The organism is Pseudomonas sp. F007 (assembly GCF_057814275.1).
On record NZ_JBVATA010000006.1, the window covers coordinates 451,563 to 507,857 of the forward strand.

The window sequence follows — 56,295 nt, forward strand, 5'->3', positions numbered from 1 at the left end:
CAACCGGCGTTGCTTCATGCCGGTGATGCAGGGGTTTTCGCCTTTCCAGAAATAACCGTGGTGGACCAGGATCAGGTCGGCATTGGCCTCCACCGCAGCATCGAGCAGGGCCTGGCTGGCGGTGACTCCGCTGACGATGCGCATGACCTGCGGCCGGCCCTCGACCTGCAGGCCATTGGGGCAATAATCGGCAATTCGCGAACTGCCCAGATAACGATCCGCTTCTTCTACCAGGGTGCTCAGGGCAACGGCCATCAAAGACTCCTAAATATCCCGTTCAGAGGCGCGCGCGGCCTCGTATAATGCGCGACATTATGGGCCGTCCCGGGCCCCTCGTAACCTCCCAGGATTTGTTCAATGCTCAAGGGTCTGCGTTTTTTTGGCTGGCCGCTGTTGGCCGGCGTGCTGATTGCGTTGCTGATTATCCAGCGTTATCCGCAGTGGGTCGGGCTGCCAAGCCTGGACGTCAACCTGCAGCAAGCCCCGCAGACCACGCTCACGCAACAGGGTCCGGTGTCCTACGCCGATGCGGTGGTGATCGCCGCACCGGCAGTGGTCAACCTCTACACCACCAAAGTGGTCAACAAAACCAGCCACCCACTGTTTGAAGACCCGCAGTTCCGGCGCTTCTTCGGCGACAACGCGCCCAAGCAGAAACGCATGGAATCGAGCCTCGGTTCGGGCGTGATCATGAGCCCGGAAGGTTACCTGCTGACCAACAACCACGTGACCGCTGGTGCTGATCAGATTGTGGTGGCGCTCAAGGACGGACGCGAAACCCTCGCACGGGTCATCGGCAGCGACCCGGAAACCGACCTTGCGGTGTTGAAAATCGACCTGAAGAACCTGCCAGCAATCACCGTTGGCCGCTCGGAAAGCATCCGCGTCGGCGACGTCGCACTGGCTATCGGTAACCCGTTTGGCGTCGGCCAGACCGTGACCATGGGCATCATCAGCGCCACCGGGCGCAATCAATTGGGCCTGAACAACTACGAAGACTTCATCCAGACCGACGCGGCGATCAACCCCGGCAACTCCGGTGGCGCGCTGGTGGACGCCAATGGCAACCTGACCGGGATCAACACGGCGATCTTCTCCAAATCCGGTGGCTCCCAGGGCATCGGTTTCGCGATCCCGATCAAGCTCGCCATGGAGGTGATGAAGTCGATCATCGAGCATGGCCAGGTGATTCGTGGCTGGCTGGGGATTGAGGTGCAGCCGCTGAGCCAGGAGCTGGCGGAGTCGTTCGGCCTGTCCGGTCGTCCGGGGATTGTGGTGGCGGGGATTTTCCGCGACGGTCCGGCACAGAAAGCCGGCCTGCAATTGGGTGATGTGATCCTGAGTATCGATGGCGAACCGGCGGGCGATGGGCGCCGCTCGATGAACCAGGTGGCGCGGATCAAGCCTACCGACAAGGTCAACATCGTGGTTATTCGCAATGGCAAGGAACTGAAGCTGACGGCGGAAATCGGCCTGCGTCCACCGCCGGCACCGATGGCCAAGGAAGAAGAAAACTAAGCCCGGCAAACATCTGTAGGAGCGAGCCTGCTCGCGATGAACGATAACGCGGTCTATTTGTTGAACCGCGCTGCCTTCATCGCGAGCAGGCTCGCTCCTACAGGGGTCAGAGCTGACCCAGACCGTCGATCAGCGCCTGGTTCTGCTCCGGCGTACCGATGGAGATACGCAGGAACTGGGCAATCCGCGCCTGCTTGAAGTGCCGCACGATCACCCCCTGCTCCCGCAACTTGGCCGCCAGGCCGGCAGCGTCATGCTGCGGGTGACGGGCGAAGATGAAGTTGGCCGCCGATGGCAGCACTTCGAAGCCTTTGTCCTGCAACTGGGCGATGACCTGTTCGCGACTGTCGATGACTCGCTGGCACGTGCTCTCGAAGTACTCACGATCTTCAAAGGCCGCCGCCGCGCCGACAATCGCCAGGCGATCCAGCGGGTAGGAGTTGAAGCTGTTCTTGATCCGCTCCAGCGCTTCGATCAGGTCCGGATGACCCACGGCCAGGCCCACCCGCAAGCCGGCCAACGAGCGCGACTTGGACAGGGTCTGGGTCACCAGCAGGTTCGGATAACGATCCACCAGGCTGATCGCGGTCTGACCACCGAAGTCGATATAGGCTTCATCCACCACTACCACCGAATCCGGGCTCGCCTTGAGGATCTGCTCCACCGCCTCGAGGGCCAGCAGGCAGCCGGTCGGCGCGTTCGGGTTGGGGAAGATGATGCCGCCGTTGGGCTTGGCGTAATCCGCCGGGTCGATCTGGAACTGCTCATTCAACGCCACGGCGTCGAAGCTGATGCCGTACAAGCCGCAGTACACCGGGTAGAAGCTGTAGCTGATATCCGGGAACAGCAGCGGCTTATCGTGCTGCAGCAAGCCGTGAAAGATGTGCGCCAGGACTTCGTCGGAACCGTTACCTAGGAACACCTGATTGCCCTGCACGCCGTAGTACTTGGCCACCGCCTGTTTGAGCAAGTCGCTGTTCGGGTCCGGGTATAGACGCAGGTTGTCATTCAGCTCGGCCTGCATCGCCGCCAGGGCTTTGGGCGACGGGCCGTAGGGATTTTCGTTGGTGTTGAGCTTGACCAGTTTGGTCAGCTTCGGCTGCTCGCCCGGTACGTACGGCACCAGGTCCTTGACGAACGAACTCCAGAATTTACTCATGCTCAATTCCCTTCCTTATCGGCCACGATGCGGTACTCGGCGCTGCGCGCGTGGGCGGTCAGCGACTCGCCACGGGCCAGTACCGAGGCGGTCTTGCCCAGCTCACTGGCACCGGCTTCGGAGCAGAAGATGATCGACGAACGCTTCTGGAAGTCGTAGACCCCCAGCGGCGAGGAGAAGCGCGCAGTGCCGGAAGTCGGCAGCACGTGGTTGGGGCCGGCGCAGTAGTCGCCCAGGGCCTCGGAGGTGTGACGCCCCATGAAGATCGCGCCAGCGTGACGGATCTGCGGCAACCAGGCTTGCGGGTCGGCCACCGACAACTCAAGGTGTTCCGGCGCAATGCGATTCGCCACCTCGATGGCTTGCTGCATGTCACGCACCTGGATCAGCGCGCCGCGGCCATTGATCGAGGTCTCGATAATGGTCGCGCGCTCCATGGTCGGCAGCAGCTTGGCGATGCTTGCCGCCACTTGGTCGAGGAACTCGGCATCCGGACTGACCAGGATGGCCTGGGCGTCTTCGTCGTGCTCGGCCTGGGAAAACAGGTCCATGGCGATCCAGTCCGGATCGGTCTGGCCATCGCAGACCACGAGGATTTCCGAGGGACCGGCAATCATGTCGATACCGACCTGGCCAAACACGTGACGCTTGGCAGTGGCCACATAGATGTTGCCGGGGCCGACGATCTTGTCGACCATAGGCACGCTTTCGGTGCCATACGCCAGCGCGGCAACTGCTTGCGCGCCGCCGATGGTGAACACCCGGTCGACGCCGGCGATGCACGCCGCAGCCAGCACCAGTTCATTGATTTCACCGCGTGGCGTGGGTACGACCATGACCACTTCGCTGACCCCGGCCACCTTGGCCGGAATCGCGTTCATCAGTACCGACGACGGGTACGAGGCCTTGCCACCGGGTACGTACAGACCGGCGCGATCCAGCGGCGTGACCTTCTGGCCCAGCACGGTGCCGTCCGCTTCGGTGTAGGTCCAGGAATCCTGTTTCTGTTTTTCGTGGTAGCTGCGCACACGGGCAGCGGCTTTTTCCAAGGCTTCGCGCTGGGCCACGGTGATACGGGTCAGGGCCAGTTCCAGACGCTCGCGCGGCAGGATCAAGTCGGCCATCGAGGCGACCTGCAAGCCGTCGAATTTCTCGGTGAATTCCACCAACGCCGCATCGCCACGCTCACGCACGGCCTTGATGATGTCCAGCACGCGCTGATTGACCGAGTCGTCAGACACACTTTCCCAGCTCAGCAGATGATCCAGATGATGCGCGAAATCCGGGTCAGCAGCGTTGAGTCGGCGAATTGCAGTCGGTGCGGTCATAGCGAGAGCCTCATAGGATTGGCGAAAACTCAGGCGCCCTAAACTAGCAGTCGTTCCGCTTGGGCACCTGAGAATTCTGGCTATGAGGCGGATAGACGGGCGCGACTTAACGTCGCGCAGGTGAATCAGCCGCGGTGTCGCGACTCCACTGCTTTGCGCAGGGTGTCGATCAGTGCCTGGATACGGGCGTGTTGCATTTTCATCGAAGCCTTGTTGACGATCAGTCGGGAACTGATGGCGGCGATGAATTCCTGTGGCTCCAGGCCGTTGGCCCGCAGCGTGTTACCGGTGTCGACCACGTCGATGATCTTGTCGGCCAGGCCAATCAACGGTGCCAACTCCATCGAGCCGTACAGCTTGATGATGTCGACCTGACGGCCCTGCTCAGCGTAGTAACGCTTGGCCACGTTGACGAACTTGGTGGCGATGCGCAGGCGGCCCTTGGGCTCGACCGCGCCGACCTTGCCGGCGGTCATCAACTTGCACTGGGCAATCTGCAGGTCCAGCGGTTCGTACAGGCCCTGGCCGCCGTATTCCATCAGCACATCTTTACCGGCGACGCCCAGGTCCGCGGCACCATGCTCGACATAGGTCGGCACATCGGTGGCGCGCACGATCAGCAAGCGCACGTCGGCCTGGGTCGTGGGGATGATCAGCTTGCGGCTCTTGTCCGGATTCTCGGTCGGCACGATGCCCGCTTCAGCCAGAAGCGGCAGGGTGTCGTCAAGGATGCGGCCCTTGGACAGTGCGATGGTCAACATGGGAAACGTCAGTCCTTAATTCAGGCTACTGATGCCCGGTCGCAATCGGCGCCGGACACGCATCGAGCCTGAAACAGGCTCGACTGGAACAAATCTGTGGGCGCGTCCCTGCGCCCTGGAGCAACGATTAGCCCGGTACGCGGCGGATCTTGGCGCCGAGCATCTGCAGCTTCTCTTCGATGCACTCGTAACCACGGTCTATGTGGTAGATGCGATCGATCAGGGTGTCGCCTTCGGCAACCAGTGCAGAGATCACCAGGCTGGCCGATGCACGCAGGTCGGTGGCCATGACAGGCGCGCCCTTGAGCTTGTCGATACCGGTGACAATCGCGGTGTTGCCTTCGACCTGGATGTGAGCGCCCATGCGGTGCAGCTCGTAGACGTGCATGAAACGGTTTTCGAAGATCGTCTCGATCACTGCGCCAGTGCCTTCGGCGATGGCATTGAGGGAGATGAACTGCGCCTGCATGTCAGTCGGGAATGCCGGATACGGCGCAGTGCGCACGTTGACGGCCTTGGCCCGTTTCCCGTGCATGTCCAGCTCGATCCAGTCTTCGCCCGTGGTGATTTCGGCACCGGCTTCACGGAGTTTTTCGAGCACCGCTTCGAGGATGGTCGGATCGGTGTCCTTGACCTTCACCCGGCCACCGGTCACGGCAGCAGCGACCAGGTAGGTACCGGTTTCGATACGGTCCGGCATCACTTTGTAGGTCGCCGAGTGCAGACGCTTCACACCGTCGATGGTGATGGTGTCGGTACCCGCGCCCTGGACATTGGCGCCCATGGCGTTGAGGAAGTTCGCCAGGTCGACCACTTCAGGCTCGCGAGCGGCGTTCTGCAGCACGCTGCGGCCGTTGGCCAGGGCCGCGGCCATCATGATGTTCTCGGTACCGGTCACGGAAACGGTATCGAAGAAGAAGTTGGCGCCACGCAGGCCGCCTTCCGGCGCCTTGGCCTTGATGTAGCCGCCTTCCACGTCGATGCTCGCGCCCATGGCTTCGAGGCCACGGATGTGCAGGTCGACCGGACGCGAGCCAATGGCGCAACCGCCAGGCAAGGCGACTTCGGCTTCACCGAAACGCGCGACCATCGGCCCCAGTACCAGGATCGAGGCACGCATGGTTTTCACCAGCTCGTACGGCGCGATCAGGGTCTTGATGGTGCGCGGGTCGATTTCGACGCTGAGTTTCTCGTCGATCACCGGCTCGATGCCCATGCGACCGAACAGCTCGATCATGGTGGTGATGTCGTGCAGGTGCGGCAGGTTGGCGACCGTCACGGGACCATCGCACAGCAACGTTGCCGCGAGGATCGGCAGGGCAGAGTTCTTTGCCCCGGAGATACGGATTTCGCCATCAAGACGAGCACCGCCGGTAATAATCAATTTATCCATAAGAATCTCGACGCCCTTGGGCTCAGGTGCGCTCGGCCCAGGCCGCGCGGCTGAAAAATTTCATAGTGACCGCGTGGATGCTGCCATCGGCGATCCATGGGTTCAAATGGGCATAGACGCTCTGCTGACGCTTGACCGGGCTCAACGCCGCCAGTTCATCGCTGATCACGTTCAGTTGGAAGTTGCAGCCTTCGCCTTCAACTTCAATCTGCACTTGTGAAAGCGTCTCGGACAGCTTTCCTTCAAGAAAGCTCTTCACTTCTACGGCCTGCATGCTCAACCTCAATCGGCGCCCTGTGCGCACGGGTCGGACATCATACAAAAAAGCCCCGCGCCTGCGAACCCCGCTAAGCAGGACTCTGACGGGGGGCTTGTCTATAGATGAGGGTTATGGGTGCGTCAAAAGCTCGGTCAAACCGCTGACCTCGGCAATTTCACGCATATCGTCGGGCAGCGCGCGAATGCTCACGGCCTTGCCGGCCGCTGTCGAGTCGCGGATGAACGACAGCAGCAAGGACAAGCCGACGCTGCTGGACTTCACCACGCCCGAGCAATCGAGCACGATCGCGGTCGCCGCACTCGACGCAATCAAGGCCTGGCCCTGCTTGCGCAGGCCTGGCCCGGAGCGGTAATCGAGGACGCCAGTGAGCAACAGCTCACCGGCCTGGCCCAAACGCACTGCCGACTCACTCATTGGCTTTGCTTCTCGGAGGTTTCCTTGGCCTTGGCGACTTCACCGGCCCAACCATTGATGGTCTTGTCCAGGTCGTTGCCATTGCGCTGCATCGCGTCGGCGAACTGGTCACGGAACAGTTTGCCGATGTTGATGCCGTTGATGATCACATTACGCAGCTTCCACTCGCCACCGATCTTCTCCAGGGTGTAGGACACCGGATAGATCGCGCCGTTGCTGCCCTTGACCGTCATGCCAACGCTGGTACGGTCGCCGGATTCATCCTTGGCAGGATCAACGGTGATGCCCTGGTTGTTGTATTCGAGCAAGGCATTGCCATAGAACTGGAACAGACCCTTCTTGAAGTTCTCTTCGAAGGTTTTCATCTGCGCCGGCGTGGCTTTGCGCGAGTACTTGACCGTCATGATGCTTTTGGAAATGCCTTCGGCATCCACCACCGGCCCGACAATGCTGTTCAAGGCAGCATAGAAGTCCGACGGGTCCTGCTTGTACTTCTCTTTGTTGGCGGCAAGGTCTGCCAGCAACCGGTTGGTCGTGTCCTGAACCAGATCGTGCGCAGAAGGCGCAGCCACGGCGTTGGCGACCAGCGGCAAGGCCGCCAGCAGGACCAGCAGGCCACGTCGCAAGGTAGAGATCATGGAGAAACTCCTCATTTGGCGTCTTTACTAACGGTATTGAGCAGGAATTTACCGATCAGGTCTTCGAGCACCAGCGACGACTGCGTGTCATGGATAGTCCCGCCATCCTTGAGCAACGACTCCTCGCCACCGACGCTGATACCGATGTATTTCTCGCCCAGCAACCCCGCAGTGAGGATAGATGCAGTGGAGTCCGACGGCAGGTTATCCACCCGTTTTTCCAGCTGCAGCGTCACTCGCCCGGTGAAACTGTCGCGATCCAGATCGATTGCCGTGACCTTGCCGATGGTCACACCGGCCATGGTCACTTTCGATCTGACCGTCAAACCGGCGATATTGTCGAAGTAGGCGTAAAGTTTATAACTGTCGGTGCTCGAAACCGGGGACAGTCCACTGACCCGCAGCGCAAGCAACAGCAAAGCCAGGATGCCGGCCAGCAGGAAAAGGCCGACACCGATCTCCAGGGTGCGGTTTTGCATCAGAAATCTCCAAACATCAAGGCGGTCAGAATAAAGTCCAGGCCGAGGACGGCCAATGAGGCATACACCACGGTCTTGGTGGTGGCGCGACTGATCCCTTCTGAGGTGGGCTCGCAGTCATAGCCTTGGAATACGGCGATCCAGGTCACGACAAAGGCAAATACCATGCTTTTAATGATGCCATTGAGCACGTCACCGTTGAACGTCACGCTGTTTTGCATGTTCGACCAGTAGGAACCTTCATACACTCCCAGCCAGTCGACAGCCACCCAGGAACCGCCCCAGATACCGACCACGCTGAAAATCATCGCTAGCAGTGGCAGGGAAATGAAGCCAGCCCACAACCGGGGGGCAATGATGTATTTCAGGGGGTCGACACCAATCATCTCGAGGCTGGACAACTGCTCGGTGGATTTCATGTTGCCGATTTCCGCGGTCAGCGCCGAACCGGCGCGCCCGGCGAACAGCAGCGCGGTGACGACCGGCCCCAGTTCACGCAACAGGGTCAGTGCCACCATCTGCCCGACCGCCTGCTCCGAGCCATAGCTGGAGAGAATGTTGAAGCCTTGCAGCGCGAGCACCATGCCGATGAATATCCCCGAGACCACAATGATCACCAGGGACATCACGCCTACCGAATGCAGCTGCTTGACCAGCAGGCCAAAGCCGCCGCCGATGCCGCCACGCCCGAGCAAGGCATGAAACAGGAACAGGGAGGAGCGACCGAGCACCGCGACGCTGTCGATGGCGGCCAAGCCGAATCGGCGAATTCTCTCCAGAATTGAAGTCTTGCGCATCAGCGCTTCCCCAGTAGATCTGCGCGGTAATCCGTCGCTGGAAAATGAAACGGTACCGGCCCATCCGGATCGCCAGTCATGAATTGGCGAATCCGCGGGTTGTCGGAATCCATCAGTTCGGCCGGCGTGCCCTGCCCCAGCACTTGCCCGTCACCGACCACATACAGGTAGTCGGCAATGCTCGCGGTTTCCGCGAGGTCATGGGACACCACGATGCTGGTGATCCCCAGGGCGTCGTTGAGCAGGCGGATCAGGCGCACCAACACGCCCATGGCGATCGGGTCCTGGCCCACGAAAGGCTCGTCGTACATGAGGATCCCGGGATCCAGGGCAATCGCCCGGGCCAGTGCCACCCGACGCTTCATGCCGCCGGACAGCTCATCGGGCATCAGTTCGGTGGCACCGCGCAACCCCACGGCCTGCAGTTTCATCAGGACGATGTCGCGGATCATCTCGTCCGGCAGCTCGGTGTGCACCCGCAACGGGAACGCGACGTTCTCGAACACATCGAGATCGGTAAACAACGCGCCGCTCTGGAACAGCACCCCCATGTGCTTGCGCGCATCGAACAGGTCGCTGCGAGACAAGGTAGGCAAATTCTGACCGTTGACCCACACCTCGCCACTGGACGGGCGCAGTTGCGCGCCCATCAGGCGCAGCAGCGTGGTCTTTCCGCACCCCGAAGGCCCCATGATGCCGGTAACCTTACCGCGCGGGATGCGAATATCGACATTATTGAAAATGCTACGCGCGCCGCGCTTGAAGGACACTCCCTTCAGCTCGACCGCGTAGGCGTTATCGGCACTCATCTAAACTCCTTGCGATGCAAGCCTCTCACTCGGACGTCGTGACCTCGGGCGAGAGCACAAACATCCTGGGCAGGCCGAACTGGCGACGAACTATATCACTGCCGGTACAAAGCGCCCAAGGCCGAAGACCGCAGCATTCAGCTTCAATTAAGCTTAAAAACGCTTAATTGGAGGCTTGCCGTGACACAACTCGCACAAATCCGTGTCGAACTAGCGTGAGGGAATTGATCATAACCGCTATAATCGTCACCTTTTCCCAGGCTATTCGACTTCAGACATGAGCCAGCCCAGCGATCCGATTAAGTCGGCACAACGCACGATCCGCCTTGAGCTGGACGCCGTAAAAGGCTTGCTGGCCCATATCGACGCAAATTTCGTCCGCGCCTGCGAACTGATCCTGGCCAGCAAGGGCCGCGTGGTCGTGGTCGGCATGGGCAAGTCCGGGCACATCGGCAACAAGATCGCCGCCACCCTGGCCAGCACTGGCACTACGGCGTTTTTTGTCCACCCAGCCGAAGCCAGCCATGGCGACATGGGCATGATCACCCGCGACGACACCCTGCTGGCACTGTCGAATTCCGGCTCCACCCACGAAATCATCACCCTGCTGCCGCTGATCAAACGCATGGGCATCACCCTGATCAGCATGACCGGCAATCCGGATTCGCCCCTGGCGCGGGCCTCTGACGTCAACCTCAACGTGCACGTCGAGCATGAAGCCTGCCCCCTGAACCTGGCACCGACCTCCTCGACCACCGCCGCGCTGGTGATGGGCGACGCCCTGGCGGTCGCCCTGCTGGAAGCGCGTGGCTTCACTGCCGAGGACTTTGCCTTTTCACACCCGGGCGGCGCCCTGGGTCGACGCCTGCTGTTGAAAGTCGAAGATGTCATGCACGTCGGCGACAGCCTGCCGCACGTGCAGCGTGGCACCCCACTCAAAGACGCCTTGCTGGAAATGACCCACAAGGGCCTGGGCATGACAGTGATCCTGGAAGCCGACGGCAAGCTGGCCGGCATCTTCACCGACGGCGACTTGCGCCGCGCCCTCGATCGCTCGGTGGACTTGCGCCAGGCGACCATCGAAAGCGTCATGACGCCTCACGGCAAGACGGTCCGCGCCGAAATGCTCGCCGCCCAGGCCCTGAAAATCATGGAAGACAGCAAGATCAACGCGCTGGTCGTGGTTGACGATGAGGATTACCCGGTAGGCGCCTTGAACATGCATGACCTGCTGCGTGCGGGAGTGATGTAATGAGCGACGACCTGCTCGAGCGTGGCAAGCCAATCAAGCTGGCCGTCTTCGACGTCGACGGCGTGTTGACCGACGGCCGCCTGTATTTCCTCGAAGATGGCAGCGAATTCAAGACCTTCAACACACTCGATGGCCAAGGCATCAAAATGTTGATGGCCAATGGTGTAACAACTGCCATTATCAGCGGTCGAACGACGCCTGTGGTCGAGCGACGCGCGAAAAACCTCGGCATACCGCATCTGTATCAAGGTCGCGAGGACAAACTTGTGGTGCTCGACGAGCTTATCGCGCAACTGGACCTAAGCTATGAACAGGTTGCCTATCTGGGTGACGACCTGCCGGACCTGCCGGTGATTCGCCGCGTCGGCCTGGGCATGGCCGTTGCCAATGCGGCAGATTTTGTACGTGAACATGCCCATGGCACGACCCTGGCCCGAGGCGGCGAAGGCGCTGCACGCGAATTTTGTGAATTGATCCTGCGCGCCCAAGGCACCCTGGAAGCCGCCAACGCCGCGTACCTGTGAGTTATTTATGTTGAGCAAGAAGTTTCGAAATTTTCTGTTTTTCGGCGCCATTGCCGCGCTGTTCGCTGCGGTGGGTTACTGGAACATCAGCCCCGAGCGTTTTCTCGACAAGCCGGTGGCGGCCGTCAATGAAAGCGAGATCGACTACTACGCGATCAACGCTCACAGCGTGCAATTCCTGCCCGACGGCAAGCTGCAGTACGACATGACGTCGGACAAGCTCGAGCACGTCAAGGCCAGTGAAGTGACGCAACTGACCAACCCCGACCTCAAAATGTATCGCGGCACCGAGTTTCCGTGGCACGTGCAGAGCGAACGCGGCGAGGTCAATTCGGACGGCACCGAGGTCGAACTGATCGACTCGGTGCGCATTTCGCGCACCGATGAAAAGAACCGCCCGATGCTCATCACCAGCACCCGCATGACCGTATTCCCGGAGCAGCAATATGCGCAGACCCAGCAACCCGTTAAAATCGACGGTGCTGGCGGCGTATCGACTGGTACCGGCATGAAAGCGTATTTGAAAGAAAGCAGGATACACCTGCTATCGAACGTAAGAGGACAGTATGAGGCTCGTTAAAACCCTCCCTATTTTGCTCGGTCTGGGCGCAGCACTGGGAAGCGTGAGCGCCTGGGCCCTGCCGTCCGATAGCCAGCAACCTATCCGCATCCAGGCGGACGACGCTCAGCTTGATGACCGTAACGGCATCGCCACCTACAAGGGCGACGTGATCATCACCCAAGGTTCGATGAAGGTGACCGGCAATACCGTGACCATGACTCGCGCGCCGAATGGCGACATCGACGTCGTCACTTCGGTGGGCAACCTGGCCTACTTCGAACAGGTGCAAACCGCGGGCGATACCAAGCCGGTCCAGGGCTATGGCGTGACCATCCAGTACCACGCCCAGCAGAACCGTGTCGTGCTGATCGACCGCGCCAAAGTCATCGACAAGGACGGCAACATCACCCAGGGCGAGAAAATCGTCTACGACACCGAGAAGAAGCTCGCCAGCGCCGGTCGCGCCACGGGTAGCAAGGTCACCGAAGCACGCCCGCGGATCGACATGGTCATCCAGCCGAAAAAGAAAACCGACGAGCAGAAGGCCCCGTAAATGGCAACTCTGAAAGCCCAGCACCTGGCCAAGAGCTACAAGAGCCGCCAGGTCGTGCGTGACGTCAGCCTGTCCATCGACAGCGGCCAGATCGTCGGCCTACTCGGCCCGAACGGCGCCGGCAAGACCACCTGCTTCTACATGATCGTCGGCCTGGTGCAAGCCGATCAGGGTCGCGTGCTGATCGATGACCTGGACGTCAGCCACCAGCCCATGCACGGCCGTGCCCGGGCCGGTATCGGCTATCTGCCGCAAGAAGCGTCGATCTTCCGCAAACTGTCGGTCGCCGACAACATCATGGCCATTCTCGAAACCCGCAAGGAACTCGACAAGGCCGGCCGTCGCAAGGAGCTGGAAAGCCTGCTGCAGGAGTTCCACATCAACCACATTCGCGACAACCTCGGCATGAGCCTTTCCGGTGGTGAGCGGCGCCGTGTGGAAATCGCCCGCGCACTGGCCACCGCGCCGAAATTCATCCTGCTCGACGAGCCGTTCGCCGGTGTCGACCCGATTTCGGTCGGCGACATCAAGCAGATCATCCATCACCTCAAGGCCAAGGGCATCGGCGTATTGATCACCGACCACAACGTGCGCGAGACCCTGGATATCTGCGAAACTGCCTACATCGTCAATGACGGCCAATTGATTGCCGAAGGGGACGCCGAGACCATCCTGGCCAACGATCTCGTCAAGGAAGTGTACCTGGGTCACGAGTTCCGCCTGTAAGCGTCGAGGCGTCTGGATGCCGCCGGGGCGTAATGTCAATGAAACTATCTATCTTTTTATTGTCATGACGCTCTAGGCAAACACTTCAGTTTCGGGCATATAATTTGCTTAAGTTTGGCGCTCCGGCGCCCTGTAGTGGATGGCGCACGTGCGCCGGCGAATAAGGTGTTAAGCCCCAGCCATGAAACCATCGCTAGTCTTGAGAATGGGCCAGCAGCTGACGATGACACCGCAGCTGCAACAGGCCATCCGCCTGCTCCAATTGTCGACCCTGGACCTGCAACAGGAAATCCAGGAGGCCTTGGAATCCAATCCAATGCTCGAACGCCAGGAAGAAGGCGACGATTTCGATAACGCCGACCCGATGGCCGACAATATCGAGCAGAAACCCAACACCGACGTCCAGGAACCCTCCTATCAGGAAACCGCCCCCACGGTGGACAACCTCGAGGAAGGCGACTGGAACGAGCGCATTCCCAACGAACTGCCGGTCGACACCGCCTGGGAAGACGTTTACCAGACCAGCGCCAGCAGCCTGCCGAGCAACGATGACGACGAGTGGGATTTCACCACCCGCACTTCGGCCGGTGAGAGCCTGCAAAGCCACCTGCTCTGGCAACTGAACCTCGCCCCGATGTCCGATACCGATCGCCTGATCGGCGTGACCCTGATCGACTGCATCAACAACCAGGGCTACCTGGACGAAACCCTCGAGGAAATTCTCGAAGCCTTCGATCCGGAACTGGACATCGAGCTGGACGAAATCGAAGCCGTCCTGCACCGCATCCAGCAATTCGAGCCCGCCGGCATCGGTGCCCGCAACCTGGGCGAATGCCTGCTCCTGCAATTGCGCCAGTTGCCCGCCAAGACGCCATGGATTGCCGAAGCCAAGCGCCTGGTCACCGACTACATCGACCTGCTGGGCAGCCGCGACTACAGCCAGTTGATGCGCCGAATGAAGCTCAAGGAAGACGAGCTGCGCCAGGTCATCGAGCTGGTGCAGAGCCTCAACCCACGCCCGGGCTCGCAGATCGAGTCCAGCGAAGCCGAATACGTGGTGCCGGACGTGATCGTGCGCAAGGACAACGAGCGCTGGCTGGTCGAGCTGAATCAGGAGTCGGTGCCACGCCTGCGGGTCAACCCGCAATACGCCGGCTTTGTCCGCCGCGCCGACACCAGCGCCGACAACACCTTCATGCGCAATCAGTTGCAGGAAGCACGCTGGTTCATCAAGAGCCTGCAAAGCCGCAACGAAACCCTGATGAAGGTGGCCACGCAGATCGTCGAGCACCAGCGCGGCTTCCTCGAATACGGCGACGAAGCGATGAAACCCCTGGTCCTGCACGACATCGCCGAGGCGGTGGGCATGCACGAGTCGACCATCTCGCGGGTTACCACGCAGAAATTCATGCACACCCCGCGCGGTATTTATGAGCTGAAATACTTTTTCTCAAGTCATGTCAGCACCTCCGAAGGCGGCGAATGCTCGTCCACGGCGATCCGCGCGATCATCAAAAAACTGGTTGCCGCGGAAAATCAGAAAAAGCCGTTGAGTGACAGCAAGATCGCTGGTTTACTGGAGGCACAAGGCATTCAGGTGGCCCGCCGTACCGTCGCCAAGTACCGCGAATCCTTGGGGATCGCGCCTTCGAGCGAACGCAAGCGTTTGATGTAACGGGCCACGCCACCGCGTTCCAGGGTGTGTTCGAAATTGTTTCGGATGCACCCAGTGGCAGGCATCACAGCCTGCCGCCTTATGCACTGGCAACGAAGGAGAAGCTGTATGCAAGTCAACATCAGTGGACACCAACTGGAAGTTACCGAACCTCTGCGCACTTACATCGGCGAAAAACTCGACCGACTGGAAAGGCACTTCGACAAGATCACCAACGTGCAGGTCACGATGAATGTCGAGAAGCTGAAGCAGAAAATCGAAGCCACGCTGCATATCCCCGGCGGAGAAGTAGTTGCCAATGCCGAGCATGACGACATGTATGCCGCCATTGACCTGCTGACCGACAAGCTGGACCGTCAACTCAAAAAGCATAAGGAAAAGACCCAGAGCCTCCTCCAGGGCGCAACCGGTCGTTAACACCCCCATCCCATGATCCGACTTGAAAGCATCCTGACCCCCGGCCGTTCCCTGGTGAACGTGCCGGGAGGCAGTAAAAAGAAAGCCCTCGAGCAAATTGCCAACCTGATCGCCCGGGAAGTCCCGGATCTGGAGATGCAAGATGTCTTCGAGGCATTGATTGCCCGTGAAAAACTCGGCTCGACCGGTTTTGGCAACGGCATCGCCATTCCACACTGCCGTCTCAAGGGTTGCACTTCGCCCATCAGCGCGCTGATGCACCTTGACGCGCCTATTGATTTCGACGCCATCGATGGCGCCCCGGTCGACCTGCTGTTTGTCCTGCTGGTGCCCCAGGCGGCTACCGATGCGCACCTGGAACTGCTGCGCCAGATCGCCAGCATGTTGGACCGCAAGGAAGTGCGCGATCGCCTGCGCAGCGCCGACAGCAATCAAGCCTTGTACCAGGTCGTCCTGGACGAGCAGAACGGCCACTGATGATGCGCCTGATCATTGTCAGCGGACGCTCCGGCTCCGGCAAAAGTACTGCCCTCAACGTTCTCGAAGACAACGGTTACTACTGCATCGACAACCTGCCGGCGGGCCTGCTGCCGGAGTTGGCCGAACGCGCGCTGATTCACAACGAATTGAGCCAGCCACTGGTGGCGGTCTCCATCGACGCGCGCAACCTGCCCAGTCATCTGACCCGTTTCCCCGAGCTGCTCGCCGAGGTGCGTAACCGGCATATCCAATGCGATGTGCTGTACCTCGACGCCGACGAAGAAACCCTGCTCAAGCGCTTCTCCGAGACACGCCGGCGCCATCCGCTGAGCAGCTCCAATCGCTCGCTAGCCGAAGCCATCGAGGATGAGACCGCCCTGCTGGGGCCGATCGCCGACCTCGCCGATCTCAAGCTCAACACCACCAACCTCAACCTGTACCAGCTGCGCGACACCATCAAGCTGCGCCTGCTCAATCAGCCGGAGCCCGGTACAGCGTTCCTGGTGGAGTCGTTCGGCTTCAAGCGCGGCATGCCGGTCGATGCCGACCTGGTGTTCGACGTGCGCTGCCTGCCGAATCCCTACTGGATTCCAGATCTGCGGGCCCAGTCGGGCCTGGATCAACCGGTTGCCGACTATCTGGCCGCTCAGCCAGATGTCGAAGAAATGTTTGAAGACATCTCCCGCTACCTGCTCAAATGGCTGCCGCGGTTCGCTGCCAGTAATCGGGCCTATGTGACCATCGCCATTGGCTGCACCGGCGGACATCACCGCTCCGTCTACTTGACCGAACGCCTGGGGCAGACCCTGCAAAAAACCCTGAAGAACGTCCAGGTTCGCCACCGCGACCTTAGCTAAAGGATTCACACCGCGATGCCTGCTCTGGAAATTGAAATCATCAACAAACTGGGCCTGCATGCCCGTGCTTCCGCGAAATTCGTCGGCGTCGCGGGTCAGTATCCTTGTCAGATCCGAGCTGGGCGCACACCTGAGTCGATGGTCGACGGTAAAAGCATCATGGCGATGATGATGCTGGCCGCCGGCAAGGGCACGACCATTCACCTGAAAACCGAAGGTGAACAAGAGCAGGAAGCGTTGGACGCGTTGGTCAAGCTGATCAACAACTACTTCGACGAAGGCGAGTAAGGCTCGCCCTCCTCCCCGCTAACCCAACGCAGTATCCATCACCATCATCAGGCAGAACCCGATCAGCAAGCCGAGGCTGGCCAGTTTCTCGTGACCATTGCGGCGCGATTCGGGAATCACCTCATGCGTCACCACCAACAACATCGCTCCGGCAGCCAGAGCCAGGCCCAACGGCAGGATCACTTCGGCCAGGCTCACCAACCAGGCACAAAGCAAGGCAAAGACCGGCTCGACCAGGCCGGATGCCGCGCCGATCAAAAACGCCTTGAACCGTGACATCCCTGCCCTGGCCAATACCAAAGCGATCACCAGCCCTTCCGGCACGTCCTGCAACGCAATGCCCATGGCCAGGCTGTCGGCGTCCGGCATGCCGCCGCCTGCCGAAACGCCCACTGCCATGCCTTCGGGAATGTTGTGGGCAATGATGGCGAACACAAACAGCCAGATGCGTGGCGGGATCACCGGACGCTCCGGCGTGCCCACCAACATCACGGGGGTCGCCCCTGATACCTGGCGATCCACCAGGAACAGCCCGATCGCGCCGAGCATGATGCCGAAGCAAATCAGCCCGCTGGCCGCCCACGGCGTCAGCCCCAGACTCTCGGCGGCGGCAATTCCGGGCACGATCAGCGAAAAGGCGGTGGCGGCCAGCATCACCCCAGCACCAAAACCCAGCAAGGTATCGCTGAGCGCTACCGGCATTCGGCGAATCACCAGCACCGGCAACGCGCCGAGGGCCGTGCCCAAGGCACAGATGGCGCCGCCCTGCAGTGCGCGCATCAACCTCGGCTCAAGGTTCAGCCACGCCAGGCCGTGCGCAACCAGCAAGGTGCCTCCCGCCAACAGCAGGAGCGAACCCAGTGCATAACGAAACGTTCGCCCGCTGTTGATCGCCAGTGTCTCAGTACCCATAGAAGGCCTTGATTGCTTTATGACAGTAACGACTCAAGCCAGTGCCGCCTGATAACGCTCGGCGACCTCGGACCAATGGATCACGTTGTAGAACGCGTTGATGTATTCAGGACGCCGGTTCTGGTAGCGCAAGTAATAGGCGTGCTCCCAGACATCCAGCCCGAGGATCGGCGTGTTGCCATGCATCAGCGGGCTGTCCTGGTTACCGCTGCTCTCCACCACCAGGGTCTTTTGCGGGGTCACGCTGAGCCACGCCCAACCGCTGCCGAAGCGCGTCAGTGCGGCCTTGGTAAAGGCGTCTTTGAAACTGTCGAAGCCGCCCAGTTGCTCATCGATGGCCCGACCCAGGTCGCCGCTTGGCGCACCGCCACCATTGGGTACCATGACGGCCCAGAACAACGAATGGTTGGTATGCCCACCGCCCTGATTAATTACCGCGGCGCGCAGTTTTTCCGGTAACTGCTGGACGCTGGCCACCAGGCGCTCCACTGGCCATTCGGCATACTCGGTGCCTTCGACCGCGGCATTGAGGTTGTTGATGTAGGTCTGGTGGTGCTTGGTGTAGTGGATTTCCATGGTTTGCGCATCGATGTGCGGTTCCAGGGCGTCGTAAGCGTAAGGCAATGCAGGCAGGGTAAAAGCCATTTCAATGAACTCCGTATTGAGCGCGCGCTTCTTGCGGCCGCGCTGCGGCACCGATGTGCAGCAAGCGATGGGTACGTGGGTATTCGCCGTGCTCGCTGATGAAATTCAGCAGTTCGACGTAGGTCTTGCTGCTCTGACGCAATGCCGCCTCGCGCAAGGCCGGAGCCAGGCGCGAGTCCTGCATGGTCTGCAGCAGCAGTTGGTGGATCGCACACAGGTACTCGGCGCTCTCCTCGGGTTGATTCAGGCGCAAATGCAGGTCGGCGAGGTTGTGATGGGAAATCACGCAGGCGGCAACCGCCTCGTCGGCGTCCGACCAGCGCTCGAGCAGTACCTGCGCCAGTGCCAGGGCCTGCAGATAGGCTTCGCGGGCATCGACCAACTCGCCCAGCATGAAGCAGCGGTTGGCCCTTTCGATCGTGCGTTTCCAATGCTCCATGATGAGCCTCCTATGCGCCGAGGGGCTACACGCCGCCGGCCGTGAGTTTTTCCGGATTGAGCAGCTCTTCCAGCTGGCTGCGGGACAGATCGGTGTGCTCAAGAGCCACATCGATCACCGCACGCCCCTGCTGGTAGGCGGTCTTGGCGATTTCGGCGGCCTTCTGGTAACCAATGATCGGGTTTAGCGCGGTGACCAGGATCGGATTGCGCGACAAGGCTTCCTTGAGCTTGGCTTCGTTGACCTTGAAGCTGGCAATGGCCTTGTCCGCCAGCAGGCGGCTGGAATTGGCCAGCAACTCGATACTGCTCAACAGGTTCTGGGCGATGATCGGCAGCATCACGTTGAGTTCGAAGTTGCCCGACTGGCCGGCCACGGTGATCACACTGTCATTGCCGATCACTTGCGCGGCGACCATCGCCGTCGCTTCCGGAATCACCGGGTTGACCTTGCCCGGCATGATCGAGGAGCCAGGCTGCAAGCCTTCCAGCTCGATTTCACCAAGGCCGGCCAGCGGCCCCGAGTTCATCCAGCGCAGGTCGTTGGCGATTTTCATCAACGACACCGCAGTGGCCTTGAGCTGGCCGGAGACTGCAACGGCGGTGTCCTGGGAGCCGATCAGGGCGAACAGGTCCTGGCCTGGGGTAAAGGGCATCTTGGTCAAGGCGCTCAACTGCTGGCTGAAGCGCGCGGCGAACTCGGGATGCGCGTTGATCCCGGTGCCGACCGCCGTGCCGCCTTGTGCCAGGGACTGAAGGGCCGGCAACAGATTCTGCAGGTGCCCGAGATTGGCCTTGAGCTGCTGGGCCCAGCCGTTCAACACCTGGCTCATGCGTACTGGCATGGCGTCCATCAAGTGCGTGCGCCCGGTCTTGACGAAGGGGTGAACCTGCTCGGCCTTGTGCTCGATGACCTGGATCAGGTGCTTGAGCGCCGGCAGCAGTTGCTCGTGCAACGCCAGCGCGGCACTGACGTGAATGGTAGTGGGAATGATGTCGTTGCTGCTTTGCCCGCAATTGACGTGATCATTCGGGTTGACCGCCTCGCCCAGCAAACGGCTGGCGAGAGTTGCCAGCACTTCGTTGGCGTTCATGTTGGAACTGGTGCCGGAACCGGTCTGGAAAATATCCACCGGGAAATGCGCCATGAACTCGCCTTCGAGCAGGCCCTGGGCCGCATCGACAATCGCCTTGCCCTGGGCTTCGCTCAGTTGCTTGAGCTCGACGTTGGCCCGGGCTGCCGCGGCCTTGGCCAGGATCAACGCACGAATGAACTGCGCCGGCATGCGCTGGCCGCTGATGGGAAAGTTATCCACCGCGCGCTGGGTCTGGGCGCCGTAGAGGGCGTCCACCGGGACTTGCAGCTCACCCATGCTGTCACGTTCGATTCGGGAATTACTCATCGGGAAATCCTTGCACCAGTTCAATAAGAGGAATCGAGGGCTGCAACTCGCAGGTCGCCAGTTGCCAGGTGTAGTTCTGCCAGCGCTTGAGCCGGCACTTGCACAACGCCAGGCGCTCGAGGTCGCGCAGTGGGCGCCAGGCCTGATCCAGGCAGAGGCTGCGCCAATGCCAGGGCAACGCGACATCGGCGGCGGTGTCGAGCAGCAAGCGAAATGAAGTTTCAGCGACCGTCCACGGCGAGGTGGCCGTACAACAGGAGAGATAGCGGCCTTCGGCCAGGTAGTGTTCGATCAAGCGCGGCTCGTCAGCATCCAGCGCGCAACGGATCTGGCGGCTCATCCAGCGCCAGCTTTCAAGGTAAGGCTGCTCGTGCAAGGCAGAACTCATGACCCAGGGCTCATTCGATAATGAGATTTATTATTAGATGATAATAAGAACCAAAACAAGAGAGTAAAACGAGGTGGATTGATGAAGGGCCAATTTCAAGGCGTAAAAAAAGCGCGTCACCTCTGGGCTGACGCGCTTTTTTCCAACCGTCGCAGGCCTAGCTGCCAGCGACTGTCATGCGCTCGATCAGCACCGACCCTGTGCGGATGTTGCTGCGCAACTCAAGGTCGTTACCCACGGCGACGATCTGCTTGAACATGTCGCGCATGTTGCCGGCGATGGTCACTTCCTGCACGGCGAACTGAATTTCGCCGTTTTCCACCCAGAAGCCCGCCGCGCCGCGCGAGTAATCGCCGGTGACCATGTTCAGGCCCTGGCCCATCAACTCGGTGACCAGCAAACCACGGCCCATGCGCTTGAGCAGTGCGGCCTGATCTTCATCGCCATGGGTGACGAACAGATTATGCACGCCGCCGGCGTTGGCGGTGCTCGGCATGCCGAGTTTGCGCCCGGAATAAGTGCCCAGCACGTAGGACACCAGCTCACCCTTTTCGACAAACGGCTTGGCGTAGGTCGCCAGGCCATCGCCGTCGAACGCCGAACTGCCCATGGCGCGCATCAGGTGCGGGCGCTCGTCGATGGTCAGCCACTCGGGAAACAGCTTCTGTCCCAGTGCGCCTTCGAGGAACGACGACTTGCGGTACAGGTTGCCGCCGGCAATCGCGCCCAGGAAGCTACCGAACAAACCGCCCGCCAGTTCCGCAGAAAACAGCACCGGCACTTCGCAGGTCGGCACCGGGCGCGCGCCCAGGCGGCTGGCGGCACGCTGCGCGGCGCGCTGGCCGATGATCAGCGGGTCCATCAGCAGGCTGCCCTGGCGATTGACGTCATACCAGTAGTCGCGCTGCATCTGGCCTTCGGCTTCGGCAATCATCACGCAGCTGAGGCTGTGCCGGGTGGAGGCGTAACCGCCGATAAAGCCGTGACTGTTGCCATACACGCGGCAGCCCTGATGGGTGCTGAGGGTGGTGCCGTCGGCGTTCTTGATCCGGCTGTCGGCAGCAAAGGCTGCGGCTTCGCAGGCCAGCGCCTTCTCAATGGCCTGTTCCGGGGTGATATCCCAGGCGTGGAACAGGTCGAAATCCGGCAGATCGCGAGCCATCAAGGCCGCGTCGGCCAGGCCCGAGTGTTCATCTTCGGAGGTGTGTTTGGCGATTGCCAGGGCGGCGGCGACGGTTTCCCGAATCGCCTCGGCGCCACTGGCCGAGGTGCTGGCCGAGCCCTTGCGCTGGCCGACGTAGAGAGTGATGCCGAAGCCCTGGTCGCGGTTGAACTCGACCGTTTCCACTTCGCGCTGACGCACCGAGGTCGACAGCCCCTGCTCCAGCGACACTGCTACTTCGCAGGCACTGGCGCCCTGGCGCCTGGCTTCGGCGATGATCTGCTCGACTTGCTCCTGCAGTGCCGGCAACGCTTGTGGGCCGACGCTTTCAACTGCACTCATGCTGTTCTCCACTCAAATTCTGCTTTCGGTCAAGGCCATTCGAGCGACCGGGCCGGACAAGCGGCCCCCGACTGGTTATCATGGCGGCGTTTCTTTGCGGACTGCCACCATGGTTGATTCTTACGACGACTCCCTCTACGGGGGAGAAAAAAGCAAATCCCAGGTCAAACGCGAGCTGCATGCTCTGGTTGACCTCGGCGAGCGCCTTACAACACTCAAGCCTGACTTGCTGGCAAAACTGCCATTGACCGACGCCATGCGCCGGGCCCTGGCCGATGCGCCCAAGCACACCGCGAATATCGCGCGTAAACGGCACCTGAGCTTTATCGGCAAACTGATGCGCGATCAGGACACTGACGCCATTCTGGTCCTGCTCGATCAACTCGATGCCTCCACCAAACAGTACAACGAACGCTTCCACGGTCTGGAACGCTGGCGCGATCGCCTGATCGCCGGCGACGACGCCGTCCTGGAAAAGTTCGTCGTCGACTACCCGGAAGCTGATCGCCAGCAACTGCGTTCGCTGATCCGTCAGGCCCAGCACGAAACGGCGCATAACAAACCGCCTGCTTCCAGCCGGAAAATCTTCAAGTACATCCGTGAGCTGGACGAGACTCAACGCGGCCTGCGTTGATCCTCGACCGGGTGGGACTGCGACGCAGCCCACCCGCAGCTCCATCCCTTACGCGCCCGTGCCACCCACGGTGATCGCGTCGATCTTCAAGGTTGGCTGGCCGACACCCACCGGCACCGACTGACCATCCTTGCCACAGGTCCCCACGCCGCTGTCCAGCGACAGGTCGTTGCCGACCATCGACACCCGGCTCATGGCTTCCGGCCCGTTACCAATCAACGTTGCCCCCTTGACCGGCGCAGTAATCTTGCCGTCCTCGATCAGGTACGCCTCGCTGGTGGAGAACACAAACTTGCCGCTGGTGATATCGACCTGGCCACCACCGAGGTTGGCGCAGTAGATGCCCTTCTTCACCGAGGCAATGATTTCTGCCGGATCGCTTTCGCCGCCGAGCATATAGGTGTTGGTCATGCGCGGCATCGGCAGGTGCGCGTAAGACTCGCGACGACCGTTGCCGGTGCGGGCCACGCCCATCAGCCGCGCGTTGAGCTTGTCCTGCATGTAGCCCTTGAGCACGCCGTTTTCGATCAGGGTGGTGCACTCGGTCGGGGTGCCCTCGTCGTCGACGCTCAGCGAGCCACGGCGCCCCGCCAGAGTGCCGTCATCGACAATGGTGCAGAGTTTCGAGGCAACCATCTCGCCCATGCGCCCGCTATAGGCGGAGCTGCCCTTGCGATTGAAGTCGCCTTCCAGGCCGTGGCCGACCGCTTCATGCAACAGCACGCCGGACCAGCCCGAACCCAATACCACCGGCAGGGTCCCGGCTGGTGCCGGAATCGCTTCCAGGTTCACCAGGGCCTGACGCAGGGCTTCACGGGCATAGCCCATGGCACGGTCTTCGGCAAGGAAATAACGGTAATCGGTACGACCGCCACCGCCATGGCCACCGCGCTCACGGCGGCCGTTCTGCTCAACGATCACGCTGACATTGAAGCGCACCAGCGGCCGCACATCCGCCGCCAGGCTGCCGTCGGTGGCGGCCACCAGGATGCGCTCCCAGACCCCGGCCATGCTCACGGTCACCTGCTGGATACGGGGATCGAGCGCACGGGTGGCGACATCAATCCGCTTGAGCAATTCGACCTTTTCGGCGCGGCTCAGCACTTCCAGCGGATTGTCCGGCGCATACAACTGCGCCACGTCCTGGCTGGTGAAAGCCTGCACGGTGCCGTGCTGCCCGGCACGGGAAATCGAGCGGGCTGCACGGGCTGCGGCGCCGAGGGCTTCGAGGGTAATGGCGTTGCTATAGGCAAAACCGGTTTTCTCACCGGATTGCGCGCGCACGCCGACCCCCTGGTCGAGGTTGAAGCTGCCTTCCTTGACGATGCCGTCTTCCAGCGCCCAGGACTCGGAAATCTGCCCCTGGAAATACAGGTCGGCGGCATCGATGCCCGGGCCAGCCAGGTCACCCAGAACGCTTTGCAGGTTTTCGAGGGTCACGCCGCCCGGCGCAAGTAAATGTTCACTGACTGAGGACAACAACTCGCTCATAGGTTTACGCCTTAATTCAACGTTCTGAAGCAGGTCGCTGGGCGCCCTGCGAGAAAAAGCGCCGGTGACTGGACACCGGCATACGCGCCCGGATGGACGCCTGTTCGCTGCTGTCGCGCTCGGCCAGCAGCACGGCCTCGCCTTGATCCTGCTGGGCGACGATCCGCCCCCAGGGATCGACAATCGCCGCGTGGCCAAAGGTCTCGCGCGGCCCCGGATGGGTGCCGCCCTGCGCCGCCGCCAGCAGGTAGCACTGGGTTTCGATGGCACGCGCGCGTATCAATACCTCCCAATGCGCCGCCCCGGTCACCGCGGTAAAGGCCGACGGCGCGGTAATCAACTCGGCACCGGCAGCGCGCAATTCACTGTACAGCTCGGGAAAACGCAAGTCGTAGCACACACTCAGACCGACCCGGCCAACCGGCGTATCGGCCACCACCACGGCACTGCCATGAGCATAGTCATCGGATTCACGGTAGCGCCCGCGATTGTCCGCAACATCGACGTCGAACAGGTGCAATTTGTCATAGCGCGCCACGGTCTGGCCGTGCTCGTCGATCAACAACGAACAGGCATTGGCCTTGGCGTCGGGTTGGTCTATCGGAGGCAATGGCAAGGTGCCGGCGACTATCCATAACTTGAGGTCGCGCGCGGTCTGTTTCAACCACGGCAGGATCGGGCCCTCGCCCAGGGCTTCGGCCCGGCCGAGGTCAGCAACGTCGCGTCGGCCCATGGCCGCGAAATTCTCCGGCAGCACTGCCAGTCGCGCGCCGCCAGCCGCCGCCTGTTCCAGCAGGCGGCGCGCCTGGGCCAGATTGGCCAGCACGTCGCTCTGGCTGACCATTTGAATCACCGCAAAGGACATGGTGCACTCCGTATCAGGTATGCAGCCATGCTACTCCATAGGCGGGGGTTGTGAGAAACCGCCTCAAAAGGGTTTCTCGAAGGTGATTTTCGGCTCTTTCACGGGCCCTTTTACGGTGTATTTGACACTGGCAAAACGTGCCACGCGATCGCCGATCAGTTTGTCGATCAGGAACAGGGCACCACCCACCGCGGGAGCACCGACGAGCAACGCCGCGATAGGCAGGTTGTTGGTCAGCGGCAGGGTCACCAGCAGCTTGGCATCAATGCGATCGGCGGCCATGTCCAGGGTGCCATTAAGCTCCAGGTTGCTCGAAGGGCCAGTGAGGACGATCGGCTCGCGGGTGACGAACACCCCGTTGCTAGCGACCAGCAGCCCCTTGACCCGGTCGTAGCTCAGGCCTTTGCCGAACAGGTCGGAGAAGTCCAGCCGCAGACGGCGACCGATCGAGTTGAAGTTGAGCAGGCCAAACACCCGCAGGGCCTGGGCGCCGCCCTCGACTTCGACCATCTGGCCCTTGTTCAGCGACGCATCGAGACTACCGGAGTAGCGCTTCAAGCCGACCCAGGCCGGTGAGCCAGGCCAGCGGCCGTCGATATCGACATGGAAATTTTCACTGGTGACCGTGGGCGCAAAACCCCAGCCCTGAAGCACATCCGCCAGGTTCTTGCCTTCCAGGCGACCCTTGATCCAACTGCTGCTCGCGCCCGGCACGCCTTCCCAACCGCCCGCGCCCTGCAACTGCATGCCCTTGAGCCCCAGGCTCATGGAATTGAACGCCAGGCCCTTGGCCGTCGGCCGCACTTTCAAGGTCCAGGCGCCGACCAGGTCCTTGCCCTGGAACAGCTGCGCGATGTTGATATCCAGCGCCGGGACCTTGCTCGGATCGACCGAGGCCAACGGATCAGGCGCATTTTCGTCGGCCTGCACCGCCGGGTCGGGTGCCGGCAGGCGGATGTACTGCAGGTTCACCGCAATCGGCGCACCCTTGGCATCCGGCAACCCGACGTTGCCCTTGGCCTGCTGGCTGTCGAGCTGTAAAGCCCAGGCGCCGGGCTTGCGGTCCAGTTGCACGCGCGCCTGATCCAGGGTGGTGCCAAAGCCGCTGAGCTTGTTGACCTTGAAGTCCGCGCCGCTGAGCAATTGCTTGGCGCTGCCCCCAGGATCCTGTCCGGCGTACTTGTCCACCAGGTTCTTCCACGGCTCGACATCCAGCTCCGACAACACGCCGCGCACCCGCAGGCCCTTGTTGTCCGGCAACACCGCGCTGCCATTGCCGAGGAACAGCTCGCCACGACCGTCGGCTAAATTGTTGCTCGGCGCGGCAAAGGTAAAGTCGGCCAGATCCCCATAGTCCAGCCAGTAACGGCGCTCGGTGCCCTGCAGGGTCATGCGGAACACCGTGTCGCGTCCCTGCTGGGCAGTCAGGCCGAACGGCGCCGGCAGGTCCACCGCCACCCCCTTGAGACTGGAGCTGACCATCAACTGGCTGTCGGCGCCGTCGAGGGTGACTTGCAACTGATAGGGGATATCGCCGGACACCGGCAGTGGCTGGGTGACTTTCAGCCATTCGGTGAGTTTCTTCACCGTGACCTGGCCCGAGGCGGTGACCCGAGTGTTGAGCTTGCCGGCGTTGCCGTCGGCGAAAATCTGTGCGGTCACCGGCCGATCAAAAGCCCGCGCGCTGATCCCCTGGCCACTCAGGCCCTTGGTGCTGTCGAAACGGAAATCGCCCTTGAGCTGGGTCAGCTCAAGCTCCGGCTCGCTGAGCTTCAAGCGCGCCTTGGCGGTTTTGAAGTCCACCAGGATTTTTGGTTCTTCGCCCTTTTCCAGGGGAATGTCGAGTTTCAGCTTGCCCTGCAATTCGCCTTCGCCCTGCCAGCCAGCAAAGGTCGGACCGGTGCCGATCGGCGCCTCCTGGAGAATCTTCACCCCGTCGCCCAGGCCGCCAGCGAAGGCGCCGTCGATGTACATGTGGGTGTTCTTCTCGGCCGGCACATGGGGAATGTTGACGAAGACATCGCGCACCTGAGTGTCGAGCAACTGCCCCTGACTGGCGACGATGCGCACGCCGCTGTCCTCGACAAACACGTCGCCATTGATCTTGCTCAGGTGCGGCCAGCCCGGCTGAAACGCCAGTTCGGCATCGTGCACCTTGAAGAACAGACTGATGCTGCGATCCGCTTCGCCCGCGTCGTGGCTCAGCGAGCCCTGGTACTGGAAGAAACCTTCATCGACCGCGCCTTTGAGAATGGCCGTGCGCAGCCACTCGTCCAACCCCGGGCTGAGGACCTTGGGCAGGTACTTGCTGGTGTAGCGGCCGTCGCCGTCCACCAGGCCGACCCGCAGGTCCATGTAGTCTTCCTGGCTGTGGTCGAAATGCAGGCGGATCAGGAAGTCACCGGCAATCTTGCCCTCCTCGCCCAGCACCTTGAGGTAGGGCGCGATCAGGGTGAAGCCTTGCTTGTCCAGCTTCCAGGTCAGCCGGGCGTTGGCCTGCAGGTACTGCCAGGGTTTGGCGAAGATCGGGTCCAGGTGCAGCATGAAATCCTTGCTGTCCATGCGCAGCTCGCCCTGACCCAGGTCGCCGCTGATGCTGCCGCTGACGTTACGCGCCGCCGGCGCGCCGTGGTAGGCGTCAAAACCAACTTGCTCCAGATTGGCGGCGAAGCTGAATTTGCTGTCATCGGTGGCATTGGGCCGAATGTCGATCAGCACGTTGCGCAGGGTACCGGTGACCTTGAGGCGTTCGATGGTGGTCGCCACCCCTTCAGGCAAAGGCCCCAGGGCGTTGATGATCGGAGTCAGCGGCGTGAGGTCGAGGCGATCGGCCTGCAGGTGCCAGCGCTCGCCTTCTTTCTCGGTGGTTGCAGTCTGTAGTTGCAGGCGGGTATCGAAACGGGTCTTGCCGAGGTTCATCGCCAGCGAATCAAGGGACAACTGGAAACCTTCGCCGCTGCGCTTGAAGTAGGCATTGAGCGCCAGGTTGTTGATCTGCACCGGCTTGCGCTCGGCATAGGCGCCCTTGAATTCCGGGGCGTTCAGGCGAATGGCGGCACTTTGCAGGGTACCCTTGGCCCAGCTCACCCAGAACTCGCCCCCGGCCTTGAGCTCAGAGAGTTTCCATTGTTGAGTGACCCTGGCCGGCACCCAGCGCGCCCAGTCACTTTGCGGCAGGCTCAGGTAGCTTTCGATTTCAGCGTCCTGCCACTGCCCGGCGCGCATCCGGCTGCGTAGGCTCAGCGCCAATGGCTGGCCATCGGGCAGGGTCAGGCGGGCGTCGAGACGCTGGCGGCTGGGGCCGGTCTTGAGGGTCAGGCCGACGTAGGTCAGGGTCAGCGGCGCGTGCTCCAGCGGTTGCAGGGTGACCTGGCTGTCGAGCACCGACAGGCGACTGACCATCTGCATCTGATCGAACAGCTGCTCGGGATCCAGCGGCTTGTCCTGCTGCACCGGCAAACCTTCCAGCGCCCATTGGCCGTCGGCATCTTCCTTGAGGCTGAGCTTGAGGCCATTGAGTTGCAGGTGGTCGATGCGCACCGCGCGCGCCAGCAGGCTGCCCCAGACATCCGGCACCACCCGCACCTGATCCAGGTGCAGGGCGTTGGCGCCCTCACCCAGCGTCACGTCATGAGCCAGCAACACCGGGGCCATGCCGCTCCAGCGGCCTTCCAGGCTGCCGATTTCCAGGGGCATGCCCAGCGCGTCCCGAGCCTTGGCCTGCACGTCGTCACGGTACTCGGCCACCAGCGGGATCAATTCACGACCCAGGTTGACGTAGAGCGCGACCAGCACCAGCAGCAACGCGCACAACCCCAGCCCCCAGCGGATCAGCGCGCCCAGAATGCGGATCAGACGTTCCATGTCAGTTGGCTCCCATGGAAAACACGTTCAGCGAGCACAGGCCAGCCATCTTGAATGGAACACAGCGATTCAGAGCAGCACCACGTCGTATTGTTCCTGGGAATACATTGTCTCCACCTGAAAACGAATGGTGCGTCCGATAAATCCTTCGAGTTCGGCAACGTTGCCCGACTCCTCGTCCAGCAGGCGATCCACCACTTTCTGGTTGGCCAGTACGCGATAGCCTTCCGCCTGATAGGCACGCGCTTCACGCAGGATCTCCCGGAAAATTTCGTAACACACGGTTTCCGGAGTCTTCAGCTTGCCCCGGCCCTGGCAACTGGTGCACGGCTCGCAGAGCACCTGCTCGAGACTTTCGCGGGTGCGCTTGCGAGTCATCTGCACCAGGCCCAACTCGGTGATGCCGATGATGTTGGTCTTGGCGTGATCACGCTCCAGCTGTTTTTCCAGCGTGCGCAGGACCTGGCGCTGATGCTCCTCATCTTCCATGTCGATGAAGTCGATGATGATGATCCCGCCCAGGTTGCGCAGGCGCAGTTGCCGGGCAATCGCCGTCGCTGCCTCAAGGTTAGTCTTGAAGATAGTCTCTTCAAGGTTGCGGTGCCCGACGAAAGCACCGGTATTGACGTCAATCGTGCTCATGGCCTCGGCCGGGTCGACCACCAGGTAGCCGCCAGACTTGAGCGGCACCTTGCGCTCCAGGGCTTTCTGGATTTCGTCCTCGACTCCGTACAGATCGAAAATCGGCCGCTCGCCGGGGTAGTGCTCCAGGCGATCGGCAATTTCCGGCATCAGTTCGGCGACGAACTGCGTGGTTTTCTGGAAGGTTTCCCGGGAGTCGATGCGGATCTTCTCGATCTTCGGACTGACCAGGTCGCGCAGCGTGCGCAAGGCCAGGCCCAGGTCTTCGTAGATCACACTGGGCGCGCCGATGGTCTTGATCTGCGCGCCGATCTGATCCCAGAGGCGACGCAGGTAGCGGATGTCCATGAGAATTTCATCGGCGCCCGCACCTTCGGCGGCGGTGCGCAGGATAAAACCGCCGGCTTCCTTGATCCCTTCCTTGGCCACGCAATCGGTGACCACTTGCTTGAGGCGCTCGCGCTCGGCTTCGTCCTCGATCTTCAGGGAGATACCGACGTGGGCGGTACGCGGCATGTACACCAGGTAGCGCGAAGGAATCGACAGCTGGGTGGTCAGGCGCGCGCCCTTGGAGCCAATCGGGTCCTTGGTGACCTGCACCACCAGGCTCTGGCCTTCATGCACCAGGGCACTGATGCTCTCCACCGCAGGCCCTTCGCGCAGGGAGATTTCCGAAGCGTGGATAAAGGCTGCACGATCCAGCCCGATGTCGACGAACGCTGCCTGCATGCCCGGCAGCACCCGCACCACCTTGCCTTTATAGATGTTGCCGACGATCCCGCGCTTCTGCGTGCGCTCGACGTGCACCTCTTGCAGGACACCGTTTTCGACCACCGCCACGCGTGACTCCATCGGCGTGATGTTGATCAGAATCTCTTCACTCATGGCAGGATCTCGTTCAGGCATGTTCACGATTATGGCCGCATCAAATCAGTACGGCGCTGGGCGCGCTTGGGGTTTGCCAACAGGGTATGCCGAAATGGCCGAGCAGTTCTGCGGTTTCGCATAAAGGCAGGCCGACGACTGCGGAATAACTGCCATTGAGCCCGCTGACGAACACCGCGCCAAGGCCCTGGATGCCATAGCCGCCGGCCTTGTCCCGGGGTTCACCGCTTTCCCAGTAGGCGCTGGCCTCGGCCGCACTGATGGGGCGAAAACGCACCAGACTACGCACCACCCGCGACTCGCAGCGCTCGCCATCAAGCAGGGCAATCGCGGTCAGCACTTCGTGCTCCTGGCCAGACAGACTCATCAGCATCGCCAGTGCGTCGGCTTCGTCGACAGGCTTGCCGAGGATTTTTCCGTCGAGCACCACGGCGGTGTCGGCACCCAGCACACAGGCCTGGGCATTGGCGTTCAGTCGCCCACGACCGGCCTCGGCCTTGCCGCGCGCGAGGCGTTCGACATAGGCCGCGGGGGATTCATCTGGAAGAGGGGTTTCATCGATATCGGCGTCGACGACGCTGAACGCCACGCCGATCTGGGTGAGCAGTTCACGGCGGCGTGGTGAACCTGAGGCGAGGAAAAGCGGATTCATCAAGACATCTCCCTGTCGAGGTGCGGGCCAATGCCTGACCGAATGATTAGTTGATTTTGTAGCGGCGGCTCAACCCACGCAATCCGAAGCTGACCCAGGGCCAGAGCAAGGCGCTGATCAGCGCAGGCAACAATACCGCCAGCGTCTGCCGGTTGCCGGTCAGGGCGCTGAGCCACAGTTGCAACAGTTGCGCGAGCCCCAGCACCACCAGAATCACCAGGCTTTGCTGCCACATCGGGAACATCCGCACCCGCTGCTGCAGCGACAGGATCAGGAAGGTGATCAAGGTCAGGATCAACGCGTTGTGTCCGAGCAGGGTGCCGAACAGTACGTCTTGTGCCAGACCCAGGCAAAACGCGCTGGCCATGCCGATCTTGTGCGGCATTTCCAGGGCCCAGTAGGCCAGGGGCAGCGCGAGGAACATCGGCCGCAGGATCTCGACATGGGGAAATGGCACGACGCTGAGCAGCATGCCAATGGCGAAGGTCATCCAGATCATCCAGCCATTACGCGAGCGGGTACTGACCATTATTCTCTCCCCTGGGGAGTGGCTGCGGGCGGCGTCGCGGGCGGCTTGGTCGCGGCCGGCTTGACCGGAGTCGCCACTGGCTTGGCCGGGGTGGCGTGGGCAGCAGGCTTGGCCGGCGTCACCGGTTTGACTGCGGCCGGAGCGGTTACCGGGGCAGTGGTCGTCGCAGGTGCTGCTGCGGCAGGTGCAGGCACGGCCGCCGGCACCACCACGGCGTTGCCGGCGTGCTGGTCCTGGGCATCCTGGGCCTGAGCAGCCTCATTGGCCCGCTCTTCCGGCGTGCGGCTGTCACTGAACACCAGCAACATGTAGCGACTGCGATTGAGCGCGGCCGTCGGCACTGCGCGGACGATGGCGAAAGGTTGGCCGGAGTCGTGAATGACTTCCTTGACCGTGGCCACCGGGTAACCCGCCGGGAAGCGCTGGCCAAGACCGGAACTCACCAACAGGTCGCCTTCCTTGATGTCCGCCGTGTCCGCGACATGGCGCAATTCCAGGCGTTCCGGATTGCCGGTGCCGCTGGCGATCGCCCGCAGGCCATTGCGGTTCACCTGCACCGGAATGCTGTGGGTGGTGTCGGTCAGCAGCAACACTCGCGAGGTGTACGGCATCAACTCGACCACCTGGCCCATCAGGCCGCGGGCATCGAGCACCGGCTGGCCAAGCACCACGCCGTCGCGCTCGCCCTTGTTGATGATGATTCGATGGGTAAACGGGTTGGGATCAACGCCGATCAGCTCAGCCACTTCGACCTTTTCGTTGACCAACGCCGAGGAGTTGAGCAACTCGCGCAGCCGTACGTTCTGCTCGGTCAGGGCCGCCAGCTTCTGCATGCGCCCCTGCAACAGCAGGTTTTCGGTCTTGAGTTTTTCATTCTCGGCGACCAGCTCGGTGCGGCTGCCAAACTGGCTGCTCACCCCTTGCCACAAGCGCTCGGGCAGGTCGGTGATCCAATAGGCGTCCATCAACACCAGCGACATCTGGCTGCGCGCAGGCTTGAGGGCGTCGAAGCGGGCATCCACCACCATCAATGCGACCGATAGCACGGCCAGCACCAGAAAGCGCACACCCAACGAGGGACCTTTGGTGAAGAGCGGTTTAATAAGCCGCTCCTCCCAGGCAAATGTTCTGTTTATTCATACGGCATCAAACCGGCCTGGATGCAGATTGACAGAAGATAAACGCCAACAGGCAGCACTGCAAAGTGCTGCCTGTGCGCGAACAGCATAGAAGCCTGCGGCGAAATTACTCGCTGGAGAGCAGGTCCATGGTGTGCTTGTCCATCATTTCCAGTGCACGGCCGCCGCCGCGAGCCACACAGGTCAGAGGATCTTCGGCAACGATCACCGGCAGGCCGGTTTCCTGGGCCAGCAGTTTGTCGAGGTCACGCAGCAAGGCGCCACCACCGGTCAGCACCAGGCCACGCTCGGCGATATCCGACGCCAGTTCCGGTGGCGATTGCTCCAGGGCGCTCTTGACTGCCTGAACGATGGTCGCCAGCGACTCTTGCAGCGCCTCCAGCACTTCGTTGGAGTTCAGGGTAAAGGCACGTGGCACGCCTTCGGCCAGGTTACGGCCGCGTACGTCAACTTCACGCACTTCACCGCCTGGGTAGGCCGTACCGATTTCCTGCTTGATGCGCTCGGCGGTGGACTCGCCGATCAGGCTGCCGTAGTTGCGACGCACGTAGGTGATGATCGCTTCGTCGAAACGGTCGCCGCCAACCCGTACGGATTCGGCATAAACCACACCGTTCAGGGAGATCAGTGCGATTTCGGTAGTACCGCCACCGATATCGACGACCATCGAACCACGGGCTTCTTCTACCGGCAGGCCGGCACCGATCGCCGCAGCCATTGGCTCTTCGATCAGGAACACTTCACGGGCACCGGCACCCAGGGCCGATTCACGAATGGCGCGACGCTCGACCTGGGTGGATTTGCACGGAACGCAGATCAACACACGAGGACTTGGCTGCAAAAAGCTGTTTTCGTGAACCTTGTTGATGAAGTACTGGAGCATTTTTTCGCAGACGCTGAAGTCGGCGATCACGCCGTCCTTCATCGGACGAATGGCAGCAATATTGCCCGGAGTACGACCGAGCATGCGCTTGGCTTCGGTACCGACGGCAACGACACTTTTCTGGTTACCGTGCGTCCGAATGGCCACAACCGAGGGTTCATTCAGGACGATACCGCGCTCACGCACGTAAATAAGGGTGTTGGCAGTGCCCAGGTCGATGGAAAGATCGCTGGAAAACATGCCACGCAGTTTCTTGAACATGGGAAAGGGACCCTAGGCAACGCGTGGGTAAAAAAGTGCGGCAAACTCTAACAACGACAGGGATTTTGGGCAAGGCGCCAATATGTTAAATTGGCCGCTTTTCCGTGCACCAACCCCCACAATCGCGGCCTTATGACCGTAGAAATGCGGTAGTGTTCCGACAATCTAACACACGGACGAGATCCGTTTTGTTTTCCACTGGAGAATCCCATGGCGCTTGAACGCTCCGACGTGGAAAAAATCGCTCACCTGGCCTGCCTCGGCCTCGATGAAGCCGATCTTCCACACATCACTTCGGCCCTGAACAGCATTCTCGGGCTGGTCGACGAAATGCAGGCGGTCGATACCGACGGTATCGAGCCCCTCGCCCACCCACTGGAAGCCAGCCAGCGCCTGCGTGCAGACGTTGTCACCGAGTCCAATCACCGCGAGGCTTATCAGTCCATCGCACCAGCGGTCGAAAACGGCCTGTATCTGGTTCCGAAAGTCATCGACTAAAGGGAAAGAGCCTGCAATGCATCAATTGACTCTGGCCGAGATCGCCCGCGGACTCGCCGACAAGAAGTTTTCCTCCGAAGAGCTGACCCGCGTCCTGCTGGCGCGTATTGCCCAGCTCGACCCGCAGCTCAACAGCTTCATCAGCCTCACCGAAGAGCTGGCGCTGCAGCAGGCGCAAGCCGCCGACGCCCGCCGCGCCAAAGGTGAGAGCGGTGCCCTGCTGGGCGCGCCAATCGCCCACAAGGACCTGTTCTGCACCCAGGGCATCCGCACCAGCTGCGGCTCGAAGATGCTCGACAACTTCAAGGCCCCGTACGACGCCACCGTGGTCGCCAAGCTGGCTGCGGCCGGCGCCGTGACCCTGGGCAAGACCAACATGGACGAATTCGCCATGGGCTCGGCCAACGAATCCAGCTACTACGGCCCGGCGAAGAACCCGTGGAACCTGGAGCACGTGCCAGGCGGTTCGTCCGGCGGTTCGGCCGTGGCCGTGGCCGCTCGTCTGTTGCCTGCCGCCACCGCCACCGATACCGGTGGCTCGATCCGACAGCCGGCAGCTTTTACCAACCTGACAGGCCTGAAACCGACGTACGGTCGTGTTTCGCGCTGGGGCATGATCGCCTACGCCTCCAGTCTCGATCAGGGTGGCCCTTTGGCGCGCACCGCTGAAGACTGCGCAATATTGTTGCAAGGTATGGCAGGCTTCGATCCGAACGACTCCACCAGCATCGACGAGCCGGTTCCGGACTACAGCGCCGGCCTCAACGGTTCGCTGCAGGGCCTGCGCATCGGCGTGCCGAAGGAGTACTTCAGCGCCGGTCTCGACCCACGCATCGCCGAGCTGATCCACAACAGCGTCAAGGAGCTGCAGAAGCTCGGTGCCGTGGTCAAGGAAATCAGCCTGCCGAACATGCAGCACGCGATCCCGGCGTACTACGTGATCGCTCCGGCAGAAGCCTCTTCCAACCTGTCGCGTTTCGACGGTGTGCGTTTCGGCTATCGCTGCGAAGACCCGAAAGACCTGACCGACCTGTACAAGCGCTCCCGTGGCGAAGGTTTCGGTGCCGAAGTACAACGGCGGATCATGGTCGGTGCCTACGCGCTGTCGGCCGGTTACTACGACGCCTACTACCTGAAGGCGCAAAAGATCCGTCGCCTGGTGAAGAACGACTTCATGGCTGCCTTCAACGAGGTCGACATCATCCTCGGCCCAACCACGCCGAACCCGGCCTGGAAACTCGGCGCCAAGAACAGTGACCCGGTCGCTGCGTACCTGGAAGACGTCTACACCATCACCGCCAACCTCGCGGGCCTGCCGGGCCTGTCGATGCCAGCCGGTTTTGTCGATGGCTTGCCGGTCGGCGTGCAACTGCTCGCCCCTTATTTCCAGGAAGGCCGCCTGCTCAACGTTGCGCACCAGTACCAGCTGAACACTGACTGGCACACCCGCACCCCGACAGGCTTCTGAGGAGAAACACATGCAATGGGAAGTCGTGATCGGGCTGGAGATTCATACCCAGCTCGCCACCCAATCGAAGATTTTCTCCGGTAGCGCCACCACCTTCGGCTCCGAGCCGAACACCCAGGCCAGCCTGGTAGACCTGGGCATGCCCGGCGTGCTGCCGGTGCTGAACCAGGAAGCGGTGCGCATGGCGGTGATGTTCGGCCTGGCGATCGACGCCGAGATCGGCCAGCACAACGTGTTCGCGCGCAAGAACTACTTCTACCCGGACCTGCCCAAGGGCTACCAGATCAGCCAGATGGAACTGCCGATCGTCGGCAAGGGCCACCTGGACATCCCGCTCGAGGACGGCACGGTCAAGCGCGTCGGCATTACTCGCGCGCACCTGGAAGAAGACGCCGGCAAGAGCCTGCACGAAGAATTCAACGGGGCCACCGGCATCGACCTGAACCGTGCCGGCACCCCGCTGCTGGAAATCGTTTCCGAGCCGGACATGCGCAGCGCCAAGGAAGCCGTGGCCTACGTCAAGTCGATCCACGCACTGGTGCGCTACCTGGGCATCTGCGACGGCAACATGGCCGAAGGTTCGCTGCGTTGCGACTGCAACGTGTCGGTACGGCCGAAGGGCCAGGTCGAGTTCGGTACGCGCTGCGAGATCAAGAACGTCAACTCGTTCCGCTTCATCGAGAAGGCGATCAACACCGAAGTGCGTCGCCAGATCGAACTGATCGAGGACGGCGGCAAGGTGATCCAACAGACCCGCCTGTACGACCCGAACAAAGACGAAACCCGCGCCATGCGCAGCAAAGAGGAAGCCAACGACTATCGTTACTTCCCCGATCCGGACCTGTTGCCGGTGGTGATCGAGAATGCGTTCCTCGACGACATCCGCGCGATCCTGCCGGAACTGCCACCGCAGAAACGCGAGCGCTTCCAGGAGCAGTTCGGCCTGTCGGTCTACGATGCCAGCGTCCTGGCGTCGAGCCGCGAACAAGCCGACTACTTCGAGAAGGTCGTGACCATTGCCGGCGACGCCAAGCTCGCGGCCAACTGGGTCATGGTCGAGCTGGGTAGCCTGTTGAACAAACAGGGCCTGGAAATCGACGAGGCACCGGTGTCCGCCGAGCAACTGGGCGGCATGCTCCTGCGGATCAAGGACAACACCATCTCCGGCAAGATTGCCAAGACCGTGTTCGAAGCCATGGCCAACGGCGAAGGCAGTGCTGACGAGATCATCGACAAGCGCGGCCTCAAGCAAGTCACCGACAGCGGCGCAATCTCGGCCGTTCTCGATGAAATGCTCGCGGCCAACGCCGAGCAGGTCGAGCAGTACCGCGCGGCAGACGAAGCCAAACGCGGCAAAATGTTCGGCTTCTTCGTCGGCCAGGCTATGAAAGCCTCCAAAGGCAAGGCCAACCCGCAACAGGTCAACGAACTGCTGAAAAGCAAGCTCGAAGGCTGATGGGCATGGAGCCAGTTGTCCCAATTGGCTCACATCCTTGTTGTAGGAGCGAGCCTGCTCGCGATGAACTGTCTGTTGACATCGATGTCACTGAGAGTTCATCGCGAGCAGGCTCGCTCCTACAATTGCTCTTGGAATCCACCTCCATGAAACGCCTCCTCGGTGCCTGCGCCCTGTTCTCGCTGCTCGCCGGCTGCGCCAGTTACGACGTCGACCCCCGCGGCTACGACGAAACCGGCACCGCCTCCTATTACGGCAGCAAACACCAAGGCAAACGTACCGCCAGTGGCGAACGTTTCGACAAGAATTCGCTGACCGCCGCCCACCGCCAACTGCCGTTCGGCACGCGGGTGAAGGTCACCAACCTGAACAATGACAAGAGTGTCGTGGTCCGCATCAACGACCGTGGCCCGCACACGCGGGGGCGCCTGATCGATCTGTCACAGGCTGCCGCCAGCCAGTTGGGCATGCTCCGCAGCGGCACCGCGCGGGTTCGCGTGCAAGCGCTGAACAACTGACCGGGAGCCTCGACCATTTCCGCATTAGCCAACCTGCCCCTGCCCAGCGTCCTGCAATTGCTCAGCGGCTTGCTGCTGTTGATCATCGGCGCGGAAATGCTGGTTCGCGCGGCAGTACGCGTGGCCGCCCACCTCAAGGTGCGCCCGCTGATCATTGGCCTGAGCATCGTCGCCCTGGGCAGTAGCGCACCGCAGATGGCCGTGAGCCTGCAAGCGACCTTCGCACAAAACAGCGACATCGCCGTCGGCAGCGTGATGGGCAGCAATATCTTCAACCTGCTGGTGACCCTCGGCCTGTCCGCGCTGATCATTCCGCTGCGGGTGTCCCGGCATTTGCTGCGCCTCGACATTCCACTGCTGATCGGCGCCAGCGCGCTGGTCTTCGGCCTGGCCTGGAATGAACAACTCAGCAGGTTCGACGGCGCCTTGCTGCTCGCCGTACTGGTGCTGTACCTCGGGTTGCTCTGGCGCCAGTCGCGGCAGACCGTCGATCCCCAGCAAGCGGCGAGCCCTCCCGAGCCGACCGGCAAACCCTGGAACAGCAGCGTGCTGTTGATGCTGTTTGGCCTGGCCCTGTTGATCGTTGCCGGTCGCCTGCTGGTCGCCGCTGCGGTGGACGTGGCGATCGAACTGGGGCTCTCGGAACGCATCATCGGCCTGACCATCGTCGCCGTCGGCACCTCACTGCCGGCACTCGCCACCTCGTTGATTGCTGCCCTGCGTGGCCAGCGTGACCTGGCGGTGGGCAACATCATTGGCAGCAACCTGTTCAACCTGCTCGGGGTGCTGGGCATCACCGCGCTGCTGGCGCCGACGCCCTTGTCGGTCTCGCCCAATGCCCTGGATTTCGATCTGCCGGTGATGCTCGGCGTCACCGTGCTGTGCCTGCCGATGTTCTACACCGGCTACCGCATCACCCGCGCCGAAGGCTTGCTGCTGCTGGCGCTGTACGCGGTCTACGGGCTGCACGTGGTGTCGTTCACCATGGGCATGCCGCTGGCCGGCCGGCTCGAGCGGCTGATGCTGCTGTATGTCCTGCCGGCACTGCTGGCATTTTTGCTGTTCACGTCATTGCGCGCCTGGCGCCGCCAACACAATAAAAGAGAATCGCCATGACCGATCAATCCAGCTCCAGCAAACCCACCGGCATCGAAGTCCGTCGCCAGGTCATGGGCGACGCGTTCGTCGACCGCTCCATGGGCAACGCCACCGAACTGACCCGGCCCTTCCAGGACTTCGTCAACGAACACGCCTGGGGTGCGGTGTGGAATCGCGGCGGACTGGAGCTCAAGACCCGCAGCCTGATCACCCTGGCCGCGCTGACTTCGCTCAAGTGCCCGCAGGAGCTCAAGGGCCATGTGCGCGGCGCGTTGAACAACGGTTGCACGGTCGACGAGATTCGCGAAACCCTGATGCATTGCGCGGTGTATGCCGGCGTGCCGGCAGCGATGGAAGCCTTCCGTGCGGCGCAGGAAGTGATCGACAGCTATACCGCTGGCGAACGCTAGATCCAGCCGCCCCACTGCAGCACGAAAATCCCGATGTTGGTGGAGACGGCCGCCATCAAGGTGGTGATCACGATGATCGCCGCCGCCAGTTCATGATTGCCATTGGCCGCCCTGGCCATGACAAAGCTGGCGGCGGCGGTCGGACTGCCGAAGTACAGGAACAGGATTCCCAGTTCCGCCCCGCGAAAGCCCCAGAACCACGCGCCCAAGGTCGCCAGGATCGGCAAGCCGATCATCTTCACCAGGCTCGCACTCAGGGCCATACCGCCACTCTTGCGCAACGCCGCCAGCGACAGCGTGCCGCCGATGCAGATCAGCGCCAGCGGCAGGGTCATTTGCGCCAGGTAGCTGCCAGACGTTTCCAGCCAGCCCGGTAAAGGGATCTGGAAATAGGCGAACGGTGCCGCCGCCAGCACGCTGATGATCAGCGGATTGCTCACCACGCTTTTGCAGATGCTCCACGGATCGGACTTGATCACCGGGCTGTACACCGCCAGGACGATGGTCGACAGGGTGTTGTAGAACAGGATCACCAACGCCGCGAGAATCGCCCCGAGGGAAATCCCGTAGGCGCCGTACATGCTCGCCGCCAGCGCCAGGCCAATCACTCCGTTATTTCCGCGAAACGCGCCCTGGGTGTAGATCCCCCGGTCTTCACGGGGACAACGGAAAATCGCCCAGCCCCAGGCGATGGCGAAACCGACCAGGGTGGCGAGGGAAAAATAGATCAGCAGGTCGGGCTTGAGTGCCGAATGCAGGTCAGCGTGGAGAATCCCGAGAAACAGCAGCGCCGGCATAGTGACGTTGAACACCAGCGAGGAAGCGACGTGGATGAAGTTGTCGTCGATCCAGTTGATGCGCTTGAGCAAGACCCCGAGGAACAACATGGCAAACACCGGGGCGGTGATGCTCAGGGTTTGCAGGAAAATTGCCAGCATGCCGGGGACCTTGGAGGTGGAGGTGTCGTTAGGTGGCTAATGATAAGCCACCGGGGACATTGGCGTCTGGTAGATCGCTTTTGTAGGAGCTGGCTTGCCAGCGAACCAGACAGCGCGATGCTCCTGATGCACCGCCTTCGCCGGCAAGCCGGCTCCTACAGTGGCAAGGCTCTCGATCTCAAGTAATCGGCGCCGGATTGAACAGGGTAATGTCGTTATGCAGCTTGTGCCGCTGCGCCCAGGTTTCCTTGCGCCCGCTGGCCACGTCCAGATAGAAGTGGAACAGCTCCCACCCCAGTTCCTCGATGGACGCCCGTCCGGTGGCGATCCGCCCGGCATCGATGTCGATCAGGTCCGGCCAGCGTTGCGCCAGTTCGCTGCGGGTCGAAACCTTGACCACCGGCGCCATCGCCAAGCCATAAGGCGTGCCGCGGCCAGTGGTGAACACATGCAGGTTCATCCCGGCAGCCAGTTGCAAGGTGCCGCAGACGAAATCGCTGGCCGGTGTCGCGCAGAAGATCAGGCCCTTGCGCTTGAAGCGCTCGCCCGGACCGAGCACGCCGTTGATCGCGCTGTTGCCGGATTTGACGATCGACCCCAGGGACTTCTCGACAATGTTCGACAACCCGCCCTTCTTGTTGCCCGGCGTGGTGTTGGCGCTGCGGTCGGCCTCGCCCTTGGCCAGGTAGCGGTCGTACCAGTCCATTTCCCGCACCAGTTCCTCGGCCACCGCTTCGGTTTCCGCCCGCGAGGTCAGCAAGTAGATGGCATCGCGCACTTCGGTGACCTCGGAAAACATCACCGTCGCCCCGGCCCGCAGCAGCAGGTCGGAGGCAAAGCCCAGGGCCGGGTTGGCGGTGATCCCGGAAAACGCATCGCTGCCGCCGCACTGCATGCCGAGGATCAGTTCCGAGGCCGGTACGGTTTCCCGCCGACGCTGGTCGAGTTTCTTCAGGCGCACTTCGGCCAGTTCCATGATCTGCTCGATCATTTCGCTGAAACCGTGACTGGCGTCCTGCAGGCGATACAACCACGGCTCGCTGAGATCCACCGAGCTGTCGTTGTCATGCATCACCTGCCCGGCCTGCAACTTCTCGCAACCGAGGCTGATCACCAGCGCTTCGCCGCCCAGGTTCGGATTGCGCGCCAGGTTGCGCACGGTACGGATCGGGATGTAGGCATCGGTGGCGGTGATCGCCACGCCACAGCCGTAGCTGTGGGTCAGGGCGATCACGTCATCGACATGGGGGTAACGCGGCAACAGTTCGTCCTTGATGCGCTTGACCGCGTGATCGAGAACCCCGGTGACGCACTGCACGGTGGTCGTGATCCCGAGAATGTTGCGAGTGCCGACCGTGCCGTCGGCGTTGCGGTAACCCTCGAAGGTAAAGCCTTCCAGTGGCGCCTGGGCCGCCGGCACTTCGGTGGACAGCGGCAAGCTGTCCAGCGGTGGCGCGGTGGGCATACGCAGTTGATCTTCCTTGACCCAGCTGCCACGGGGAATCGGCTGCAAGGCATAACCGATGACCTGGCCGTAACGAATCACCTGGCCGCCTTCGGGAATGTCCTGCAGGGTCACCTTGTGGCTCTGCGGTACGAAATCCACGGTCACCAGGCCGTCGGGGAACTCCGTCCCCGCCGGTACGCCCTGGTCGTTGACCACTACTACCACGTTGTCCCGCTCGTGCAGGCGGATGTAGCGCGGCGAGTCGGAATGTTCAATCAACTGCATGACGCCGCTCCTCAGGAATGCGCTTGAGACAATTTGCCAGCGGCTTCGGAACCGCCGTTGGTGGGCGGCTCTTTGAGCACAACACGTTTGATCGGACCGACGATTACCAGGTAGCTGAATACCGCAACCAGGGCGTTGGCGCCGACGAACACCAGGGCCCACTTGAACGAACCGGTGGAGCTGATGATGTAGCCGATGACGATAGGCGTGGTGATCGAGGCAATGTTACCGAAGGTGTTGAACAAACCACCGCTAAGGCCAGCGATCTGTTTCGGCGAGGTGTCGGAAACCACCGCCCAACCCAGTGCGCCAACACCTTTGCCGAAGAAGGCCAGGGCCATGAAGCCGACCACCATCCATTCCACTTCGACATAGTTGCAAGCCACGATGCTGCTCGACACCAGCAGGCCGGCGATGATCGGCGCCTTGCGGGCGAAGGTCAGGGAGTGGCCCTTGCGCAGCAGGTAGTCGGAGATTACCCCGCCCAGCACGCCGCCGATAAAACCGCAGATCGCCGGCAACGAGGCAATGAAGCCGGCCTTGAGGATGGTCATGCCACGTTCTTGCACCAGGTACACCGGGAACCAGGTCAGGAAGAAGTAGGTGATGCCGTTGATGCAGTACTGACCCAGATACACACCAAGCATCATGCGGTTGGTCAGCAACTGGCGGATGTAATCCCATTTTGGACCGTCGGATTTTTTACCCTTCTGATCCATGTCGACCATGCCGCCGTTGTCGGCGATGTGCTTGAACTCGGCGTCGTTGATCCGCGGGTGTTCACGCGGGCTGTAGATCACTTTCAGCCAGACCAGCGAGAAGATAATGCCGAGGATACCCATGACGATGAACACGTGTTCCCAGCCGAAGGAGTAGACGATCCAGCCCATCAGCGGTGCAAACAACACGGTGGCAAAGTATTGCGCCGAGTTGAAGATCGCCGAGGCGGTGCCGCGTTCGGCGGTGGGGAACCAGGCGGCGACGATGCGCGCGTTGCCGGGGAAGGATGGCGCTTCGGCCAGGCCAACGAGGAAGCGCAGCATGAACAGCGCGACTACCGCGGTGGACATGCCGAATTCACCGACAAAGCCTTGCAGCACGGTAAACAGGGACCAGGTGAAGATACTCAGGGCGTAGACTTTTTTCGAGCCGAAACGGTCCAGCAGCCAGCCTCCGGGAATTTGTCCGGCGACGTAGGCCCATCCAAAGGCAGAGAAAATGTAGCCGAGGGTGACCGCGTCGATGCCGAGGTCTTTTTGCAGGCTGGAACCTGCGATGGCGATGGTGGCACGGTCGGCGTAGTTGATCGTGGTCACCAGGAACAGCATGAGCAGGATCAAATAGCGGACGTGGGTCGGCTTGGTCGCTTGCATGTAAAAGTACTCCCACTGATTATTTTTATGCGCGGGTAAATCTTTGGTCGTTTTTTGTAGGAGCTGGCTTGCCAGCGATGCAGGCGACTCGGTGTGTCAGTCGCTGCGCGATAATGCTTTCGCTGGCAAGCCAGCTCCTACAGGTAGTGCATGTATCAGGAGCCGATGTAGGCGGTTTTTACGACCGTATAAAACTCTTGTGCATAGCGACCTTGCTCACGAGATCCATAGGATGAACCTTTTCGCCCACCGAACGGAACGTGGTAATCCACGCCGGCGGTCGGCAGGTTGACCATCACCATCCCGGCCTGGGAGTGACGTTTGAAGTGGTTGGCGTATTTCAACGAGGTGGTGGCGATGCCCGCCGACAGGCCGAACTCGGTGTCGTTGGCCATCTCCAGCGCCGCCTCGTAATCGGCAACCCGGACGATGTTGGCCACTGGGCCGAAAATCTCTTCACGGCTGATGCGCATCGCGGCTTCGCTGTCGGCAAACAGCGTTGGCGCGAGGAAGTAGCCTTCGGTGTCGCAGGTCACCAAACCACCGCCGCTGACCAGACGTGCACCTTCGGACTGGCCGATGTCGATGTACTTCAGGTCTTGCTCGAGCTGGGACTGGGACACCACCGGACCGATGTCGATACCGGATTTCAGCGCATGGCCGACCTTGATCGACTTCATCCGCTCGGCCATGGCCTCGACGAATTGGTCGTGAATCCCGGCGGTGACGATCAGCCGGCTCGACGCCGTGCAGCGTTGGCCGGTGGAATAAAACGCGCTCTGCACCGAGAGCTCGACCGCCTGCTTGAGGTCGGCGTCGTCGAGGATGATCTGCGGGTTCTTGCCGCCCATCTCCAACTGCACCTTGGCCTGGCGCGATACGCAGTTGACCGCGATCTGCCGGCCGACGCCCACCGAACCGGTGAAGCTGATGCCGTCGACTTTCGGGCTGTTGACCAGCGCCTCGCCGACTACCCGGCCGCTGCCCATCACCAGGTTGAACACGCCTGCCGGGAAGCCGGCGCGGGAGATGATTTCCGCCAGGGCCCAGGCACAACCCGGTACCAGGTCGGCCGGTTTCAGCACCACGCAGTTGCCGTAGGCCAGAGCCGGGGCGATCTTCCAGGCCGGGATGGCAATCGGGAAGTTCCACGGGGTGATCAGGCCGACCACGCCCAAGGCTTCGCGAGTGACTTCGACGTTGACCCCGGGACGTACCGAAGGCAGGTAGTCGCCCGACAGACGCAGGCACTCACCGGCGAAAAACTTGAAGATGTTGCCGGCACGCGACACTTCACCGATCGCTTCGGGCAGGGTCTTGCCCTCTTCCCGGGCCAGCAAGGTGCCGAGTTCTTCACGGCGGGCGAGGATTTCGCTGCCGATCTTGTCCAGCGCATCGCTGCGCGCCTGGATACCCGAGGTCGACCAGGCTGGGAATGCGGCGCGGGCGGCATCGATGGCCGCGTTGACCTGGGCCAGGTCAGCCTTGGCGTACTCGCCAATCACATCGGACAACTCCGATGGGTTGATGTTGGTCGAGTAGTCGGCACCGGCGACCCATTGGCCGCCGATGTAGTTGTCGAATCGCTTTACGTCTGCCACGGCAGTCTCCTTACGCAAAAGGCCGCTGATTGCTCAGCGGCCTTGTTTGATCAAGTGGTTACTGCGCACCTTGCTTGTCGATCAAGGCGGCCAGTGCTTCGTATTCTTCAGGCAGCAGATCGGTCAGCGGCGCACGCACCGGACCTGCGTCATAGCCGGAGATTTTTGCCCCGGCCTTGACGATGCTCACGGCATAGCCGGCCTTGCGGTTACGGATGTCCAGGTACGGCAGGAAGAAGTCATCGATGATCTTGCCAACGGTGGCGTGATCTTCGCGGGCAATGGCGTGGTAGAAGTCCATCGCGGTTTTCGGGATGAAGTTGAACACCGCCGAGGAGTAGACCGGTACGCCCAGGGCCTTGTAGGCCGCGGCGTAGACTTCTGCGGTCGGCAAGCCGCCGAGGTAGCTGAAGCGATCACCGAGGCGGCGACGGATCGACACCATCAACTCGATGTCACCCAGGCCGTCCTTGTAACCGATCAGGTTCGGGCAGCGTTCAGCCAGGCGTTCCAGCAACGGCGCGGTCAGGCGGCAGACGTTGCGGTTGTACACCACCACGCCGATTTTTACCGAATTGCACACCGCTTCAACGTGGGCGGCAACCCCGTCCTGGCTGGCTTCGGTCAGGTAGTGCGGCAACAGCAACAGGCCCTTGGCGCCCAGGCGCTCGGCTTCTTGTGCGTATTCGATGGCCTGGCGAGTCGAACCACCGACACCGGCGAGGATCGGCACGCTGCTGGCGCAAGTGTCGACGGCGGTCTTGATGATTTGCGAGTACTCGCTGGCAGCCAGGGAGAAAAACTCACCCGTGCCACCGGCGGCGAACAGTGCCGAAGCGCCGTACGGGGCCAGCCATTCCAGACGCTTGATGTAGCCGTCACGGTTGAAATCGCCTTGCGCATTGAAGTCGGTGACCGGGAAGGACAGCAGACCGGAAGAGAGGATGGACTTCAGTTCTTGTGGATTCATTATTCGAACACCCTGGGTTGCACGTTGTGATGAAAAGCCGCTCAGCCTTGGCTGAAGTTGTATGTCATCGTACAACTTAAAATGCAACCGTCAACTGCATTTCATCCGCCGTGGGGAGATTTGCCCTAACCACGTACTTGAATAGTCGATATCTGGTTGATTTTTAAAGAATAAATAAATCGCACAGGAAAGAGTATTTCATGCGCTGGGGGAGTTGATGGTCGAGATAGTCATGAGATGTCCGACACTCAGCAGTCGAGGGCTCGACTGCTGATCGGCCTGAAACCAGGGACGGGAAAGGGGATTCAGCCGTGTTGCGCCTGGGCTTCTTCGTGAGCGTGGCGCAGGCGTTCGCGGCTGTTGGTCAGGTGCAGGCGCATGGCGGCGCGGGCGGCGTCGGAGTCCTGGCGGGCGATGGCGTCGTAGATCTCATCGTGCTCGCGGGCCAGGCGGCTCATGTAATGCTGGTGGTCGTCATGGGCCAGGCGCGCCGAGTTGAGGCGGGTGCGCGGGATAATGCTGGTGCCCAGGTGGGTCATGATGTCGGTGAAATAGCGGTTGCCGGTGGCCAGGGCAATCTGCAGGTGGAACTGGAAGTCCGAGGCCACCGCATCGCTGGCATGGGCCGCGCTTTCGTTCAGCGCATCCAGGGCCGCGCGCATCAGCGCCAGCTGTTCGGGACTACGGCGTTGCGCGGCCAGGCCAGCGGATTCCACTTCCAGGCTGATGCGCAATTCCAATACCGCCAGCACATCACGCAGGGTGACGACGGTGGCCGGATCAATACGAAAACCGCTCGGGCTTGGGGTGTCGAGGACAAAGGTGCCGATGCCATGACGGGTCTCCACCTGCCCCGCCGCCTGCAAACGCGAGATTGCCTCACGCACCACCGTGCGACTGACGCCATGGGCTTCCATGATCGCCGACTCGGTGGGCAGTTTGTCGCCACGCTGCAGCAGTCCATCGCGGATCTGCTCGGTCAGCACCGTCACCAGCTCCTGCGCGAGGCTGCGGCGCTTGCGGGGCAGACGGGGGGTGTCGATCGGGTTTTCCATGGCAACATCGGTCTCAGGCGAGCAGTGATTGTCACATCATAGCGCAGCGCAGTTGTACGATCACTGTTGACCTGCAATGCCCGTGTTTTTTATACGTGCATTGCAGGTCAATCGGCCGATCAGGCGGTGACGGCCTGCTCCTGCAGATGACCGTTTTCGATTCGCACATGCCGCGGGTGGAAGCGCTTGAGGCTGCTGCGGTGACCGACGCTGACAATGCTCAAACCCGGCAGCTGATCGATCAGCGCCTGGTACAGGTTGGCTTCGTCTTCCTCGTCCATCGCCGACGTGGCTTCGTCCATATACAGCCATTGCGGCGCATACAACAGGGCGCGAGCGAAGGCCAGCCGCTGCTGTTCGCCCGGCGACAGCAGGCGTTGCCAGTGGTTGGCTTCGTCGAGGCGGGCGATCAGGTGCGGCAGTCGGCAGGTTTCCAGCACCTGCTCATAACGCTCCGCGGCATAGGTGTCGCCCGCTTGTGGATAACTCAGGGCTTCGCGCAGGGTGCCGATCGGCAGGTAAGGCTTTTGCGGCAGGAACAGATAACGCGCGCTGGGCAGGCGAATCGCCCCGTGCCCGGCCGGCCACAAGCCGCCCATGGCCCGCAGCAAGGTACTTTTGCCACTGCCGGAGCGGCCGCTGAGCATCAACCGGTCGCCCTGCTCCACGGTCATGTCGGCATTGGTCAGCAGATGCCGACCGTCCGCCAGATCGAGGCCCACGTGCTGCACCTTCAATTCATGGCCCTGCAGGTGTACATCGATGGCCGGTGCACGCTCTTCGTTTTCAGTCATGGCCTGGCGGAAACTCAGCAACCGGTCACAGGTGGCGCGCCAGGACGCGAGGTCAGCGTAGGCACCGATGAACCAGCTGAAATTCTCCTGGACGTTGCCGAACGCCGAGTTGATTTGCATCAGCTCGCCCAGCTCGATCTTGCCGGCGAAGTAGCGTGGCGCGGCGACCATAAACGGGAAGATGACTGCGATCTGGCTGTAGCCGGCAGTGAAGAAGGTCAGACGTTTGGACACCTTCATGATGTCCCAGAAGTTGTGCCAGACCCTGCCGAAGCGCGTGCTCAATCGTTGGTTTTCATTGGCCTCGCCGTTGTACAGGGCGATGCTCTCGGCGTTCTCGCGCACGCGCACCATGGAGAAACGCAAGTCGGCTTCAAAACGTTGTTGCTGGTTGTTCAGGCCGATCAGCCGGCGGCCTATCAGGTGGGTGATCCAACTGCCCACCACGGCATAGACCAGCGCGCACCAGAACATGTAGCCGGGGATGGTGTAGCCGAACACTTCGATGCTGCCGGAGACACCCCACAGAATGATCGAAAACGACACCAGGCTGACCACGGTGCGGATCAGCCCAAGGCCCAGGCTCAGGGTGTTGCTGGTGAAGTTATTGAGGTCTTCGGAGATCCGCTGGTCCGGGTTGTCGGTGTAGCCGCCCTGCTCCAGCTGGTAGTAGTTCTTGTGCGCCAGCCAGCGACTGAAGTGCTTCTCGGTCAGCCAGGCCCGCCAGCGGATGGTCAGCATCTGGGTCAGGTACAGGCGGTACACGGCACCGAGGATCGCCACCGCGGCAATCCCGCAGAAATACAGGATCAGGCTCCAGAATGCGGTGTCGTCCTTCTTTTCCAGGGCGTTGTAGAAGTCCTTGTACCAACTGTTGATCCACACCGAAATCGCCACGCTGAACAGCGACAGGCCGATCACCGCAATCAACAGCAACCAGGCCTTGCCCTTCTCTTCACTGCGCCAGTACGGCGTAATCATTTGCCAGACACGGCGCAAGAAATCACCGCGCACAGCATCGTTGACCGCGGAATATTCAGCGTTCTGATTCATGGTTCAGGCTCGGTAGAAAATACAGGATGTACGAACCGATCATAGATGATCGGTTCGGTTTGTCGCGAAGGCCGGCAAAATTCGTTCAGCGCAGGTTCAGCGGCGCACGGGACGCTTCTGCAATTTGCGCTGCAAGGTGCGCCGGTGCATGCCCAGCGCGCGGGCAGTGGCGGAGATGTTGCCTTCGTGCTCGGTGAGGACGCGCTGGATGTGCTCCCACTGCAGGCGGTCCACCGACATCGGGTTTTCCGGCACCAGGGTGTCGAGGTCGGCATGTTCGGAGAGCAAGGCGGCCAGCACATCGTCGGCGTCGGCCGGTTTGCACAGGTAGTTGCAGGCGCCGCGCTTGATCGCCTCGACGGCGGTGGCAATGCTCGAATAGCCGGTGAGGATCAGCACACGCATTTCCGGATCGAGTTCCAGCAGCTTGGGCAGCAGCACCAGTCCGGAATCGCCTTCCATTTTCAGGTCGAGCGCGGCGTAGTCCGGCAGGTCCTGCTGGGCGATCACCAGGCCTTCCTCGGCCGAGCCGGCGGTGCTGACGCGAAAACCGCGACGGCTCATGGCGCGGGCCATGACCCGGGTAAATGTGGCGTCGTCGTCTACCAGCAACAAATGCGGCAGGTCTTCGCCTTCGACTTGGATCTCTTCACTCATGTTCGTCTCCTCGTGCGGCACGGGGCAGGCGCAGCTCGGTGAGCGTACCGCCTTCCTCGTGACTATAGAGTTTCACTGAGCCACCGGCGCGTGTCACGCTGGCTTTGCTCAAAAACAGGCCGAGGCCGAAACCTTTACCCTTGGTGGTAAAAAATGGCTTGCCGATCTGCTCGGCAATCGCCAATGGCACGCCGGCGCCGTGGTCGCGAATGCTGATGGTCAGCTCGAGGGCATCCCAGTCCAGCGTCACTTCCAGCCCTTCGGGGCAGGCATCGGCAGCGTTGTTCAACAGGTTCAGCAGGGCCTGGGTCAAATCCGGAGGCGGCGCCAGGCGCGGCTCCTCGCCCATGCCCATGTGCTGCAGACGGTAGGTGGCTTCCGGGCGCATCAGGTGCCAGCGGTCCAGCGCCTCCTTGAGCCAGACGCTGACATCCTGCATCTCCACCGCCAGCCGGCGATTGGCCTCGGCGGCGCGCACCAGCTGCTGGAGAGTCTGCTTGCACAGTTTCACCTGATCCTGCAGCACGCTCAGGTCCTCGCGCAGCAACGGGTCCTGGTGATCCTGCTGCATCTCGTTGAGCAACACGCTCATGGTCGCCAGCGGCGTGCCCAATTCATGGGCGGCACCGGCGGCCTGGGTGGCCACGGCGAGCAGTTGCTGGTCGCGCAGGCCTTCTTCGCGACGAATTGCGCGCAACTCTTCCTGGCGGCGCAGCTCTTCGGCCATGCGCGCGGCGAAGAAGGTGATCACCGCCGCTGCCAGGGCGAAACTCAGCCACATGCCGTAGATCTGCATCTTTTCCCGGTACATCGGGAAGGTTTCCAGCGGGTAGAACTGCGCCAGGAGCAAGGTGTACATGGTCAGGGCGATGCCCGAGAGGATCACCGAATAACGCCAGGGCAAGGTCACCGCGGCTATGGTCAGCGGCACCAGGTAGTAGGAGACGAACGGGTTGGTCGAGCCTCCCGAGAAATACAGCAGCGCACTGTGGATAAACAGGTCGCAGGCCAGTTGCACGGCGTATTCCAGCTCGGTCACCGGCCACGAAGTGCGCAAACGGATGGCGGTGAAGGCGCACAGCAGCATCGAGCAGCCGAGGGTCGCCGCCAGCTCCAGCCAGGGCAGTGGCAGCAGGTCGAACCAATAGGCGAGCCCGACCGAACCGGCCTGGGCGGCCAGCACCAGGGTGCGGATGAAGGTCAGACGCCAGAGGTTCTGGCGCGTTGCGGAAAGTAGTTGTACGGGGGCGAGCATGAGCTCTCCTGATGAGCGCTCCAGGCGGATCGCGTCGAGTATAACCAAGCAGGGGCGTCGACAGGCAAAACTGCGGCAAAGCGCCACAGGTCTGTAGGAGCGAGCTTGCTCGCGAAAAATTCATGGACACCGCGTTCATTCAGAATGACCCCGTTATCGTTAACGTTTTTCGCGAGCAAGCTCGCTCCTGCAAGGTCCGCCGTTCAGATCTGTATAGAAGTTGTAACCGGGTGAACCCGCCATTAAAAGCTAGAGTCTGATGGGTCACTGCAGGACCGGACCATCATCCCTGCGCATCATCCAAGGAGCTTTCATGCACACTTTTCGCCGCAGCGTCGCCCTTCTCGCCCTCAGTGCCGGCACCCTGGCCAGCCTCCCGACCCTGGCCGCGGACGAACTGCACTACAACCAGATCTCCCTGCGCGCCGAAGTCAGCCAGGAAGTGGCCCGCGACCTGATGATCGTGACGCTCTACACCGAAGAGCAGAACACCGACCCAGCCAAGCTCGCCGCCGACATCAGCACCACCATGAACAAGGCCCTCGGCCAGGCCCGCCAGGTCAAGGACGTGACCCTGCGCCAGGGCAGCCGTAACAGCTACCCGATCTACGACGACAAGGGCCAGAAAATCACCGGCTGGCGTGAGCGCGCCGAACTGCGCCTGGAAAGCTCGGACTTCGCCGCGCTGTCCAAGCTCACCGGCGAATTGCTCACCGGACTGAAAATGGCCGGCATGGACTTCGCCATTGCCGACCCGACCCGCAAAGCCAGCGAAGACGCCCTGCTCAAGCAGGCGGTGAACGCGTTCAAGGCTCGTGCCCAGTTGACCACCGAAGCCCTGGGCGGCAAGGGTTACAAGATCGTCAACCTGAACCTCAACACCAACGGTTATCCACAGCCCTACATGCGCGCACCGATGATGATGAAGGCCGCCGCCATGGATTCCGCACCGGTCACCCCGGATGTCGAAGCCGGCACCAGCCAGGTGAGCATGACCGCCGATGGCTCGATTGAAGTACTGATGCCGTGACCCCTCGTGCGACAAAACCTGCAGGGCCTCCTGCAGGTTTGTTTTCCCACTCGCCAACACGAAAAAGCCGTCTAGGCTGTACGTATAGTTCGGTAACATCACCGCTCCAACAGGGTGCGATCGCTACCGACCTGGCACCACATTGGTGCGACCTTTGCACTGAAAAAACCCTGCGCAAACGGTCAAATGCGGCAAAGTTTATACATATGCGACATTAAGGTACGTTCGTACCACTGTTTAATCCTTGTAGCCGTTCTGCGTCTTGCATTGGGTATAGCCCCTGCATAAGTATCCGCAGGTCGACTCACGAGGTCGTCCTCTAATTCCAAAAATGACAACAAATCATGAGGCCACCATGCTCAAACACGCGGTCATTCCGTTTTTAGTCGGCGCCAGCTTGCTAGCTAGCGCACCCTTCGCCTCCGCTGCGACTAACCTGGTGTTCTGCTCCGAAGGGAGCCCGGCCGGTTTTGACCCAGGCCAGTACACCACCGGAACCGACTTCGACGCCTCGGCAGAAACCATGTTCAACCGCCTGAGCCAGTTCGAACGTGGCGGCACCGCCGTGGTGCCTGGCCTGGCGACCAGCTGGGACGTGTCCCCGGATGGCCTGACCTACACCTTCCACCTGCGCGAAGGGGTCAAGTTCCATACCACGCCGTACTTCAAGCCGACCCGTGAATTCAACGCCGACGACGTGCTGTTTACCTTCAACCGCATGATCGACAAGGACATGCCGTTCCGCAAAGCCTACCCCACCGAGTTCCCGTACTTCACGGACATGGGGATGGACACCAACATCAAGAACATCGAAAAAATCGACGACAAGACCGTCAAGTTCACCCTGGGCACGGTCGACGCCGCGTTCATCCAGAACATGGCCATGAGCTTCGCCTCGATCCAGTCCGCCGAATACGCCGCGCAACTGTTGAAGGAAGGCAAGCCGGGCGACATCAACCAGAAGCCGGTCGGCACTGGTCCGTTCGTGTTCAAGAGCTACCAGAAAGACTCCAACATCCGCTACACCGGCAACAAGGACTACTGGAAACCTGAAGACGTGAAGATCGACAACCTGATCTTCGCCATCACCACCGACCCGTCGGTGCGTATCCAGAAGCTGAAGAAAAACGAATGCCAGGTCACCCTGTTCCCACGTCCGGCCGACCTCAAGGCCCTGGGCGAAGACAAGGACCTGAAACTGCCGCACCAGGCCGGCTTCAACCTCGGCTACATCGCCTACAACGTGATGCCGGTGCTCAAGGGCCGTACCGACGCCAACCCACTGGCCAAGCTCGAAGTGCGCCAGGCGCTGGACATGGCGGTGAACAAACAGCAGATCATCGACTCGGTGTACCAGGGCGCCGGCCAGCTGGCGGTCAACGCCATGCCGCCGACCCAGTGGTCCTATGACGACACCATCAAGGACGCCAAGTACGATCCGGAGAAGGCCAAGGAACTGCTGAAAAAAGCCGACATCAAGCCGGGCACCGAAATCACCCTGTGGGCCATGCCGGTCCAGCGTCCGTACAACCCGAACGCCAAGCTGATGGCGGAAATGCTGCAGTCGGACTGGGCGAAGATCGGCCTCAAGGTCAACATCGTCAGCTACGAGTGGGGCGAGTACATCAAGCGTTCCAAAGGCGGCGAGAACCAGGCCATGATCATTGGCTGGAGTGGTGACAATGGTGACCCGGACAACTGGCTGAACGTGCTGTTCGGCTGCGACTCCCTGAGCGGCAACAACTTCTCGAAATGGTGTGACAAGCCGTACGACACCATCATCAAGGAAGCCAAGGCGACCACCGACGTTGCCAAACGCACCGAGCTGTACAAGCAGGCGCAACACCTCCTCAAAGATGCAGTCCCGATGACACCTATCGCGCACTCGACGGTGTATCAACCCATGCGCAACACCGTGCAGGACTTCAAGATCAGCCCGTTTGGCTTGAACTCCTTCTACGGCGTCAGCGTCAGCAAGTAAGGGTCAACCATGGCGACGTCCGTGACGTCGCCATGGTGCTACCTGCCCAGACAGCAGAATTTGCCTACACATCCATAGCGTTGCGAACTACTTCGCAGAGCTAGGACGCGTCGACTTTTCTTACCTGTCATTCGGACTTTTCGCATTTACCTCCGGAGCCTCGACTGACTAACGTCGGCGACCGGTCGTATTGCATTGGCACCGGCATTGCTGAATCCGTGGATCTGTACCCGCACGTCCCCCGGACGGGACAAGGGTTTACATCGAACAAGAGAGGGAGCGTCATGCGCCATCACCTGCTATTTTCCGCCCTGCTGGGCACCGGCCTGTTGGCCGCCACATCCATCAGTCACGCCGCCAGCAACAGCCTGGTGTTCTGCTCCGAAGGCAGCCCGGCCGGTTTCGACACCGCGCAATACACCACCGCGACCGACAACGATGCCGCCGAGCCGCTGTACAACCGCCTGGTCGAGTTCGAAAAAGGCGCGACCACCGTGGTGCCGGGCCTGGCGACCAACTGGGATATTTCCGAGGATGGCCTGACGTACACCTTCCACCTGCGTGAAGGGGTGAAGTTTCACACCACCAAGTACTTCACACCGAGCCGCGATTTCAACGCCGACGACGTGCTCTTCACCTTCAACCGCATGCTCGATGCCGAGCACCCCTTCCGCAAGGCTTACCCCACCGAGTTCCCGTATTTCAACGGGATGAGCCTGAACAAGAACATCGCCAAGGTCGAGAAAACCGGGCCGCTGACCGTGGTCATGACCCTGAACTCGGTGGACGCAGCGTTCATCCAGAACATCGCCATGAGTTTCGCCTCGATCCTGTCCGCCGAATACGCCGAGCAGTTGCTCGCCGCCGGCAAGCCCAGCGAGATCAACCAGAAGCCGGTGGGTACCGGGCCGTTTGTGTTCCAGCGCTACCAGAAGGATTCGCAGATCCGCTACGCCGGCAACAAACAGTACTGGGACCCGAGCCGGGTCAAGCTCGACCAGCTGATTTTCGCCATCAACACCGACGCCTCGGTGCGGGTGCAGAAACTCAAGGCCGGCGAGTGCCAGGTCACCCTGCACCCGCGTCCGGCGGATGTTGAAGCACTGAAGAAAGACCCGAAACTGCAACTGATCGAAAAACCCGGCTTCAACCTCGGCTACATCGCCTACAACGTGCGCCACAAGCCGTTCGATCAGCTCGAAGTGCGCCAGGCACTGGACATGGCGGTGAACAAGCACGGCATCCTCAATGCCGTGTACCAGGGCGCTGGCCAGTTGGCGGTCAACGCCATGCCGCCAACCCAGTGGTCCTACGACGAGACCATCAAGGACGCCGCCTTCAACCCGGAAAAAGCCAGGGAAATGCTCCGCGCCGCCGGTGTCAAGGAAGGCACCGAGATCACCCTGTGGGCCATGCCGGTGCAGCGTCCGTACAACCCCAACGCCAAGCTGATGGCGGAAATGCTCCAGGCCGACTGGGCGAAAATCGGCTTGAAAGTGAAGATCGTCAGCTACGAATGGGGCGAGTACATCAAGCGCACCAAGAACGGCGAGCATGACATCAGCCTGATCGGCTGGACCGGCGACAACGGTGACCCGGACAACTGGCTGGGCACCCTGTACAGCTGCGACGCGATTGGCGGCAACAACTACTCCATGTGGTGCGACCCGCAGTACGACAAGCTGATCAAGCAGGCCAAGATCGTCACCGACCGTGACCAGCGCACGGTGCTCTACAAACAGGCCCAGCAGTTGCTCAAGCAGCAAGTGCCAATCACCCCGGTTGCCCACTCGACGGTCAACCAGCCGTTAAGCGCCAAAGTCGAAGGCTTCAAGGTCAGCCCCTTCGGCCGCAACGTGTTCTCGGGCGTCGGTATAGACCAATAAACCATTAACCCAACCTGGGGGCGAAATTCGCCCCCACGCAACACTGCTGCCTGAATTCGGCAATCTGCCCTCATGCAAACGTTTGCGATGCCTTGAACGTGTTACCCAACTAACCGGATCACCTACAAAGACCGGTGTTTATAAAAAGAAAGAAAGGAGCTTCACTGATGAAACTGAGCAACACCGCACTGCTGGCCCTGGCCATCAGCAGCATCACCGCCACCGCTTACGCCGAACCACAAAGCCAGGCCTACAACCCGGTGACCGTGAACACCGGCAACGCCCAATCCGAGGCCACCGGCTTCGTCGAGGGCCAGAAAATCGACGGCAGTACCCGTAACTGGTACGCCAACGAACAACTGAAACGCGGCGGCAAGTTCGCCTACAAGAAAGATGGTGTTTCGACCCCGACTGATCGCCGGATCAACTGGGTCCAGGGCACCATCATCAAATACAACTCCGGTTTCACCGAAGGCA

56 protein-coding genes (2 of these 56 running past the window's edge) are annotated in these 56,295 nt (G+C 61.3%); 22 read left to right on the plus strand and 34 right to left on the minus strand.

What is annotated here, in order from left to right; genetic code table 11:
* Positions 1-255 carry the 5' portion of a Nif3-like dinuclear metal center hexameric protein gene (locus ACZYR5_RS17510; protein ID WP_489090344.1) on the minus strand. Its footprint begins 504 nt before the window's first position, so only the first 255 of its 759 coding nucleotides appear in the window; the start codon lies at positions 253-255; its stop codon lies beyond the left edge, outside the window.
* Positions 256-357: 102 nt separating this feature from the next.
* Between ACZYR5_RS17510 and algW the strand changes: the two genes are divergently transcribed.
* Positions 358-1,518, plus strand: coding sequence for a Do family serine endopeptidase AlgW (algW, locus tag ACZYR5_RS17515; RefSeq protein ID WP_489090345.1), 1,161 nt, complete (start codon positions 358-360; stop codon positions 1,516-1,518).
* Between the two features lie 106 nt (positions 1,519-1,624).
* Here the strand turns inward: algW and hisC are convergent, their stop codons facing one another.
* The 10 genes from hisC to ACZYR5_RS17565 form a co-directional block, all read right to left on the minus strand.
* The gene (gene hisC / locus ACZYR5_RS17520; RefSeq protein WP_489090346.1) at positions 1,625-2,677 is read right to left on the minus strand and encodes a histidinol-phosphate transaminase; all 1,053 of its coding nucleotides are present in this window, start codon (positions 2,675-2,677) and stop codon (positions 1,625-1,627) included.
* A gap of 2 nt (positions 2,678-2,679) precedes the next feature.
* On the minus strand, positions 2,680-4,005 hold the full coding sequence (gene hisD, locus ACZYR5_RS17525) for a histidinol dehydrogenase (protein ID WP_489090347.1): 1,326 nt from the start codon (positions 4,003-4,005) through the stop codon (positions 2,680-2,682).
* Positions 4,006-4,130: 125 nt separating this feature from the next.
* Positions 4,131-4,766: an ATP phosphoribosyltransferase gene (gene hisG, locus ACZYR5_RS17530; RefSeq protein WP_027618537.1), complete on the minus strand. Its 636-nt coding sequence runs from the start codon at positions 4,764-4,766 to the stop codon at positions 4,131-4,133.
* 127 nt (positions 4,767-4,893) lie between these two features.
* Entirely contained in the window at positions 4,894-6,159 is a 1,266-nt protein-coding gene (murA, locus tag ACZYR5_RS17535) for a UDP-N-acetylglucosamine 1-carboxyvinyltransferase (protein WP_489090348.1), read from the minus strand.
* Between the two features lie 22 nt (positions 6,160-6,181).
* On the minus strand, positions 6,182-6,433 hold the full coding sequence (locus tag ACZYR5_RS17540; protein ID WP_027618535.1) for a BolA family protein: 252 nt from the start codon (positions 6,431-6,433) through the stop codon (positions 6,182-6,184).
* Between the two features lie 114 nt (positions 6,434-6,547).
* Positions 6,548-6,853 carry an STAS domain-containing protein gene (locus tag ACZYR5_RS17545; protein ID WP_489090349.1) on the minus strand — a complete coding sequence of 102 codons (306 nt, stop codon included), beginning with the start codon at positions 6,851-6,853 and terminating at the stop codon, positions 6,548-6,550.
* A complete protein-coding gene (locus tag ACZYR5_RS17550; protein ID WP_489090350.1) occupies positions 6,850-7,491 on the minus strand; it encodes an MlaC/ttg2D family ABC transporter substrate-binding protein in 642 nt (213 codons plus the stop codon). The genes ACZYR5_RS17545 and ACZYR5_RS17550 overlap by 4 nt, the downstream gene beginning before the upstream one ends.
* 11 nt (positions 7,492-7,502) lie before the next feature.
* Positions 7,503-7,970, minus strand: a complete 468-nt coding sequence (gene mlaD / locus ACZYR5_RS17555) for an outer membrane lipid asymmetry maintenance protein MlaD (RefSeq protein WP_339545735.1) — start codon at positions 7,968-7,970, stop codon at positions 7,503-7,505.
* Positions 7,970-8,767: a lipid asymmetry maintenance ABC transporter permease subunit MlaE gene (gene mlaE, locus ACZYR5_RS17560; RefSeq protein ID WP_489090351.1), complete on the minus strand. Its 798-nt coding sequence runs from the start codon at positions 8,765-8,767 to the stop codon at positions 7,970-7,972. The genes mlaD and mlaE overlap by 1 nt, the downstream gene beginning before the upstream one ends.
* Complete coding sequence (locus ACZYR5_RS17565; RefSeq protein WP_489090352.1) at positions 8,767-9,576, minus strand: ATP-binding cassette domain-containing protein; 810 nt, start codon at positions 9,574-9,576, stop codon at positions 8,767-8,769. The genes mlaE and ACZYR5_RS17565 overlap by 1 nt, the downstream gene beginning before the upstream one ends.
* A 277-nt stretch (positions 9,577-9,853) precedes the next feature.
* Here ACZYR5_RS17565 and ACZYR5_RS17570 point away from each other — a divergent pair, with 277 nt between their 5' ends.
* The 10 genes from ACZYR5_RS17570 to ACZYR5_RS17615 all read left to right on the plus strand — a co-directional run bounded on the left by ACZYR5_RS17570 (position 9,854) and on the right by ACZYR5_RS17615 (position 16,910).
* Positions 9,854-10,828, plus strand: coding sequence for a KpsF/GutQ family sugar-phosphate isomerase (locus tag ACZYR5_RS17570; protein ID WP_489090353.1), 975 nt, complete (start codon positions 9,854-9,856; stop codon positions 10,826-10,828).
* Entirely contained in the window at positions 10,828-11,352 is a 525-nt protein-coding gene (locus ACZYR5_RS17575; protein ID WP_489090354.1) for a KdsC family phosphatase, read from the plus strand. The genes ACZYR5_RS17570 and ACZYR5_RS17575 overlap by 1 nt, the downstream gene beginning before the upstream one ends.
* A 7-nt stretch (positions 11,353-11,359) precedes the next feature.
* The gene (gene lptC / locus ACZYR5_RS17580) at positions 11,360-11,932 is read left to right on the plus strand and encodes an LPS export ABC transporter periplasmic protein LptC (RefSeq protein ID WP_489090355.1); all 573 of its coding nucleotides are present in this window, start codon (positions 11,360-11,362) and stop codon (positions 11,930-11,932) included.
* Positions 11,919-12,467 carry a lipopolysaccharide transport periplasmic protein LptA gene (gene lptA / locus ACZYR5_RS17585; RefSeq protein WP_489090356.1) on the plus strand — a complete coding sequence of 183 codons (549 nt, stop codon included), beginning with the start codon at positions 11,919-11,921 and terminating at the stop codon, positions 12,465-12,467. The genes lptC and lptA overlap by 14 nt, the downstream gene beginning before the upstream one ends.
* A complete protein-coding gene (gene lptB / locus ACZYR5_RS17590) occupies positions 12,468-13,193 on the plus strand; it encodes an LPS export ABC transporter ATP-binding protein (RefSeq protein ID WP_019691895.1) in 726 nt (241 codons plus the stop codon).
* Positions 13,194-13,374: 181 nt separating this feature from the next.
* Positions 13,375-14,868, plus strand: a complete 1,494-nt coding sequence (locus tag ACZYR5_RS17595) for an RNA polymerase factor sigma-54 (RefSeq protein ID WP_489090357.1) — start codon at positions 13,375-13,377, stop codon at positions 14,866-14,868.
* Between the two features lie 108 nt (positions 14,869-14,976).
* On the plus strand, positions 14,977-15,285 hold the full coding sequence (gene hpf / locus ACZYR5_RS17600) for a ribosome hibernation-promoting factor, HPF/YfiA family (RefSeq protein WP_027618523.1): 309 nt from the start codon (positions 14,977-14,979) through the stop codon (positions 15,283-15,285).
* A 12-nt stretch (positions 15,286-15,297) separates the two neighbouring features.
* The gene (gene ptsN / locus ACZYR5_RS17605) at positions 15,298-15,762 is read left to right on the plus strand and encodes a PTS IIA-like nitrogen regulatory protein PtsN (RefSeq protein ID WP_489090358.1); all 465 of its coding nucleotides are present in this window, start codon (positions 15,298-15,300) and stop codon (positions 15,760-15,762) included.
* A gap of 2 nt (positions 15,763-15,764) precedes the next feature.
* Positions 15,765-16,622, plus strand: coding sequence for an RNase adapter RapZ (gene rapZ / locus ACZYR5_RS17610; RefSeq protein ID WP_489090394.1), 858 nt, complete (start codon positions 15,765-15,767; stop codon positions 16,620-16,622).
* 15 nt (positions 16,623-16,637) lie between these two features.
* Positions 16,638-16,910, plus strand: coding sequence for an HPr family phosphocarrier protein (locus ACZYR5_RS17615; RefSeq protein WP_489090359.1), 273 nt, complete (start codon positions 16,638-16,640; stop codon positions 16,908-16,910).
* Between the two features lie 18 nt (positions 16,911-16,928).
* Here ACZYR5_RS17615 and ACZYR5_RS17620 read toward each other — a convergent pair whose 3' ends face one another.
* The 6 genes from ACZYR5_RS17620 to pmbA form a co-directional block, all read right to left on the minus strand.
* The gene (locus ACZYR5_RS17620) at positions 16,929-17,822 is read right to left on the minus strand and encodes a ZIP family metal transporter (protein WP_489090360.1); all 894 of its coding nucleotides are present in this window, start codon (positions 17,820-17,822) and stop codon (positions 16,929-16,931) included.
* Positions 17,823-17,855: 33 nt separating this feature from the next.
* The gene (locus ACZYR5_RS17625; protein ID WP_489090361.1) at positions 17,856-18,467 is read right to left on the minus strand and encodes a superoxide dismutase; all 612 of its coding nucleotides are present in this window, start codon (positions 18,465-18,467) and stop codon (positions 17,856-17,858) included.
* A gap of 1 nt (position 18,468) precedes the next feature.
* The gene (locus ACZYR5_RS17630; protein ID WP_489090362.1) at positions 18,469-18,906 is read right to left on the minus strand and encodes a DUF2753 family protein; all 438 of its coding nucleotides are present in this window, start codon (positions 18,904-18,906) and stop codon (positions 18,469-18,471) included.
* Positions 18,907-18,931: 25 nt separating this feature from the next.
* Positions 18,932-20,308, minus strand: a complete 1,377-nt coding sequence (locus tag ACZYR5_RS17635; RefSeq protein WP_489090363.1) for a class II fumarate hydratase — start codon at positions 20,306-20,308, stop codon at positions 18,932-18,934.
* Entirely contained in the window at positions 20,301-20,696 is a 396-nt protein-coding gene (locus ACZYR5_RS17640; protein WP_489090364.1) for a FagA protein, read from the minus strand. The genes ACZYR5_RS17635 and ACZYR5_RS17640 overlap by 8 nt, the downstream gene beginning before the upstream one ends.
* Positions 20,697-20,853: 157 nt before the next feature.
* A complete protein-coding gene (pmbA, locus tag ACZYR5_RS17645) occupies positions 20,854-22,200 on the minus strand; it encodes a metalloprotease PmbA (protein ID WP_489090365.1) in 1,347 nt (448 codons plus the stop codon).
* A 109-nt stretch (positions 22,201-22,309) separates the two neighbouring features.
* Here pmbA and yjgA point away from each other — a divergent pair, with 109 nt between their 5' ends.
* A complete protein-coding gene (yjgA, locus tag ACZYR5_RS17650; RefSeq protein WP_027618513.1) occupies positions 22,310-22,834 on the plus strand; it encodes a ribosome biogenesis factor YjgA in 525 nt (174 codons plus the stop codon).
* A 48-nt stretch (positions 22,835-22,882) separates the two neighbouring features.
* On the opposite strand, the gene tldD is transcribed toward yjgA, so the two are convergent.
* The 8 genes from tldD to mreB form a co-directional block, all read right to left on the minus strand.
* Positions 22,883-24,325: a metalloprotease TldD gene (gene tldD / locus ACZYR5_RS17655; RefSeq protein ID WP_489090366.1), complete on the minus strand. Its 1,443-nt coding sequence runs from the start codon at positions 24,323-24,325 to the stop codon at positions 22,883-22,885.
* A 16-nt stretch (positions 24,326-24,341) separates the two neighbouring features.
* Complete coding sequence (locus tag ACZYR5_RS17660) at positions 24,342-25,190, minus strand: carbon-nitrogen hydrolase family protein (RefSeq protein WP_489090367.1); 849 nt, start codon at positions 25,188-25,190, stop codon at positions 24,342-24,344.
* A gap of 63 nt (positions 25,191-25,253) precedes the next feature.
* A complete protein-coding gene (locus ACZYR5_RS17665) occupies positions 25,254-29,054 on the minus strand; it encodes a YhdP family protein (RefSeq protein ID WP_489090368.1) in 3,801 nt (1,266 codons plus the stop codon).
* Positions 29,055-29,123: 69 nt separating this feature from the next.
* Positions 29,124-30,581 carry a ribonuclease G gene (rng, locus tag ACZYR5_RS17670; RefSeq protein WP_489090369.1) on the minus strand — a complete coding sequence of 486 codons (1,458 nt, stop codon included), beginning with the start codon at positions 30,579-30,581 and terminating at the stop codon, positions 29,124-29,126.
* 40 nt (positions 30,582-30,621) lie between these two features.
* Positions 30,622-31,233 (minus strand): Maf family protein, encoded by a 612-nt coding sequence (locus ACZYR5_RS17675; RefSeq protein ID WP_489090370.1) that lies wholly within the window; start codon positions 31,231-31,233, stop codon positions 30,622-30,624.
* Positions 31,234-31,279: 46 nt separating this feature from the next.
* Positions 31,280-31,762 (minus strand): rod shape-determining protein MreD, encoded by a 483-nt coding sequence (gene mreD, locus ACZYR5_RS17680; protein ID WP_027618507.1) that lies wholly within the window; start codon positions 31,760-31,762, stop codon positions 31,280-31,282.
* Positions 31,762-32,865: a rod shape-determining protein MreC gene (gene mreC, locus ACZYR5_RS17685; protein WP_489090395.1), complete on the minus strand. Its 1,104-nt coding sequence runs from the start codon at positions 32,863-32,865 to the stop codon at positions 31,762-31,764. Before mreC ends, mreD begins: the two co-directional genes overlap by 1 nt.
* A gap of 142 nt (positions 32,866-33,007) precedes the next feature.
* Positions 33,008-34,045 (minus strand): rod shape-determining protein MreB, encoded by a 1,038-nt coding sequence (mreB, locus tag ACZYR5_RS17690; protein ID WP_002555108.1) that lies wholly within the window; start codon positions 34,043-34,045, stop codon positions 33,008-33,010.
* Between the two features lie 210 nt (positions 34,046-34,255).
* Here mreB and gatC point away from each other — a divergent pair, with 210 nt between their 5' ends.
* From gatC to ACZYR5_RS17720, 6 genes are all read left to right on the plus strand, one after another.
* A complete protein-coding gene (gatC, locus tag ACZYR5_RS17695; protein ID WP_027618505.1) occupies positions 34,256-34,543 on the plus strand; it encodes an Asp-tRNA(Asn)/Glu-tRNA(Gln) amidotransferase subunit GatC in 288 nt (95 codons plus the stop codon).
* 16 nt (positions 34,544-34,559) lie between these two features.
* Complete coding sequence (gatA, locus tag ACZYR5_RS17700) at positions 34,560-36,011, plus strand: Asp-tRNA(Asn)/Glu-tRNA(Gln) amidotransferase subunit GatA (protein WP_027618504.1); 1,452 nt, start codon at positions 34,560-34,562, stop codon at positions 36,009-36,011.
* A gap of 10 nt (positions 36,012-36,021) precedes the next feature.
* Positions 36,022-37,467, plus strand: a complete 1,446-nt coding sequence (gatB, locus tag ACZYR5_RS17705) for an Asp-tRNA(Asn)/Glu-tRNA(Gln) amidotransferase subunit GatB (protein WP_489090371.1) — start codon at positions 36,022-36,024, stop codon at positions 37,465-37,467.
* Positions 37,468-37,613: 146 nt separating this feature from the next.
* Positions 37,614-37,985 (plus strand): septal ring lytic transglycosylase RlpA family protein, encoded by a 372-nt coding sequence (locus tag ACZYR5_RS17710; RefSeq protein ID WP_027618502.1) that lies wholly within the window; start codon positions 37,614-37,616, stop codon positions 37,983-37,985.
* Positions 37,986-38,042: 57 nt separating this feature from the next.
* Positions 38,043-39,101, plus strand: a complete 1,059-nt coding sequence (locus tag ACZYR5_RS17715; protein ID WP_489107623.1) for a calcium/sodium antiporter — start codon at positions 38,043-38,045, stop codon at positions 39,099-39,101.
* Positions 39,098-39,493: a carboxymuconolactone decarboxylase family protein gene (locus ACZYR5_RS17720; RefSeq protein ID WP_489090372.1), complete on the plus strand. Its 396-nt coding sequence runs from the start codon at positions 39,098-39,100 to the stop codon at positions 39,491-39,493. The genes ACZYR5_RS17715 and ACZYR5_RS17720 overlap by 4 nt, the downstream gene beginning before the upstream one ends.
* On the opposite strand, the gene ACZYR5_RS17725 is transcribed toward ACZYR5_RS17720, so the two are convergent.
* The 9 genes from ACZYR5_RS17725 to ACZYR5_RS17765 all read right to left on the minus strand — a co-directional run bounded on the left by ACZYR5_RS17725 (position 39,490) and on the right by ACZYR5_RS17765 (position 50,921).
* Positions 39,490-40,431, minus strand: coding sequence for an AEC family transporter (locus tag ACZYR5_RS17725; protein WP_489090373.1), 942 nt, complete (start codon positions 40,429-40,431; stop codon positions 39,490-39,492). The genes ACZYR5_RS17720 and ACZYR5_RS17725 overlap by 4 nt on opposite strands.
* A gap of 178 nt (positions 40,432-40,609) precedes the next feature.
* Complete coding sequence (gene garD, locus ACZYR5_RS17730) at positions 40,610-42,163, minus strand: galactarate dehydratase (protein WP_027618498.1); 1,554 nt, start codon at positions 42,161-42,163, stop codon at positions 40,610-40,612.
* Positions 42,164-42,174: 11 nt separating this feature from the next.
* Complete coding sequence (locus tag ACZYR5_RS17735; RefSeq protein ID WP_027618497.1) at positions 42,175-43,536, minus strand: MFS transporter; 1,362 nt, start codon at positions 43,534-43,536, stop codon at positions 42,175-42,177.
* Positions 43,537-43,691: 155 nt separating this feature from the next.
* Positions 43,692-45,137, minus strand: coding sequence for an aldehyde dehydrogenase family protein (locus ACZYR5_RS17740; RefSeq protein WP_489090374.1), 1,446 nt, complete (start codon positions 45,135-45,137; stop codon positions 43,692-43,694).
* 58 nt (positions 45,138-45,195) lie between these two features.
* Complete coding sequence (gene kdgD, locus ACZYR5_RS17745) at positions 45,196-46,107, minus strand: 5-dehydro-4-deoxyglucarate dehydratase (RefSeq protein ID WP_489090375.1); 912 nt, start codon at positions 46,105-46,107, stop codon at positions 45,196-45,198.
* A gap of 305 nt (positions 46,108-46,412) precedes the next feature.
* Positions 46,413-47,162, minus strand: a complete 750-nt coding sequence (locus ACZYR5_RS17750; protein ID WP_027618494.1) for a FadR/GntR family transcriptional regulator — start codon at positions 47,160-47,162, stop codon at positions 46,413-46,415.
* Between the two features lie 119 nt (positions 47,163-47,281).
* Entirely contained in the window at positions 47,282-49,009 is a 1,728-nt protein-coding gene (locus ACZYR5_RS17755) for an ABC transporter ATP-binding protein/permease (RefSeq protein WP_489090376.1), read from the minus strand.
* Positions 49,010-49,105: 96 nt separating this feature from the next.
* Positions 49,106-49,666: a response regulator transcription factor gene (locus ACZYR5_RS17760; protein WP_489090377.1), complete on the minus strand. Its 561-nt coding sequence runs from the start codon at positions 49,664-49,666 to the stop codon at positions 49,106-49,108.
* Positions 49,659-50,921 (minus strand): ATP-binding protein, encoded by a 1,263-nt coding sequence (locus ACZYR5_RS17765; protein ID WP_489090378.1) that lies wholly within the window; start codon positions 50,919-50,921, stop codon positions 49,659-49,661. The genes ACZYR5_RS17760 and ACZYR5_RS17765 overlap by 8 nt, the downstream gene beginning before the upstream one ends.
* Before the next feature lie 313 nt (positions 50,922-51,234).
* Between ACZYR5_RS17765 and ACZYR5_RS17770 the strand changes: the two genes are divergently transcribed.
* The 4 genes from ACZYR5_RS17770 to ACZYR5_RS17785 form a co-directional block, all read left to right on the plus strand.
* Positions 51,235-51,951, plus strand: a complete 717-nt coding sequence (locus ACZYR5_RS17770; RefSeq protein WP_489090379.1) for an SIMPL domain-containing protein — start codon at positions 51,235-51,237, stop codon at positions 51,949-51,951.
* A 355-nt stretch (positions 51,952-52,306) separates the two neighbouring features.
* Entirely contained in the window at positions 52,307-53,932 is a 1,626-nt protein-coding gene (locus ACZYR5_RS17775; protein ID WP_489090380.1) for an ABC transporter substrate-binding protein, read from the plus strand.
* 284 nt (positions 53,933-54,216) lie between these two features.
* Positions 54,217-55,818 (plus strand): ABC transporter substrate-binding protein, encoded by a 1,602-nt coding sequence (locus ACZYR5_RS17780; RefSeq protein ID WP_489090381.1) that lies wholly within the window; start codon positions 54,217-54,219, stop codon positions 55,816-55,818.
* A 167-nt stretch (positions 55,819-55,985) separates the two neighbouring features.
* A protein-coding gene (locus ACZYR5_RS17785) for an OprD family porin (RefSeq protein ID WP_489090382.1) crosses the window boundary here: on the plus strand, positions 55,986-56,295 show its 5' portion. The gene runs 1,106 nt beyond the window's last position; 310 of the gene's 1,416 nt are visible here — the first part of the coding sequence; the start codon lies at positions 55,986-55,988; the stop codon falls past the right edge of the window.

Excerpts from the sequence above, each read along its gene's own strand:
- ACZYR5_RS17540 (WP_027618535.1), bottom strand. The coding sequence starts at position 6,433 with ATGCAGGCCGTAGAAGTGAAGAGCTTTCTTGAAGGAAAGCTGTCCGAG.
- ptsN (WP_489090358.1), top strand. The coding sequence starts at position 15,298 with ATGATCCGACTTGAAAGCATCCTGACCCCCGGCCGTTCCCTGGTGAAC.
- lptB (WP_019691895.1), top strand. The coding sequence starts at position 12,468 with ATGGCAACTCTGAAAGCCCAGCACCTGGCCAAGAGCTACAAGAGCCGC.
- ACZYR5_RS17565 (WP_489090352.1), bottom strand. The coding sequence starts at position 9,576 with ATGAGTGCCGATAACGCCTACGCGGTCGAGCTGAAGGGAGTGTCCTTC.
- mreD (WP_027618507.1), bottom strand. The coding sequence starts at position 31,762 with ATGGTCAGTACCCGCTCGCGTAATGGCTGGATGATCTGGATGACCTTC.
- tldD (WP_489090366.1), bottom strand. The coding sequence starts at position 24,325 with ATGAGCGAGTTGTTGTCCTCAGTCAGTGAACATTTACTTGCGCCGGGC.
- rapZ (WP_489090394.1), top strand. The coding sequence starts at position 15,765 with ATGCGCCTGATCATTGTCAGCGGACGCTCCGGCTCCGGCAAAAGTACT.
- ACZYR5_RS17710 (WP_027618502.1), top strand. The coding sequence starts at position 37,614 with ATGAAACGCCTCCTCGGTGCCTGCGCCCTGTTCTCGCTGCTCGCCGGC.
- hpf (WP_027618523.1), top strand. The coding sequence starts at position 14,977 with ATGCAAGTCAACATCAGTGGACACCAACTGGAAGTTACCGAACCTCTG.
- gatB (WP_489090371.1), top strand. The coding sequence starts at position 36,022 with ATGCAATGGGAAGTCGTGATCGGGCTGGAGATTCATACCCAGCTCGCC.
- ACZYR5_RS17640 (WP_489090364.1), bottom strand. The coding sequence starts at position 20,696 with ATGAGTTCTGCCTTGCACGAGCAGCCTTACCTTGAAAGCTGGCGCTGG.
- ACZYR5_RS17770 (WP_489090379.1), top strand. The coding sequence starts at position 51,235 with ATGCACACTTTTCGCCGCAGCGTCGCCCTTCTCGCCCTCAGTGCCGGC.
- ACZYR5_RS17665 (WP_489090368.1), bottom strand. The coding sequence starts at position 29,054 with ATGGAACGTCTGATCCGCATTCTGGGCGCGCTGATCCGCTGGGGGCTG.
- ACZYR5_RS17635 (WP_489090363.1), bottom strand. The coding sequence starts at position 20,308 with ATGAGTAATTCCCGAATCGAACGTGACAGCATGGGTGAGCTGCAAGTC.
- ACZYR5_RS17780 (WP_489090381.1), top strand. The coding sequence starts at position 54,217 with ATGCGCCATCACCTGCTATTTTCCGCCCTGCTGGGCACCGGCCTGTTG.
- ACZYR5_RS17735 (WP_027618497.1), bottom strand. The coding sequence starts at position 43,536 with ATGCAAGCGACCAAGCCGACCCACGTCCGCTATTTGATCCTGCTCATG.
- ACZYR5_RS17775 (WP_489090380.1), top strand. The coding sequence starts at position 52,307 with ATGCTCAAACACGCGGTCATTCCGTTTTTAGTCGGCGCCAGCTTGCTA.
- gatA (WP_027618504.1), top strand. The coding sequence starts at position 34,560 with ATGCATCAATTGACTCTGGCCGAGATCGCCCGCGGACTCGCCGACAAG.
- ACZYR5_RS17545 (WP_489090349.1), bottom strand. The coding sequence starts at position 6,853 with ATGAGTGAGTCGGCAGTGCGTTTGGGCCAGGCCGGTGAGCTGTTGCTC.
- ACZYR5_RS17720 (WP_489090372.1), top strand. The coding sequence starts at position 39,098 with ATGACCGATCAATCCAGCTCCAGCAAACCCACCGGCATCGAAGTCCGT.
- pmbA (WP_489090365.1), bottom strand. The coding sequence starts at position 22,200 with ATGAGTGCAGTTGAAAGCGTCGGCCCACAAGCGTTGCCGGCACTGCAG.
- ACZYR5_RS17675 (WP_489090370.1), bottom strand. The coding sequence starts at position 31,233 with ATGAATCCGCTTTTCCTCGCCTCAGGTTCACCACGCCGCCGTGAACTG.
- hisC (WP_489090346.1), bottom strand. The coding sequence starts at position 2,677 with ATGAGTAAATTCTGGAGTTCGTTCGTCAAGGACCTGGTGCCGTACGTA.
- gatC (WP_027618505.1), top strand. The coding sequence starts at position 34,256 with ATGGCGCTTGAACGCTCCGACGTGGAAAAAATCGCTCACCTGGCCTGC.
- kdgD (WP_489090375.1), bottom strand. The coding sequence starts at position 46,107 with ATGAATCCACAAGAACTGAAGTCCATCCTCTCTTCCGGTCTGCTGTCC.
- hisD (WP_489090347.1), bottom strand. The coding sequence starts at position 4,005 with ATGACCGCACCGACTGCAATTCGCCGACTCAACGCTGCTGACCCGGAT.
- mlaD (WP_339545735.1), bottom strand. The coding sequence starts at position 7,970 with ATGCAAAACCGCACCCTGGAGATCGGTGTCGGCCTTTTCCTGCTGGCC.
- mlaE (WP_489090351.1), bottom strand. The coding sequence starts at position 8,767 with ATGCGCAAGACTTCAATTCTGGAGAGAATTCGCCGATTCGGCTTGGCC.
- yjgA (WP_027618513.1), top strand. The coding sequence starts at position 22,310 with ATGGTTGATTCTTACGACGACTCCCTCTACGGGGGAGAAAAAAGCAAA.
- garD (WP_027618498.1), bottom strand. The coding sequence starts at position 42,163 with ATGCAGTTGATTGAACATTCCGACTCGCCGCGCTACATCCGCCTGCAC.
- murA (WP_489090348.1), bottom strand. The coding sequence starts at position 6,159 with ATGGATAAATTGATTATTACCGGCGGTGCTCGTCTTGATGGCGAAATC.
- ACZYR5_RS17550 (WP_489090350.1), bottom strand. The coding sequence starts at position 7,491 with ATGATCTCTACCTTGCGACGTGGCCTGCTGGTCCTGCTGGCGGCCTTG.
- ACZYR5_RS17755 (WP_489090376.1), bottom strand. The coding sequence starts at position 49,009 with ATGAATCAGAACGCTGAATATTCCGCGGTCAACGATGCTGTGCGCGGT.
- rng (WP_489090369.1), bottom strand. The coding sequence starts at position 30,581 with ATGAGTGAAGAGATTCTGATCAACATCACGCCGATGGAGTCACGCGTG.
- lptA (WP_489090356.1), top strand. The coding sequence starts at position 11,919 with ATGAGGCTCGTTAAAACCCTCCCTATTTTGCTCGGTCTGGGCGCAGCA.
- ACZYR5_RS17570 (WP_489090353.1), top strand. The coding sequence starts at position 9,854 with ATGAGCCAGCCCAGCGATCCGATTAAGTCGGCACAACGCACGATCCGC.
- ACZYR5_RS17615 (WP_489090359.1), top strand. The coding sequence starts at position 16,638 with ATGCCTGCTCTGGAAATTGAAATCATCAACAAACTGGGCCTGCATGCC.
- algW (WP_489090345.1), top strand. The coding sequence starts at position 358 with ATGCTCAAGGGTCTGCGTTTTTTTGGCTGGCCGCTGTTGGCCGGCGTG.
- ACZYR5_RS17575 (WP_489090354.1), top strand. The coding sequence starts at position 10,828 with ATGAGCGACGACCTGCTCGAGCGTGGCAAGCCAATCAAGCTGGCCGTC.
- mreB (WP_002555108.1), bottom strand. The coding sequence starts at position 34,045 with ATGTTCAAGAAACTGCGTGGCATGTTTTCCAGCGATCTTTCCATCGAC.
- hisG (WP_027618537.1), bottom strand. The coding sequence starts at position 4,766 with ATGTTGACCATCGCACTGTCCAAGGGCCGCATCCTTGACGACACCCTG.
- ACZYR5_RS17750 (WP_027618494.1), bottom strand. The coding sequence starts at position 47,162 with ATGGAAAACCCGATCGACACCCCCCGTCTGCCCCGCAAGCGCCGCAGC.
- lptC (WP_489090355.1), top strand. The coding sequence starts at position 11,360 with ATGTTGAGCAAGAAGTTTCGAAATTTTCTGTTTTTCGGCGCCATTGCC.
- ACZYR5_RS17630 (WP_489090362.1), bottom strand. The coding sequence starts at position 18,906 with ATGGAGCATTGGAAACGCACGATCGAAAGGGCCAACCGCTGCTTCATG.
- ACZYR5_RS17660 (WP_489090367.1), bottom strand. The coding sequence starts at position 25,190 with ATGTCCTTTGCGGTGATTCAAATGGTCAGCCAGAGCGACGTGCTGGCC.
- ACZYR5_RS17725 (WP_489090373.1), bottom strand. The coding sequence starts at position 40,431 with ATGCTGGCAATTTTCCTGCAAACCCTGAGCATCACCGCCCCGGTGTTT.
- ACZYR5_RS17765 (WP_489090378.1), bottom strand. The coding sequence starts at position 50,921 with ATGCTCGCCCCCGTACAACTACTTTCCGCAACGCGCCAGAACCTCTGG.
- ACZYR5_RS17760 (WP_489090377.1), bottom strand. The coding sequence starts at position 49,666 with ATGAGTGAAGAGATCCAAGTCGAAGGCGAAGACCTGCCGCATTTGTTG.
- ACZYR5_RS17620 (WP_489090360.1), bottom strand. The coding sequence starts at position 17,822 with ATGGGTACTGAGACACTGGCGATCAACAGCGGGCGAACGTTTCGTTAT.
- ACZYR5_RS17625 (WP_489090361.1), bottom strand. The coding sequence starts at position 18,467 with ATGGCTTTTACCCTGCCTGCATTGCCTTACGCTTACGACGCCCTGGAA.
- ACZYR5_RS17595 (WP_489090357.1), top strand. The coding sequence starts at position 13,375 with ATGAAACCATCGCTAGTCTTGAGAATGGGCCAGCAGCTGACGATGACA.